The organism is Nitrospira marina, assembly GCF_059568365.1.
Window position 1 is genome coordinate 2,133,847 of record NZ_JCANTH010000001.1, and the last position, 57,671, is coordinate 2,191,517.

The 57,671-nt window shown below is 48.3% G+C and carries 51 protein-coding genes and 1 tRNA gene (1 of these 52 running past the window's edge); 30 read left to right on the plus strand and 22 right to left on the minus strand.

Annotated features, from left to right (window positions below):
* The first annotated feature begins 13 nt into the window (after positions 1-13).
* The 4 genes from LX98_RS08715 (at position 14) to LX98_RS08730 (ending at position 3,806) form a co-directional block, all read left to right on the plus strand.
* Positions 14-463: a hypothetical protein gene (locus LX98_RS08715; protein ID WP_312641438.1), complete on the plus strand. Its 450-nt coding sequence runs from the start codon at positions 14-16 to the stop codon at positions 461-463.
* Positions 464-612: 149 nt separating this feature from the next.
* Positions 613-1,143, plus strand: a complete 531-nt coding sequence (locus LX98_RS08720) for an LpoB-related protein (RefSeq protein ID WP_496428531.1) — start codon at positions 613-615, stop codon at positions 1,141-1,143.
* A 194-nt stretch (positions 1,144-1,337) separates the two neighbouring features.
* The gene (locus LX98_RS08725; protein ID WP_496428532.1) at positions 1,338-2,711 is read left to right on the plus strand and encodes a COG3014 family protein; all 1,374 of its coding nucleotides are present in this window, start codon (positions 1,338-1,340) and stop codon (positions 2,709-2,711) included.
* A 6-nt stretch (positions 2,712-2,717) separates the two neighbouring features.
* Entirely contained in the window at positions 2,718-3,806 is a 1,089-nt protein-coding gene (locus LX98_RS08730) for an LPP20 family lipoprotein (RefSeq protein ID WP_496428533.1), read from the plus strand.
* Positions 3,807-3,895: 89 nt separating this feature from the next.
* Here LX98_RS08730 and LX98_RS08735 read toward each other — a convergent pair whose 3' ends face one another.
* From LX98_RS08735 to LX98_RS08750, 4 genes are all read right to left on the minus strand, one after another.
* The gene (locus LX98_RS08735) at positions 3,896-4,414 is read right to left on the minus strand and encodes a hypothetical protein (protein ID WP_496428534.1); all 519 of its coding nucleotides are present in this window, start codon (positions 4,412-4,414) and stop codon (positions 3,896-3,898) included.
* 66 nt (positions 4,415-4,480) lie between these two features.
* Entirely contained in the window at positions 4,481-5,584 is a 1,104-nt protein-coding gene (locus LX98_RS08740; protein WP_496428535.1) for a HEAT repeat domain-containing protein, read from the minus strand.
* Positions 5,585-5,614: 30 nt separating this feature from the next.
* Positions 5,615-6,709 (minus strand): HEAT repeat domain-containing protein, encoded by a 1,095-nt coding sequence (locus tag LX98_RS08745; protein WP_496428536.1) that lies wholly within the window; start codon positions 6,707-6,709, stop codon positions 5,615-5,617.
* A 106-nt stretch (positions 6,710-6,815) separates the two neighbouring features.
* The gene (locus LX98_RS08750) at positions 6,816-7,925 is read right to left on the minus strand and encodes a HEAT repeat domain-containing protein (protein WP_496428537.1); all 1,110 of its coding nucleotides are present in this window, start codon (positions 7,923-7,925) and stop codon (positions 6,816-6,818) included.
* Positions 7,926-8,287: 362 nt separating this feature from the next.
* Between LX98_RS08750 and proC the strand changes: the two genes are divergently transcribed.
* The 3 genes from proC to LX98_RS08765 all read left to right on the plus strand — a co-directional run bounded on the left by proC (position 8,288) and on the right by LX98_RS08765 (position 10,427).
* Entirely contained in the window at positions 8,288-9,103 is an 816-nt protein-coding gene (gene proC, locus LX98_RS08755) for a pyrroline-5-carboxylate reductase (RefSeq protein WP_496430582.1), read from the plus strand.
* 63 nt (positions 9,104-9,166) lie between these two features.
* Positions 9,167-9,352, plus strand: a complete 186-nt coding sequence (locus tag LX98_RS08760) for a hypothetical protein (protein ID WP_496428538.1) — start codon at positions 9,167-9,169, stop codon at positions 9,350-9,352.
* Positions 9,353-9,692: 340 nt separating this feature from the next.
* Positions 9,693-10,427: a transglycosylase SLT domain-containing protein gene (locus LX98_RS08765; RefSeq protein WP_496428539.1), complete on the plus strand. Its 735-nt coding sequence runs from the start codon at positions 9,693-9,695 to the stop codon at positions 10,425-10,427.
* A gap of 231 nt (positions 10,428-10,658) precedes the next feature.
* Here LX98_RS08765 and LX98_RS08770 read toward each other — a convergent pair whose 3' ends face one another.
* The 3 genes from LX98_RS08770 to LX98_RS08780 form a co-directional block, all read right to left on the minus strand.
* A complete protein-coding gene (locus LX98_RS08770) occupies positions 10,659-11,678 on the minus strand; it encodes a hypothetical protein (RefSeq protein ID WP_496428540.1) in 1,020 nt (339 codons plus the stop codon).
* A gap of 39 nt (positions 11,679-11,717) precedes the next feature.
* A tRNA-Phe gene (locus tag LX98_RS08775) sits at positions 11,718-11,793 on the minus strand.
* A gap of 178 nt (positions 11,794-11,971) precedes the next feature.
* Positions 11,972-12,445, minus strand: a complete 474-nt coding sequence (locus LX98_RS08780) for a hypothetical protein (RefSeq protein WP_496428541.1) — start codon at positions 12,443-12,445, stop codon at positions 11,972-11,974.
* Positions 12,446-13,126: 681 nt separating this feature from the next.
* Between LX98_RS08780 and LX98_RS08785 the strand changes: the two genes are divergently transcribed.
* The 12 genes from LX98_RS08785 (at position 13,127) to LX98_RS08840 (ending at position 27,738) form a co-directional block, all read left to right on the plus strand.
* Entirely contained in the window at positions 13,127-14,437 is a 1,311-nt protein-coding gene (locus LX98_RS08785) for a glutamate-5-semialdehyde dehydrogenase (protein WP_496428542.1), read from the plus strand.
* A gap of 111 nt (positions 14,438-14,548) precedes the next feature.
* Positions 14,549-16,330: a hypothetical protein gene (locus LX98_RS08790; protein ID WP_496428543.1), complete on the plus strand. Its 1,782-nt coding sequence runs from the start codon at positions 14,549-14,551 to the stop codon at positions 16,328-16,330.
* A 240-nt stretch (positions 16,331-16,570) separates the two neighbouring features.
* Entirely contained in the window at positions 16,571-17,122 is a 552-nt protein-coding gene (gene pyrR / locus LX98_RS08795; RefSeq protein WP_496428544.1) for a bifunctional pyr operon transcriptional regulator/uracil phosphoribosyltransferase PyrR, read from the plus strand.
* A 7-nt stretch (positions 17,123-17,129) separates the two neighbouring features.
* Positions 17,130-18,071 (plus strand): aspartate carbamoyltransferase catalytic subunit, encoded by a 942-nt coding sequence (locus tag LX98_RS08800; protein ID WP_496428545.1) that lies wholly within the window; start codon positions 17,130-17,132, stop codon positions 18,069-18,071.
* 9 nt (positions 18,072-18,080) lie between these two features.
* The gene (locus tag LX98_RS08805; RefSeq protein WP_496428546.1) at positions 18,081-19,403 is read left to right on the plus strand and encodes a dihydroorotase; all 1,323 of its coding nucleotides are present in this window, start codon (positions 18,081-18,083) and stop codon (positions 19,401-19,403) included.
* A 9-nt stretch (positions 19,404-19,412) separates the two neighbouring features.
* Positions 19,413-19,943, plus strand: a complete 531-nt coding sequence (locus LX98_RS08810; protein ID WP_496428547.1) for a DUF4149 domain-containing protein — start codon at positions 19,413-19,415, stop codon at positions 19,941-19,943.
* A gap of 49 nt (positions 19,944-19,992) precedes the next feature.
* Positions 19,993-21,177 (plus strand): glutamine-hydrolyzing carbamoyl-phosphate synthase small subunit, encoded by a 1,185-nt coding sequence (gene carA / locus LX98_RS08815; protein ID WP_496428548.1) that lies wholly within the window; start codon positions 19,993-19,995, stop codon positions 21,175-21,177.
* A 5-nt stretch (positions 21,178-21,182) separates the two neighbouring features.
* The gene (sppA, locus tag LX98_RS08820; protein ID WP_496428549.1) at positions 21,183-22,139 is read left to right on the plus strand and encodes a signal peptide peptidase SppA; all 957 of its coding nucleotides are present in this window, start codon (positions 21,183-21,185) and stop codon (positions 22,137-22,139) included.
* 36 nt (positions 22,140-22,175) lie between these two features.
* Positions 22,176-23,072: a M48 family metalloprotease gene (locus LX98_RS08825; protein ID WP_496428550.1), complete on the plus strand. Its 897-nt coding sequence runs from the start codon at positions 22,176-22,178 to the stop codon at positions 23,070-23,072.
* Between the two features lie 9 nt (positions 23,073-23,081).
* The gene (gene carB, locus LX98_RS08830) at positions 23,082-26,384 is read left to right on the plus strand and encodes a carbamoyl-phosphate synthase large subunit (protein WP_496428551.1); all 3,303 of its coding nucleotides are present in this window, start codon (positions 23,082-23,084) and stop codon (positions 26,382-26,384) included.
* Positions 26,385-26,458: 74 nt separating this feature from the next.
* On the plus strand, positions 26,459-26,941 hold the full coding sequence (gene greA, locus LX98_RS08835) for a transcription elongation factor GreA (protein WP_496428552.1): 483 nt from the start codon (positions 26,459-26,461) through the stop codon (positions 26,939-26,941).
* Positions 26,938-27,738: an SAM-dependent chlorinase/fluorinase gene (locus tag LX98_RS08840; protein ID WP_496428553.1), complete on the plus strand. Its 801-nt coding sequence runs from the start codon at positions 26,938-26,940 to the stop codon at positions 27,736-27,738. The genes greA and LX98_RS08840 overlap by 4 nt, the downstream gene beginning before the upstream one ends.
* On the opposite strand, the gene bioA is transcribed toward LX98_RS08840, so the two are convergent.
* The gene (bioA, locus tag LX98_RS08845) at positions 27,735-29,156 is read right to left on the minus strand and encodes an adenosylmethionine--8-amino-7-oxononanoate transaminase (RefSeq protein WP_496428554.1); all 1,422 of its coding nucleotides are present in this window, start codon (positions 29,154-29,156) and stop codon (positions 27,735-27,737) included. The genes LX98_RS08840 and bioA overlap by 4 nt on opposite strands.
* Before the next feature lie 84 nt (positions 29,157-29,240).
* Here bioA and lepA point away from each other — a divergent pair, with 84 nt between their 5' ends.
* The 9 genes from lepA (at position 29,241) to LX98_RS08890 (ending at position 38,897) form a co-directional block, all read left to right on the plus strand.
* Complete coding sequence (lepA, locus tag LX98_RS08850; protein ID WP_496428555.1) at positions 29,241-31,055, plus strand: translation elongation factor 4; 1,815 nt, start codon at positions 29,241-29,243, stop codon at positions 31,053-31,055.
* Between the two features lie 7 nt (positions 31,056-31,062).
* Positions 31,063-31,824: a signal peptidase I gene (gene lepB / locus LX98_RS08855; protein WP_496428556.1), complete on the plus strand. Its 762-nt coding sequence runs from the start codon at positions 31,063-31,065 to the stop codon at positions 31,822-31,824.
* A gap of 53 nt (positions 31,825-31,877) precedes the next feature.
* Positions 31,878-32,891, plus strand: coding sequence for a D-glycero-beta-D-manno-heptose-7-phosphate kinase (gene rfaE1, locus LX98_RS08860; protein ID WP_496428557.1), 1,014 nt, complete (start codon positions 31,878-31,880; stop codon positions 32,889-32,891).
* Entirely contained in the window at positions 32,878-33,669 is a 792-nt protein-coding gene (gene kdsB / locus LX98_RS08865; RefSeq protein ID WP_496428558.1) for a 3-deoxy-manno-octulosonate cytidylyltransferase, read from the plus strand. The genes rfaE1 and kdsB overlap by 14 nt, the downstream gene beginning before the upstream one ends.
* 80 nt (positions 33,670-33,749) lie before the next feature.
* Positions 33,750-35,351: a CTP synthase gene (gene pyrG / locus LX98_RS08870; RefSeq protein ID WP_496428559.1), complete on the plus strand. Its 1,602-nt coding sequence runs from the start codon at positions 33,750-33,752 to the stop codon at positions 35,349-35,351.
* 15 nt (positions 35,352-35,366) lie between these two features.
* Positions 35,367-36,215 (plus strand): 3-deoxy-8-phosphooctulonate synthase, encoded by an 849-nt coding sequence (gene kdsA / locus LX98_RS08875; protein WP_496428560.1) that lies wholly within the window; start codon positions 35,367-35,369, stop codon positions 36,213-36,215.
* Between the two features lie 28 nt (positions 36,216-36,243).
* Entirely contained in the window at positions 36,244-36,861 is a 618-nt protein-coding gene (pgsA, locus tag LX98_RS08880; RefSeq protein ID WP_496428561.1) for a CDP-diacylglycerol--glycerol-3-phosphate 3-phosphatidyltransferase, read from the plus strand.
* Positions 36,862-36,883: 22 nt separating this feature from the next.
* Positions 36,884-37,480 carry a glycerol-3-phosphate 1-O-acyltransferase PlsY gene (plsY, locus tag LX98_RS08885; protein WP_496428562.1) on the plus strand — a complete coding sequence of 199 codons (597 nt, stop codon included), beginning with the start codon at positions 36,884-36,886 and terminating at the stop codon, positions 37,478-37,480.
* Between the two features lie 91 nt (positions 37,481-37,571).
* Complete coding sequence (locus LX98_RS08890; protein WP_496428563.1) at positions 37,572-38,897, plus strand: trypsin-like peptidase domain-containing protein; 1,326 nt, start codon at positions 37,572-37,574, stop codon at positions 38,895-38,897.
* Positions 38,898-38,921: 24 nt separating this feature from the next.
* Here LX98_RS08890 and fusA read toward each other — a convergent pair whose 3' ends face one another.
* Positions 38,922-41,024 (minus strand): elongation factor G, encoded by a 2,103-nt coding sequence (gene fusA, locus LX98_RS08895; RefSeq protein ID WP_496428564.1) that lies wholly within the window; start codon positions 41,022-41,024, stop codon positions 38,922-38,924.
* A gap of 498 nt (positions 41,025-41,522) precedes the next feature.
* Here fusA and LX98_RS08900 point away from each other — a divergent pair, with 498 nt between their 5' ends.
* Positions 41,523-43,814, plus strand: a complete 2,292-nt coding sequence (locus LX98_RS08900) for a methyltransferase domain-containing protein (RefSeq protein ID WP_496428565.1) — start codon at positions 41,523-41,525, stop codon at positions 43,812-43,814.
* A 244-nt stretch (positions 43,815-44,058) separates the two neighbouring features.
* Positions 44,059-46,239, plus strand: coding sequence for an ATP-binding protein (locus LX98_RS08905; RefSeq protein WP_496428566.1), 2,181 nt, complete (start codon positions 44,059-44,061; stop codon positions 46,237-46,239).
* A gap of 99 nt (positions 46,240-46,338) precedes the next feature.
* Here LX98_RS08905 and LX98_RS08910 read toward each other — a convergent pair whose 3' ends face one another.
* The 13 genes from LX98_RS08910 to purB form a co-directional block, all read right to left on the minus strand.
* The gene (locus LX98_RS08910) at positions 46,339-47,364 is read right to left on the minus strand and encodes a methyltransferase (protein WP_496428567.1); all 1,026 of its coding nucleotides are present in this window, start codon (positions 47,362-47,364) and stop codon (positions 46,339-46,341) included.
* A gap of 52 nt (positions 47,365-47,416) precedes the next feature.
* Positions 47,417-47,857, minus strand: coding sequence for a hypothetical protein (locus LX98_RS08915; protein ID WP_496428568.1), 441 nt, complete (start codon positions 47,855-47,857; stop codon positions 47,417-47,419).
* A complete protein-coding gene (locus LX98_RS08920) occupies positions 47,850-48,653 on the minus strand; it encodes a tetratricopeptide repeat protein (RefSeq protein WP_496428569.1) in 804 nt (267 codons plus the stop codon). The genes LX98_RS08915 and LX98_RS08920 overlap by 8 nt, the downstream gene beginning before the upstream one ends.
* Positions 48,654-48,716: 63 nt before the next feature.
* Positions 48,717-49,316 (minus strand): MBL fold metallo-hydrolase, encoded by a 600-nt coding sequence (locus LX98_RS08925; RefSeq protein WP_496428570.1) that lies wholly within the window; start codon positions 49,314-49,316, stop codon positions 48,717-48,719.
* On the minus strand, positions 49,313-49,552 hold the full coding sequence (locus tag LX98_RS08930; protein ID WP_496428571.1) for a hypothetical protein: 240 nt from the start codon (positions 49,550-49,552) through the stop codon (positions 49,313-49,315). The genes LX98_RS08925 and LX98_RS08930 overlap by 4 nt, the downstream gene beginning before the upstream one ends.
* 47 nt (positions 49,553-49,599) lie before the next feature.
* A complete protein-coding gene (locus LX98_RS08935) occupies positions 49,600-50,154 on the minus strand; it encodes a redoxin domain-containing protein (protein WP_496428572.1) in 555 nt (184 codons plus the stop codon).
* 113 nt (positions 50,155-50,267) lie between these two features.
* The gene (purF, locus tag LX98_RS08940) at positions 50,268-51,719 is read right to left on the minus strand and encodes an amidophosphoribosyltransferase (protein ID WP_496428573.1); all 1,452 of its coding nucleotides are present in this window, start codon (positions 51,717-51,719) and stop codon (positions 50,268-50,270) included.
* 79 nt (positions 51,720-51,798) lie between these two features.
* Positions 51,799-54,072, minus strand: a complete 2,274-nt coding sequence (purL, locus tag LX98_RS08945; protein WP_496428574.1) for a phosphoribosylformylglycinamidine synthase subunit PurL — start codon at positions 54,070-54,072, stop codon at positions 51,799-51,801.
* A 208-nt stretch (positions 54,073-54,280) separates the two neighbouring features.
* Complete coding sequence (locus tag LX98_RS08950) at positions 54,281-54,487, minus strand: DUF433 domain-containing protein (RefSeq protein WP_312641366.1); 207 nt, start codon at positions 54,485-54,487, stop codon at positions 54,281-54,283.
* 68 nt (positions 54,488-54,555) lie between these two features.
* Positions 54,556-55,272, minus strand: a complete 717-nt coding sequence (gene purQ, locus LX98_RS08955) for a phosphoribosylformylglycinamidine synthase subunit PurQ (RefSeq protein WP_496428575.1) — start codon at positions 55,270-55,272, stop codon at positions 54,556-54,558.
* 91 nt (positions 55,273-55,363) lie between these two features.
* A complete protein-coding gene (gene purS / locus LX98_RS08960; protein WP_312641362.1) occupies positions 55,364-55,609 on the minus strand; it encodes a phosphoribosylformylglycinamidine synthase subunit PurS in 246 nt (81 codons plus the stop codon).
* A 111-nt stretch (positions 55,610-55,720) separates the two neighbouring features.
* Complete coding sequence (gene purC, locus LX98_RS08965; RefSeq protein ID WP_496428576.1) at positions 55,721-56,425, minus strand: phosphoribosylaminoimidazolesuccinocarboxamide synthase; 705 nt, start codon at positions 56,423-56,425, stop codon at positions 55,721-55,723.
* On the minus strand, positions 56,422-57,671 hold the 3' portion of the coding sequence (gene purB, locus LX98_RS08970) for an adenylosuccinate lyase (protein WP_496428577.1). It continues 121 nt past the right edge of the window; only the last 1,250 of its 1,371 coding nucleotides appear in the window; its start codon lies beyond the right edge, outside the window; its stop codon occupies positions 56,422-56,424. Before purB ends, purC begins: the two co-directional genes overlap by 4 nt.

Consider the following 57,671-nt stretch of genomic DNA (forward strand, 5'->3'; position numbering starts at 1 on the left):
AGGATCGGGTGTGATGAATGCCGATGATTCCAAGTCTATTTATGGTGTCGGGGCTGTCGTCGGGGTGAAAAATGAACCACTCGCTTGGGAAACTGCTGAAAATCGCGCACGCGCCGAGTTGGCAAAAACTTTTCGTACCTATACCGCCTATCTGATGCAAGACTATGCCGCTTCAACCTCTGCGGGGAATTTCACCAAATCAACGGAAGAGCAAAACGTAGAACGGGCGGTCAAGACCTTTTCGGCTGTGACCTTAAATGGAGTTCGTCCCATTGACCGTTACAAAGACGACGAGACCTCTACCTATTATGTGTTGACCAAGCTGTCTTTTGCGGAAATGAAGGAAGCGCTGCAACAAGCGCAGGAACTGGACGAAGAGGTTCGGGATTTTGTCCGCAAAAACGCCGAAAAAGCCTTTAAAAAACTGGAGCAGGAAGAAGCCAAGCGCCCGGGAGGGCTTTGACCCGGGTTAATTGGCGGCTTTTTGCCTTCTTGGTTCATCATCACAAAGGAATCACCTTGCTCCCCATCACTCGATTGATCAAATCCTGCGCGGTTGTTGTCCCCTGCCTTTGCCTTCTTTTATTGGGGGGATGCGGAAAAGAAAGAAAAGTGACCAGAGTAGACCCCGGGGTCGTAACCGATTTTAGTGGTCGGTGGAATGATACGGACTCAAAGTTAGTGGCCGAAGCCATGATGAAGGAAATGGTGAGCAGGCCCTGGTTGGAAAACTTTACAAATCAACACAATCGAGTCCCTACGGTGATTGTCGGAACGGTCCTCAATAAAAGCCATGAACATATTGATGTGGGCACCTTTGTGACGGACTTGGAACGGGAAATGACCAATTCTCAAAGAGTGCTGTTTGTGGCAAGTCAACGGGATCGCGATGAAATTCGTCAGGAACGACAGGAGCAAGCGGTTCATGCCAGGGAAGATACCCAGAAACGCCCTGGGCAGGAACTGGGGGCGGATTTTATGATGAAGGGCACAATTAGTACTATCGTGGATGAATCTGATGGAGTCAAAGGAATTTATTATCAGGTTGATTTAGATCTCATTAATGTTGAGACGAATGTGAAATCCTGGTACGGACAGAAAAAAATCAAAAAAGTCGTCGAGCGTAAACGGCTCCTCTTTTAACGTAGGGTCATCCAATCCCCTTCCGTGACGTGCGGTTGGTTGTTCGGTCCTTCTCTCCCCTTGGCTTTAATTGTCAGGGGCCTTGTTTTTCACTAGCCCACCTTGGCCAACGTGCCCTCTTCTCCATGAGAGTTGAACCGAGAATCCTTTTGCTTGCCCTCGGGGCTATCTTGTTTGTCGGGTGTAGTGGCCCTATGTCTCACTATGCCAAGGTAGAGCGTAGTCTGTTAGCAGGGAATTCAGCCCAGGCTGTTACCACAATTCAATCGGCAGAGGCAGACTATGGAGACAAAAATCGCTTGCTCTATTTACTGGATCAGGGCATGGTGCTCCATTTGGCCGAACAGTATGTTGAAAGCAATAAAGTTCTAGAAGAGGCGTATACTCTTGTTGAAGACCTGTATACGAGGCATCTGCGAGACGAGGCCTCAGCCCTGCTCGTGAATGAGGCTCAACGGCCCTTTGAAGGGGCTCCTTACGAACATGTCATGATTAACGTGGTGAAGGCGCTGAACTATGCGGCCCTCCAACAGTGGGATGAGGCGTTGGTGGAGGGACGGAGAATTGATCACCGTCTCAATGTGCTTCATGACAAACAAGAGGAAACGGAGACCTACCAAGAAGATCCGTTTGCTCGGTATTTGGTCGGGCTGCTCTATGACATTACCGGTGATCTCAATAATGCCTATGTCGGATATCGAAAGGCTGAACAAGTCTATGAGGACAGTCGGGCGTGGTCCCATGTTGTTTTTCCGGATATCCTGAAAGTTGATCTGATTCGAACGGCCGAACGATTGGGGTTGTCTGATGAAGTCCAACAATATCGGGAGAAATATCCGGAAGTCAGTCTTTCTTCAGTCTCTGATAGCCTGTACTCCCAGGCCCAACTCATTGTGATCAGTTACCATGGCCAGGGACCTAAGAAAGAAGATGTCATTATTGATGTTCCGGTGAGTCTAGACGCCTTGTACCTGGTGGCCCTTACCAAGCCCTGGTTTGGCCGGAGTACTCGGGACACGAGAGGCGGGGAGTCTCTGTTGTATGGCATTCACGGACAAATCGCGCGAATTGCCTTGCCCCGGCTTACGGTGAAAAAAACCTCAATAGCCCATGATGTGATCGAAGGCACAAATCAGACTGCCAGTTTTAAAACCCAATCGGAGCGCGTATATGATATTGCCGCTGTAGCCGAAAAAAACCTGTCCGATGATTATAATGGACTCGTGCTCCGGGCAGTTGCCCGATCCGCCATGAAAATGGCGGCGGCTGAAGGCATCACCATTGGGGCCCGAGCGGCCGCTGGCCGGAACAATCAGGATTGGGTCGGCTTGTTAGTGGGTGCGATTGCCAGAATTTTTGCCCTGGCCACAGAAGAAGCCGATATTCGATCGTGGCGAACTCTCCCAGGCGAGCTTCAGTTGACACGACTCTGGGTTGAACCGGGTGACTATTCCGTGGCTATCCAGTCCATGGATTACCAGGGACGGAAGGCTGGAGAGTCTCAACATCATCGGCTTCAACTTATAAAAGGCGAAACCACGCTTGTCATTCACCAGAGTTTCCAATAAGCAATCATGAATATCCTGAGAATAGTGATATGGAGTGGAATAGGCATCCTAGCGGGGGGATGTGCCTGGTTGGGAGGGGAGACTCCGCCTGAATGGATCATGTCGCCTCACCAATCATACCCCGTTGAACGATATCTCAACGGTATCGGAGAGGCCGAATCGCGGGAACAAGCCGAAAAAAGGGCGTATGCCGCAGTTGCCAGAGTGTTTTCCGCCCAGGTGAAGACCCAATCGATGGACCATGAAACATATTCCATTCAAGAGTCTGGCGAGCGGAGTCAAACCCGACGAGAGTTACGACTCGATCAACGAACACAGGTAACCACAAGCAAAGTGCTGGAAAATGTGAAAGTGTTAGACCTCTGGTATCAACCGTCTACCAGGCATTTTTGGGCTTTGGCGGGCCTCGACCGGCAACAAGCTGAGCAGGCCATACTGGAACGATTACAGGAATGGGATACGAAGATCGAGAATATGATCCATCAAGGCCGAACGCATCCTCAGAAAATCCAACGCATACGAGGCTACAAGGAAGCCATGATCCTCTTGGCTGATCGGGATTCCCTCAATACGGATCTACGGGTGATCCGCAACAGTGGGGAAAGTCTGCCACCGTCCTATCGCATCCCAGAACTCCAGCGAGAATTTATGGATTTTGTCGCCCAAAACTTGCTCATCTCGGTTGCTATTGAGGGAGATTACCATGAGGACATTGAACGGGCGATCTTGGAGGGCCTCAAGCAAGAAGGCTTATTAGGCCGTCCCGCCGATTCAAAGTCCTCGGAGATTGCGGACTTGGCTATTGTTGGGCAAGGACAATTTTGGACCGTGAATTTACCGGATCCCTTGTTCAAATATGTACGATGGTGTGGCGATATCGATATCTATGAAAATCCTTCTCATCGACTCATCGGCGTGATTTCGGAGACGGGACGGGAAGGGCATGTGACCGAAAAGGAAGCACGGATTCGTGCCAGCAAAGTCATGCAGGAGGTCATCTCCAAAGAAATCGCCCGTCTGCTCACTCGATCCGTGTTTAGTGTCGAACCGGATCCGTCACTGAGTCAGAGAGTTCCCAACGCCTGTTCCCGCTAACACACGGTCTTCTTGATCTCTTTAAAGACGTCTTTTTTTCTGTGTGACGACGAAGATAAATCTGGCGAGTCAAACAAATTGAGAACAGGCTAACATGACAAGTCTTGCTCCAGGCCCTGGAGAAGTCTTTCCCATTCTTGGGTCTTTTCGAGGTGCCGGTGCCGGCGGTCCTTCAACGATTCGTTGGTGAAATCGGGCAAGGCCCTCAGGTCCTTCTGTGCTTGTTTCACCTTTTCATCAGCATCTGAGATGTATTGGCATACACCCCTGGAGGCCGGAGGCTGTCCTCCCGCTCGTTCAAAGAGTGCGAAGGCACGATAGCCTTGTTCTTGGCCTCTAAATAGGGTTTCTGCTGCTTGATACAGAGAGCGAGTCTGTTGGTGCTCTTCCTTTTGAGCGAGAATTTTTGCCATGAGAGCGGCCTTCCCAATGGAGAGTGCGGCGCCCTCGGGGTCTCCATTCGCAATCGCCTCTTCGGCATGATGCTCCAGGCGGTCCATTTCCCCGAGCTCTCCGAGCATTTGTGTGGAGCCTCTTTCCGCATAGCCAACCATGCTTACCATAAAGAAAAGACCAATGCAGGTAAGCTGGGTGGGGACCAGTTTCATGGCGTCAGCTGATGGCCGTCAAGATGAATCTGGTTGATGGGGGACGTTGGCTGAGATTAGCTCTGTCTACTGAACCTGCCAATCCATATCGATTTGTTTATAGGTCCAGCTCGTGGCCTCCCGCAGTTCGGCCATTTCCTTCGAATTGTCAAAAATCACCCAGATTTTGCTTTGTAGCTCATTAATCGGGCCGATAGACTTTTCATTTCGCAGTTTGCCTAAACTCCACACGACCTCTGTCAGAACCGGGAAATCGATGTCCGAAGATGATTTCAGGTGGGGGAGGTTTTCAACCACATAACCAAGCATTGGCGGGGTGACAGAAGGGTCTCCGGTATGGGCACCAATTTCACCTAATCCTTTAGCTGCGGCCGCTCGAATCTTCGAGTCTTTCTGGGTTTGAAAAATTTTCGTTAAGAGGGGAATGCCTTCGCTCCCCGTGCTTGAAAGCGCGACGATGGCCTCTTCTGCCAGTTCAGGATCTTGAATGAGTTCTTTTAGTAGAGGCAGGGTATCGTGTGATTCCACTTGAGGCAGCAGGGATAAAATTCTTAGCTTGCGTTTATTTGGTGTCTGGGGGTTATTGAGTAGCCTGAACAAGCGGGCCTCATGCCCCCATTCCGCAGCGAGCATAACGGGAAAATCAAATTCTTGAATCCGTTCGGCTAATTGTTGAATCGCATAAAGACCTGATTGTGGAGCGTGAGCGACCTTAGCGGCTTCGCTCGGATCTTCAAAACTGGTTCGTGCTTCTTTGTACCACCCTAAATCCCGTCCATCCAATTGATAGGAAAAGAGGCAGGCCGGGCCTTTCCAGAGACGAGATGGGGCGCCAGAATGGTCCGCATCACCGCCCCCGCGAGTGGTTCCCGACCATTTTTTTACTTCTTCGCATTTGACGTTTACCCTTACATCGAATGGAGCATCGCGATTGGTTACCACGGTATAGCCCAATTCTTCTAAACGTTGCCTCACCACATTTTCAATGGCTGTTCCATCGACTTTGCCCCGCTCTGTCAACGCCAAGACGTGAATCATAATCGTTTGGATGGCCTCGAGTTGGGCCTTTTGTTCTTGGTCGAGATACGTCCGTCGGGCAAAACTTTCTGAACCGAAAAGCCCAACGAGCAATACTATGGAAAAGAATACACATGCCGCCCATGTCCTCATGCCTGATCTCCCACCATACATTGTGAGGTATTAACTGAGATGGCCATCCAAGTCTATTTGTTTATAGGTCCAACTCGTAGCCTCCCGCAGGTCGGCCATTTTTTCCGAATTGTCAAAAATCACCCAAATCTTCTGCTGAAGCTCTCTCATGGGTTTAAGGGAACCCTCCCATCGTTGTTTGCCAATTGCCCAGACCACTTCAGTGAGCACAGGAAAATCTATATCTTCCGAGGTTTTCAATTGCGGTAATAGCGTAGACACGTACCGTACCAAAGGGGGAATCGGACGGGGGTCTCCCGTCTTGGCCGCAATATCCCCCAAGGCTTTTGCCGCTTCGGCTCGTATGCTTGAATGCCGGCTGGTTTGGAATAAATCAATGAGCAAGGGAATGGAATGTTCTCCAGCGCCTGAAAGCGCATTGATGGTTTCTTGCTGCAAGTCAGTGGACTCGAGAAGTTTAGTCAGTTGCGGCAGGGCCTCCTCGGCATGCACATCGCTGAGGACGGAAAGAATTTTCACCTTCCGGAGTTTGGGCGTGTTGGGATTATCCAACATTTTGAGCAGGCGATCGATTTGCCCCCATTCGGCCGAGAGCAAAACCGGGAAGTCATATTCTGCGAGCCGTTGGTTGAGCTGGTCCATTGCATAGGCTCCGGCATCGTCAACCTGGGCCTTTTGAGCAGCCTGTCTGGCATCGGCAAATGTCGTGCGCACTTCCTTTTTCCATTGCAAATCATTGTTTTGGAGGAAATACGTCAAGAGACAGGCCGGCCCTTTCCAGAGTCGGTCAGGGGCATCAGCCAGTTCTACATCTCCTCCGGTGGGGGAGGTGCCGGTCGACGTTTTAGCTTCTTCACATTTAACTTTCACTGCCACATCGTGCGGCTGGGAGCGGTCCGTGGTGACCGTATACCCAATGTCTTCCAAGCGCGCCTTGACCGTGGCAACCAGTGGACTGGGGTCATACGTCCCTTTTTCCGTTAGGGCGAGGACCTCCACCAATACCGTCTGGGCCGTTTCTAATTGAGCTTTTTGCTCTGGTGTGAGGTGAATTCGGCGGGCCTCGGATTCAATGGCCCCGACACACAATAATACGAAAATGAGAAAAACGGGCCAGCGTGTCATGAGTAACCTCCTTACATTATCGCCAAGTCCAAACTCTCATAGGTCTCATGGGGGTATGACTTGGTTACCAGGAAGTTGAACGGAATTTCTTAAATTGTACCGTATATTAACAATACGACGGCAACATGGCAGCATCTTGCAATTCTATTGCCTTATAGGTCCAATTGGTGGCCTCTCGCAACTCAGCCATCTCTTTTGAATTGTCATGAATCAGCCACACTTTATCCTGTAGTTCTGCAATTGGCCTCATAGAGTGGGCCCATCGTAATTTTCCAATCGCCCAGACCACTTCAGTGAGCAGAGGAAAATCTATATCTTCCGAGGTTTTCAATTGGGGTAAGACTTCGGAAACATATTCCACCAATGGGGGTATCGTGCGGGGATCTCCCGTCCTGGCTGCAATATCCCCCAAGGATTTTGCCGCTTCCGTCCGAATGTTGGATTGAGGACTGGTTTGGAATAAATCAATGAGGACCGGTATGGAATCGGCTCCTGCGCCTGAAAGCGCACTGATGGTTTCTTGTTGCAAGTCGGTGGACTCGAGAAGTTTAGTCAGTTGCGGGAGTGCGTCTTCCGCATGCACATTGCTGAGGACGGAAAGAATTTTCACTTTCCGCAGTTTGGGCGTGTTGGGGTTATCCAACAGTTTAAGCAGGCGATCGATTTGCCCCCATTCGGCCGAGAGCAAAACCGGGAAGTCATATTCTGCGAGCCGTTGGTTGAGCTGGTCCATTGCATAGGCTCCGGCATCGTCAACCTGGGCCTGCTGGGCCGCCTGCCTGGCATCCGGAAAGGTCGTGCGCACTTCCTTTTTCCATTGGAAATTGTTCTGTTGGAGAAAATACGTCAACAGACAGGCCGGCCCTTTCCAGAGGCGGTTGGGTGCATCAGCCAGGTCCACATCCCCGCCGGAGGGAGAGGTGCGGGTCGACGTCTTAGCTTCTTCACATTTAACTTTCACTGCCACATCGTGCGGCTGGGAGCGGTCCGTGGTGACCGTATACCCGATGTCTTCCAAGCGCGCCTTGACCGTGGCAACCAGTGGACTGGAGTCATACGTCCCTTTTTCCGTTAAGGCAAGGACCTCTACCAATACCGTCTGGGCCGTTTCTAATTGAGCTTTTTGCTCTGGCGTGAGAGGAATTTGGCGGGCTTCGGCTGCCAGGCCCCCAACACCCAATAACACGAAAATGAAGAAAACAGGCCAGGCTTTCATCCCTTCCTCCTTGCTTCTAAATTTTTATCATTTTGGACTGCAACGTAAGCGAAATGGCAACGGAACAAACGTTTCTAAACGAATTTACAGGGTTTTCTAATATACTCTTCACATAAAGGGAGGGGCAACTCAATGCCGTACGAAAAACTATCCACCGGGTAGCCCGGGCAAGCGACTATTGCTCTTCCTCAAGCAGGGTACCGTTTTTGAAAAGGGTTGTTGTTGAATGAAATATTTTTTTAGAAGCAGTTTCAAAGGGCATAGATAAGGACATTGAATTGTAGGGAATATTGTTGAGAGATTCTGTTCATATTCCCGGGAGTGAAGTTGAACCCCTTTCAGTCTCCGGCTATACTCGGTGGATGGGGCAGTCACCAAAGTTTGTATTTTTAGGGGCCGGCAACATGGCTGATGCGTTGGTGACAGGAATTCTGAAAGCCCATCTTGCGTCTCCCGCCAATATTTCTGTTACCGATATTTCCTCAATCCGGTTAGAGCATTTTCAGAAGACCTTTCAAGTTCATGTGGGATCTAATAATGCTGATGAAGTGAAATCAGCCGATATCATTGTTCTCTGTGTGAAGCCTCAGGTTATGGATACCGTGCTGGCAGAGATCAAAGGCCAGATTTCTCAGGAGCACTTACTGATTTCCGTCGCAGCGGGGTATCCTTTAGCACGCATTCAACAGCATGTCGGGAGAAACATTTCCCTTATTCGTGCGATGCCCAATACCCCTGCAGTCATCCAGGAAGGTGTCACGGCATTGGCCGGAAGTTCAGGGATCTCCCAGGACCACCTTCACCTGGCTCAATCAATCTTTGAATCGGTTGGCAAAGTCGTCATGGTGGAGGAATCCTTAATGGATGCCGTGACGGGCCTGAGCGGAAGTGGTCCTGCGTATATCTATCTGGTAATTGAAGCGCTCACAGACGGAGGGGTCCTGGTCGGTCTTCCACGACCAGTCGCCAGTGTCCTTGCGGCACAAACGGTAGTAGGGGCGGCCAGGATGGTGATTGAAAGTGGCGAACATCCTGCCGTACTTAAAGATCGGGTGACGTCACCGGGTGGGACAACGATTGCGGGTCTTCAACACCTAGAAACAGGTGGGGTACGGGCGACCTTAATGAAAGCCGTCAAAGCTGCTACGGCTCGGTCTTATGAGCTGGGTCAAAAATGATCTGGGCGGCGCGCTGACGTTTTCTACATACATTCCATAAAGCTTTATTGAAAGGAGTATACGGTGCAGTATTGGGTCAAGGTTATCTTTGTTGATAATAAAGAATTAGAATTCAAGGACGCCATTCGTCATACCATCAGCGATGATATGGAAATTCTTGAAGTTGATACTCCTAAGGAAGTCACCATTATTCCCCTGAAGCAAATTAAGTATTTTTCTTGTGACGCTGGTGTCTTTAACAAGTCTTAAGCTAGAGACCGTTCGATGGGGTTAGAAGTCTCTAAATATTCTGATTGGATTATCCGAAAAGATCAGTAAAGTAAAGTTTTGATTCTATTCGTTACATAGTCGAATTTCTTATTTAAATGAAAATGCCGTGAATTTTTAAGATATTGATTCGACAACAGAATATTGGAAGGTTTTGTTTTTTATATAAGGGATATCGGGGAAATTCTCCTTGCCTAATTCCCCTCTTTATGCCACCATAACCTTATCCTGTAACCCGACGTGGATTCTCTTCCATCAATACACCCAGTACAATTGTTTAGTATGACGATTCGTTGTAAATGCGGAAGGAATGATACTGGTCATGGAAACAATTAAAAAGGTCGGTAAACAATTCGGTCTGGTTATGGCCTTATTGGGAGTACTGTTAGTCCTATGGGAGATTCCCCATCATGATCGAAACTTCCTCTCCCATCAGGAGCGGACAGCGCAATTAGGAACAAATCTGCCCGCGTATGAGGTAAAGACCTTTTTGCGACATATTGAGACTAGGCTTCCTTCTTACCGGGAAGAATTTCAGGAAGCTGAAAAAAAGTCAGGTATTTCATGGATGTTGTTGGCGGCCATGGCCTATCAAGAGTCTCAATGGAATCACAAGGCCGTCAGTCCCACAGGGGTTCGTGGAATTATGATGCTCACACGTTCCACGGCTTCTGATCTGGGAATTAAAAACCGGCTTGACCCGTCAAAAAGCATTGCCGGTGGGGCTCGCTACCTGTCCTATTTGCAAAAGCGGGTTCCTGACCACATTCGCATGCCGGATCGCATGTTTATTGCTCTTGCGGCCTACAATGTTGGTATGGGACATATTAACGATGCTCGATTGCTTGCTGAACGTTTAGGTAAAAATTCCAATCAGTGGGAAGACATTAAAAGCATTCTTCCCCTCTTAGCTCACAAGGAATATTATCAGGACCTCCCTCATCGTTATGCCCGTGGATGGGAGCCTGTTAAATATGTCAAGCGGATTCGAGCCTATCGGAACATCCTTCAACAGGTTGTGAAACGTGAGGCAAAAAGCTCGCAAGTGGATATTTAACTTCTTCGTATTCAGCGTTTGATATTTAGCCTTACCCCTGTGGCCTTCTTCATTGGTCTATTCCCCTTGGCCTAGTCTTTTCCAAATCACTTGTCCCCAGTTGTTTCGCTCATCCGGAGATTCATATGGGAAGCCATTTTCCGCAGTCGGTTTTGCAAACACAGAAAACATATATTTCGAGATCTTGAAAAATAAAACGATGAATTCTTCGGGAAAAAGGAAATATGGGCTCTAGGGCGTCTGGGTCCCAAGTGGTTCATCAGACCGGGCACGTTCAATGGATAGTGCGGTATCATTTGGCAAAATTTTGGCCTTAATCCTATCCCCAAATTTAAAGGATTCAGAAAGGGTTGTTTCTGCAGTAACCTCAATACGAATTTCTCCTCGATCCCCCCTGACAACATACAGGTTTCCATCAATCATTAGGATCTCGGCCACAATCGTACGAACTTTTGGAGCCACATTTGGAGCAGTCGTTGCCGTGTCCTTTTTGGAACCTGTGGGTTCTGTTTCGGGGGCAATTACAACCGGAGGAGCGGTCGGAGTCGAGGCCAAAGGGCCTTCCTCCACGCGAATCCCAGGAGAATCATCTGGACTCGCGCGAACAATTGATAATGCCTTATCTTGTGGGGTGACCCTTGCTTTGATCCGATCCCCAAACTTGAAGGATTCAGATACCTGGGTTTGGGGCGTCACTTCAATTTGAATTTCTCCATAGTCGCTTCTGATGATATAAAAATTTCCATCAACCATTAAGATGTCAGCAATGATAATCCGCACATTCGGCGATACTTTTGTCGGGGGAGTTGATGGTTTCGATTTGGCGCCGGGAGATGGAGTGGATGGAGGCACTGGGGTGACGGGAGCTTTGCTTATTGTCCCAATCGGTTCTCCTGGCTGTGCCCTTGTGATGGCAATGGCCTTGTCATCTGGTAAAAGCACTGCTTTGATACGATCGCCAAAGGTGAATGACTCAGCCAGTTGAGTTTCCGGGGTGACTTCGATACGAATTTCTCCACGTTCCCCTCGAACCACATAAAACCCGCCATCGACCATTAAGAGGTCCGCAACAACGGTTCTGGTTTTTGGGGGAGGTGATGGTTGAGAAGAGACTTGCGCCAATTTTACACCATCACCTTCAGTGGCAAAAATGGATTGAGGGCTTAGCAATACAAGAGAGGTGACAAGAATCAACAACAATTCAGTACCAATGGGAAGAGGCCTGATTGTCGGAGAGTTTAAAAGCTTCATGCTGGTGGGTCGGGAGGACATGTGAAGTTTTTGTTTTCGTGGTGCCGAGGCGCAGAATCGAACTGCGGACACCAGCCTTTTCAGGGCTGTGCTCTACCAACTGAGCTACCTCGGCACACTCCTAGAACCATTGACTTCGACCCGATTTTATAACACAAAGGCTTCTTCATTTTCCAATTTATATCAACTTTTTCCTATTTTGGAGGATTTGGAATTGGAAAAATTTTTAAACATCACGCCCAAGGTGGCGCTGACTCAGAGTCTTATGTTTGTGAGGAGTGACGCCATTTTTGTTACCAGGTGAACCGGAGGAATCCTCCATTGTAATCCGGGGCATTGATTGAGGGAGGGAGAAGAAGAGGTTGTTCCCGCTTGAGTTCCAGGGCTTTTGGTAAATTCTCTGTAGGAACGACCGATTGAAAAGCCTGAATGCTATGCATTTCGATTCCGAATTCGATGCCTGGCAGTTTTCCTGGTGATTTCAGATGAAACAGAGAGCTATTTTGCGATTGATTCTTTTGGAAATGGTTCTCAGAAAATGTTTCTCCCAATAACCTTTTCTCCCAACCCTGCTGCTTTCGCAAGTCAATTGACCTTTTTCTAGTCGAATTGTCCACTGGAACCTGGTCACTAGCGGTCAACTCTTCTTCAGAATTCAGGGCTGCCTCAACCGTTGAATCTTTCGCTGGAAAGAGGGTAAACCATGAAGTAAATGAAACGAATGTGATTGCTAAAAACGAAAGATTGGGTATTTTTTCTTTCACCATAATCAAACTCTCAAATTCTTCGATGCCCAAGATTACTCTACCATAATGATGAAGGCCATGATAATCGGAACCGTTTTTTTTGTTGCGGTTTTTAAGCAGGCATTCATATTCTGACCAATCGCACTTTTGCCGCAGACAGGTTTTTTCAGGAAACACTTTATTGTATGCCGCAATGCTCGGATTCAGAAGCTTTCGACTCTTTATGAATGGTTTCCGGACCGATTCGAAAAAATGATCCGGTTTTACCCGCTAGGAGTGAGACAAAATTTGATGGCAACGTTGGCAGCTAGCTTCAAAATTGGTGAGATTCGTTATGAGTTGCACGGATGAGCGAGTCAAAACAACCCGTTATCTTGAAATTTCAGTGGACATGTTTTGATTTCCTGACATCAATCAATTTTTCATAAACCGGTAAGGTCCCTGGCAAATCCATCTTTCTTCTACTTAGTCGACTTTATCTCAAAAAGACGGATAGCTAACTCCACTCCAATGTTTTTTACAGAGGTCAACTCTTTCTTAATGAGATAGATGCTCGATAGGGTCGTGCACAATTTTTCTAAAGCAGGAAGTCAATTGTCCGCTCAGTCCAATCCTCGCTTCCTTGACGGTTTTTGTGACTGCCAGGTATTCTCAACACTATTCCGTCCATAAAATATTGTTACCTCAGGAAAACATAAGGCTATGCAAACCAATAAATCTCAAGATGAACTTGAAGTTTCAGGAGAAGAGGAAGAGCTTTCCCCTGAGGAATACCTGAAACCCTTGCTTCAACAAGCCAAACAGGCTGCTCGGCCATTGAGTGGATTGAATGCCATGAAAAAGAATGCGGCATTAATGGCTATGGCTGATGGGCTGGAGGCTGAAGAAGAAGCGATCCTTAAGGCCAATGAAGAAGATCTTTCAGCATTCGAAGAGAATCCCTTACGGACGGCCATGGCTGATCGACTTCGATTAACTCCAGCCAGAATTGCCGATATGGCGGCGCACATTCGCGAGATTGCACAGTTACGGGATCCGGTTGGCGAATCGATGGGGTTCTGGCAACGACCCAATGGAATGAGAGTCGGTCGAGTGCGTGTGCCGATTGGGGTGATCGGAATCATTTATGAATCCCGCCCCAATGTGACCGCTGATGCGGCGGCCCTCTGTCTCAAATCCGGCAATGTGTGTGTGCTGCGAGGGGGGTCCGAGGCGCACCATTCCAATTTGGCCCTTGCGACGATTCTTGGGGAAGCGGCCCAAAAGGCTGGAATTCCCGAAGGAGCCATTACCTTTATCGACAAGACTGACCGCGAGGTCGTTCTTGCTCTGCTCAAAAGCCACCGGTTAGTTGATCTCATCATTCCTCGTGGGGGCGAGGCGCTGATGGACACGGTCACTCAGCACTCTACCATCCCGGTGATCAAGCACGACAAAGGGGTATGCCATATTTATGTGGATTCAGATGTGGATCTGGCTATGGCCCAACGAATCAGTTTCAACGCGAAAGTGCAGCGTTGCTCGACCTGTAACAGCATGGAAACTCTTCTGGTGCATGAGAAAGTGGCCAAAAAATTCTTGCCGCCCTTGGCCGAAGAATTTATTGAGGCAGGGGTCGAAATGCGGGGATGTTTGAAAACCTGCCAAATCCTTTCTCAGGCCAAACCTGCCCAAGAAGACGATTTCGGCAAAGAATTTTTATCGCTCATTGTGGCGATCAAAGTGGTGAAGGATATGGAGAGCGCCATGGACCATATTCACCAATACGGTTCCCGTCATACGGACTCTATTTTGACCAATGACTATGACCGGGCTCTGCGATTTTTGCGAGAGGTGGATTCCAGTACCGTGATGGTCAATGCCTCGACCCGCTTGAACGACGGCTATGAGTTTGGGTTGGGTGCCGAAATCGGGATTAGCACAACCCGGATCCATGCTCGTGGTCCCATGGGGTTGGAAGATTTAACCTGTTCGAAATATGTGGTATACGGTTCCGGGCAAGTCCGGGAGTAAAGGCCCGGTCGGTTCGATGCAGTCTTCCCAACATTTGTTTCTCACACCAATCCCGTCTCCGATTTTTGTATTCAGAGGTAATCTGCCTTCTAAGCTTTTTCATGCCACATCATGAACCTTCAATGCGTATTGAATCATCCCCAAGGCTTACGTTTTCCTGCCAATCAGATCTATAGACAGGAATGGGAGTCCGCAGGTGGGCGGATCCTAGAACAGCCCACTGGTCATTTTGTGTTGTATGGCAAGCATGGGCAACGGATTCTTTTGGCAGATCCAGAGGGAAATCCGCTCCATGAATGTTTGTGGGAGCAAAAGCCAACGGGGACGCTATCCCTTGTCTCTGCCCGCCTTCGATTGGATTGGGGTCAATGGGTCGGGATTAAACCGGAAGGGTTGGTCAATACCATTTCCTTAGATTTATCTCGGCGGCCAGGCTGGGAACAGATCACCCAAGACGACCTGCGTCAGATGGCAGCCCGGTCCTTGCATTCCGACTTGGCAATGGTCCGATTTTTCTATCGGGATGAGGATGTCGTCCTTCATGGTAACGGACAAGCCACGATTCACCAGGTTAAAGACGCTTTTTATGTGTTACCCGATGGATCCTTTGAAGAAGCCAGGTTCATGTCATGTATGAGTCGGATGGAGTGGAGTCGGATTGACTATCTCCCAGTGGTAGAATTGTTTTTGTCCCTTTTGCCGGGAACCGGTAGTGCTACATTTGAACTCATCCGAGGTCTCTACGATGATCAAAATAGTAATGGCGGCCGCGCCCTGCAATACCGGGGGATTCCGGCATATCCTTCCGAGGCGGCGTTCCGGCTCTTTAGCCTATTTTTTACCCCTTCCGTTTCTTCCAGGCAATCCCCGCTGGAAGTATTTTTGGATATTGAACGATCGCATGAAGTTCACTGGCTTCCCGCTTCCGGTTTTCCCGTTCGCTTTATGGATGAAGAACAGCATATTTGCGTGACGGTCAGAAACCAGATGATTCAAAAAGTTACATGGTGGGATGACCCTTCCGGCCTCCCGTTTAATCGAATACCCGAGTCAGGTTTGCCGGTGTCGGACAATCGGGGAGCGGGAGTCACGGCGGACGGCCTGTTGTTATTTGATGGCCCTGCCCAAAAGGAATTGACCGTTCGACCATCCTGGCAGCTGACCAAACCGAACCATTCGATTTCCTGGAAGCCGCTCGCCTACACTTGGCGGGACGGTTTTCCCATCACCCCCCCTCTGCTGACTCCCCAGGAAGCCTTTTCTTCGGTTTTACTGTATCCTGATAAATCTGAAATGATCGGGGAAAAGGAAAGTCAACCTTTCATTTTTGATTTTTGGGATGATTTTTTTGAGGAACATCAGGATCTCTTTCGCTTACGATCTCACGCAAAACGCGTCTTGCTTTCCCATTGCGAAGCGGGATTGGGTTCATGCCTCCAATTCCAGGAAACTCAAATCCATACCATTTGGTACACCTGGCCACAATTTGCTCAAAAACATGCCCAATCTATTTGGAATAGGCTTTCTAGAATGGATCGGTTGGCGTGGTTTTCAAATTTTCAATTTTTCCCCTTTGAGCAGCTCATGTTGAAAACATTGCCGACAAGGTATGATTGGATTTATCTCTGGATTCCCTTTTCAGATTATTCAAATTCCACTATGATCGACTGTTGGGTAAAATTTTTACGGACCTATCTTGCTGAGGGGAGTGTAGGGTGTGTGGCCGGTCCCCCCGTTTTGAAGGAGAATTTCCAGAGTCTAGGCCTTCAGATTCTCTATTCTGCCGCAGGCGATTCTTTGCCTCCCTTCCGAATTCACCAAACGATACTTCCCAATGGATGGTTAAATCCTGAATTGACGGTCTGGATTATTCAAAATCCTGTTCGGTATTAGAGTTCCAAGGGGCCCTACCGTAAAATCGCAAAGGTTGGTTGGGCCCGTTGAATGAACATTCCTTTTCACGATCTTGACAGCCGAACGTTGTGCGAATAGTATGGGGAAACCTTTAAAACCCATCCGGCGAGGTGGGTAAGGAGAGTCAAACGATGACGGCCACTACCTTGGCCATTTTATGTGCGCCCTTCTCATGTTGTTCTGAGAAGGGTTTTTTTTGTCTTCATGGGGCGCGATGACATGAACACTTCTCCTCGACCACACGAACGACTGTTAATGGATGGTCAGGAAATGGCCAGAACCCTATCCCGCATTAGTCATGAGATTCTTGAACGGAATAAAGGCATTGAAGGGTTGGCGTTAGTCGGGATCCGCACGGGCGGAGTGTTTCTCGCCAAAAGGATTGCCCTCAGAATTCAGCAGATTGAAAAACGGGACGTGCCTCTTGGTGAGTTGGATATCACATTGTACCGGGATGATCTCTCCATCAGAAAAGATCAGCCGGAAATACGAAAAACGACCATTCCATTTCATATATCCGATTTGAAAATCGTGCTGGTCGATGACGTACTTTTTACCGGACGAACCATTCGTGCTGCCTTGGATGGGTTGATGGATTTAGGGCGCCCTGCCGAAATTCAACTGGCTGTTCTCGTCGATCGTGGACATCGGCAGCTTCCTATTCGTGCTAATTATGTCGGGAAAAGCATCCCAACTGCCCGGGAAGAAAACGTCCAAGTCTTTTTTGAGGAATTAGGGCAGGACGATCGGGTCTCCATATTAACACCATAAAATCATTATGGGTCTAGAACGTAAAGATTTATTGACCATTGCGGCCTTATCAGCTGACCAAATTCAATTGATTCTGACGACAGCCGAATCCCTGAAAGAGGTCGGAGGAAGGGACATCAAAAAAGTTCCGGCTCTGCGAGGGAAAACAGTGGTAAATTTATTTTTTGAGCCCAGTACTCGTACTCGAACGTCTTTTGAATTGGCCGCAAAACGCTTGAGTGCCGATGTCATTAATTTTTCGCCTTCGACCAGTAGTATGGTGAAAGGAGAAACCTTAGTCGATACCGCCAGAAATATTGAAGCCATGCAGGCGGATATTATTGTGCTGCGTCATCCATCACCCGGTGCCGCAGAAAACCTTGCGCGTTCGGTCAGATCATCGGTGATCAATGCGGGAGATGGGTGGCATGAACATCCCACTCAGGCCCTCTTGGACGTCTTCACCATAAATGAGAAAAAAGGCCGCGTCTCGGGCCTCGTGGTGGTGATTGTTGGCGATATTGCACATAGCCGCGTGGCTCGCTCGAATATTCTTGCTCTGACCAAACTCGGGGCAGAGGTGAGAGTCGTGGCTCCACCAACCATGATTCCCTTCGGTCTCGCACATTTCGGTGTGGAGGTGTTCCACGATCTTGATAAGGCATTGATTGGAACGGATGTGATCATCATGCTGCGGTTGCAACGTGAGCGTTTAGGACGGGCATTACTTCCCAGTCTTCGAGAATATGCCAAATTGTTTTGTTTAACGCCGGAAAGACTCAAGCTTGCCAAACCGGACGCCATTGTGATGCATCCCGGTCCTCTGAACCGGGGCGTGGAAATTTCGCCATCGGTCGCTGATAGCAAAGTAGCAGTGATTCTGGATCAAGTGACTAATGGCGTCTCTGTGCGAATGGCTCTTATGTATTTATTATCAGGATCTAGTGAACGTTCAACCCTTAACGAATAATCGGACAACATGACCAAAAAGACAGGACAGTCTCCCTCCTCTTCTCATCTGCTCTGTATTCAAGGTGGAATCGTGATTGACCCCGGCCACGTGAATGGACGGGCCGATGTGCTTATTCAAGATGGAAACATTGTTGAAGTCGGTTTTCCACTGACGAACCCCCTTTGTCAGGATTCATCAGTTACAATTCTTGAGGCCAATGGCTGGATTGTGGCACCTGGCCTTGTCGATCTGCATTGCCACTTACGGGAACCCGGATTTGAATACAAAGAAACCATCGCAACTGGCGCGGCCTCGGCCGTGGCAGGAGGATTTACGACCATTTGTTGTATGCCGAATACTCAGCCCGTGAATGATAACGCTGCCATCACAAAATTTATGTTGGCCCAAGGAAAAGAGGCCGGTAAAGCAAGGGTATTCACGATCGGGGCCATCACCAAAAAATCCGAAGGAGAAGACCTTGCGGATATTGGTGAGCTGGTGGACGCCGGATGTGTGGCCATTTCTGATGATGGGCGCCCGGTGATGAATAGTTTGGTTATGCGACGGGCGCTGGAGTATGCCAAGGCCTTTGGAGTTCCTGTTGTGGACCATTGCGAAGACCTGCATTTAACCGATGGCGGCTGCATGAACGAGGGTATGGTATCGACTGAACTCGGGATGCCAGGGATTCCCGATGCCTCAGAGGAGGTGATGGTGGCTCGAAACCTGGCTCTGGCGGATCTTACCGGAGTTCATGTGCATCTGGCCCATTTGAGCACCGCCCGTTCGGTGGAACTGGTCCGTCATGCAAAAGGGCAAGGGTTGCCGGTGAGCGCAGAAGTCTGTCCTCATCACTTTTCCATAACGGAGGAAGCCGTCCGCTGTTATAATTCCAATGCCAAAATGAATCCGCCATTGCGGACGGATGAAGACGTTCAAGCCCTTAAACAGGGCCTGGTTGATGGCACCATTGATGCCATTGCTACCGACCATGCTCCCCATGCTCTCCAAGAAAAACAATTGGAATTTGATACGGCTCCGTTTGGAATTGTAGGGTTTGAGACCGCTCTTCCCTTAACCCTCCGTCTGGTGCATGAGGGGGTCTTGTCCCTTGAACAGGCGCTTGATAAATTGACCAGATCTCCTGCCCAGCTTTTTCATCTTCCTGTTGGAAGCCTCCAGCCAGGGTCACATGCCGATATTGTGGTGTTTGATCCTTCAGAAGAGTGGGTGGTGGATCCCACTAAATTTTTCTCAAAAAGTCAGAATACGCCATTTGGGGGTTGGACAATGAAGGGAAAAGTGAAGATGACCTTGGTTGATGGCAGGATGGTCTATGATGCCCGATAATTCAAAAGTATGAAGCGGATTAATTGGGGGGTCGTGGGTTTTCTTTTCGAACTGTGTGCCTTAATCTTATGGGTGGGCGGGTTAGTCGTCATTATTGCGTTGGTGATTCCTGCCGTTTTTAATTCCTTCGGGATGGAACCAGCTGGCCGTTTTTTACGGAGAGTTTTTGATGGGTTTGGCTTCATGAATGTCTGGATTTTGATTTTATTGGGTGTGGTGGCCGTGATTCGCTTCCGGGCTTTTGGCCATACCCCCTCCGAGATGTTTGCCGTTTCTTCCATGGAATGGTGGCTTCTGGCCGGAATGGCCCTTATGACGTTCAGCATACTGGTGGTTCTCGGTCCCCAAGCAATTACTTTACAGGAAGAGGCCTTTGAGGCGGTCTCAAAAGAAGACAAAGATACCGCCTACGCAAAATTTTTTCGTCTTCATATGATCGTACGAGCCTGCCACTTGGTGAACTTTGGTCTCGCGGCTTCGCTGCTTATTGTAAAAGTACGGAAAGCTCTCTTTCACCACCCCATAGCTTCTCGCTCATAATTACTCTTGATCGGTGCAACGGGAATAAGAAGATGAAAAAGGAAAGACCATGAAGCCTGCAGTTCTGGCGTTAGCCGATGGAACCATCTTTCAGGGACATGCACTCGGTTTCGAAGGCGAAACCGTAGGAGAAGTGGTATTTAATACGGCCATGACGGGCTATCAAGAAATTTTGACCGACCCTTCCTATAAAGGGCAGATCGTGCTGATGACCTCAACCCAAATAGGGAATTATGGAGTGACCCCGGAAGACGATGAGTCGCATCGGGTGTGGGCGGAAGGATTTATTGTTCGTGAAGCGGCCAAGTACCGGAGTAATTGGCGTAGCCGGCAATCTTTTGAAGATTATTTAATTGAGCATCGTATTGTGGCCATTCAAGGGATAGACACGCGAGCACTGACCTGTCATGTCCGTGATCACGGCTCACAAATGGGAATCATTTCTCATGTAGATTTCGATGACAACACCCTGCGGAAAAAGGCGAAGGCCGTGCCTTCCCTGATTGGGCGTGATTTGGTGAGGGAGGTCACCTGTCCGCACGCCTATGAATGGAATGAGAGATCCGTTGTTATGGACCCGGCTAATGGTGACCCGTCCCTTTTCACTCAAAACACCGCTCAGCCCCCTTTGAAACTGGTAGTCATGGATTTTGGTGTGAAACAGAATATTCTACGAAGTCTTGTGGATCTGGGATGTCAGGTTCGGGTTGTGCCTGCTTCGACGACCGCGGAAGAAGTCCGTCGCCTTAATCCAGATGGAATTGTGTTATCCAATGGCCCAGGAGATCCCGAAGGGGTGCCCTATGCGGTAGAAACCGTCAAGCAGCTATTGGGTTGGAAACCACTGTTGGGAATTTGTTTGGGGCATCAGATATTGGGATTATCCCTGGGATTGCACACTCATAAACTAACCTTTGGGCATCATGGAGCCAATCATCCAGTCATGGATCTTCGCACCCGAAAGATTGAAATTACCTCGCAAAACCATAATTTTGCTGTTGGCCTTCCTCACAAGGAAGGCGCGTGTACGACATTGACGTCTCAACAGTTTGACTCCTGTGTTGGACGAATGGAAATTACGCATCGGAGTGTGAATGATGGGTGTTGTGAAGGGATGGCAGGCTTAGAGAGTCCAATTCTTTCTATTCAGTATCACCCGGAAGCCTCCCCGGGCCCGCATGATTCTTCGTATTTATTCCGACAATTTCTGGAAATGATGAAAGGCCGTGGATAATGTTGATGACTCGTTGTTATTTGATCCTTTTTCTTTTTACGGTCAGCGGGTGCATCCATATTGATCTGTTTCCCGGAGGAGGAAAACTCCAGGAAGCCACCATTTCTGGTGAGGGAAAGGATAAGGTGTTGCTAATTGATATCTCGGGCATGCTGACGACAGGCAAAGCATCGGGTATCTTGGAGGAACCCAGTCTTCCGGCACGGATCAAAGAGGAATTGACCAAAGCCGAAGCGGATAAAGATGTCAAAGCTATTCTTCTTCGAATAAATACTCCAGGAGGATCAGTCACGGCCTCAGATTTGGTATATCATGAGCTGAAAGTCTTTAAGAAAAAACGCGCTGTCCCGATCATTGCGGCCATTATGGATTTGGGCACTTCCGGCGGATATTACATTGCGACGGCCGCCGACCATATTTTTGCACATCCTTCTACCATTACCGGAAGTATCGGGGTCATTATGGTGACCATGAATGCAGAAGGGCTGCTGGAAAAAGTCGGGGTCCAGCCGGCGGCGATTGTTTCGGGTCCTAAAAAATCTATGGGTTCTCCATTCCGGCCAATGGATGATGAAGAGCGGGCTATTTTTCAAGGGACCATAGATCATTTGTTTGAGCAATTCCTTTCGGTGGTGAAAGAGGGAAGACCCGAATTAAGCATGGAGCAGATTCGCACGGTAGCTGACGGACGGATTTTTACCGCTGATATTGCCAAATCCAAGGGTCTTGTGGATAGCATTGGATATTTGGATGAGGCGGTTGATTTGGCCAAAAAAGAAGCAAATTTGAAACAGGCCAAAGTCGTCACGTACACCAGAGGAGGGGGAACTCATCAGAATATTTACTCACGGTTTGATCCTCCTCAGATTGGGCCTATCGGGTTTCCACAGGTCGATTCGCATTCTCTCTTCAACGTATTGACCGGAGGGACACCACAAATACTGTATATGTGGATGCCGTAAAATCGATATCGTTCTGATGTAAGAAATGTTGTTCCCATGACCCACGATCCACCGGATTCGGCAAAGGCATTCCAATGGCTCTTGGCCAGTGCGGTCGGTGCCATCCTGTTGCTAAGTTCAGCATGTCAAAAGGCTCCGGGGACGGCGAGAGATCAATTAATCTATATTTCGGAAGAAAAGGAAATTGCCCTGGGACTTGCGGCATTTCGCGAGGTTTTAAAGTCGGCCCCATTAAGTAGGGATCCAGAAATAGCGTTAATGGTGAATCGTGTGGGACAACGCATTGCCAAGGCAGCCCAAAAACCGGAATATGTCTGGGAATTCGCCGTCATTCAGGATGATGATCAAGTGAATGCCTTTGCATTGCCTGGTGGAAAAGTGGCGGTGTTTACCGGCATTTTAAAATACACAAAAACAGAAGGCGGGCTGGCAACAGTCATGGCACATGAAGTTGCCCATGCGTTGCAACGGCATGGAGCCGAGCGATACAGTCGTGGAATTTTGGAACAAATTGGTCAACTCGGTGCATTGGCTGGAGCCGCCGCCGGTGGCGTCGACCCTGGCTTGGCTATTGGGGCCATGAGCGCCTACGGAGTAGGGGTGGCCCTTCCCAATTCCCGTGACCAGGAAACCGAAGCCGATTTTATCGGGCTGCAATTGATGGCCAAGGCCGGCTACGATCCGAGGGAAGCGGTGCCGTTTTGGGAACGTATGAGTGGATGTCCGAGAAAAATGATCGGAAAATTTTGTTTTCGCAGTCAAAATGCGATTCCAGAATTTCTGTCCACTCATCCATCGGATGTGACCCGAATTAATCAGATTGAAGCCTGGATTCCCCAAGCACTGAAATTTTATCATCCTGAGACATCCCCTTCCGAATCACCTGAATCTCCCACTATAAAACCGATATCTGGATCGGTTTCAAAATCCTGAGAACCCATCATGCCACGAAGAAACGACATTCATCGAATTTTATTGATCGGCTCTGGACCGATTGTTATTGGGCAAGGCTGTGAGTTTGACTATTCTGGAACGCAAGCCTGCAGGGCTCTGAAGGAGGAAGGCTTTGAAGTCATCCTCGTGAACAGTAATCCCGCCACGATTATGACCGACCCGGATCTCGCGGACCGGACCTATGTGGAGCCGATCACAGTCGAAGTTGTGGAAGCCATTCTAGAGCGAGAGCGCCCTGATGCCCTGCTTCCCACCATGGGCGGACAGACTGCCTTGAATATCACAGTGGAATTAGTGAAACGGGGTATTCTGGAAAAGTACGGAGTGCAACTTATCGGAGCCTCCTATGAGTCGATTCAAAAAGCGGAAGATCGGGACTTGTTCAAACAGGCGATGACACGTATTGGATTAAATGTGGCGGCAAGCGGATCCTTTCGCTCAAGAGAAGAAGCCTTACGGCTTCTTGAAACAATTGGATTTCCGGCTATTGTCCGTCCATCATTCACTCTGGGAGGAGCAGGAGGCAATATTGCCTATAATCGTGAAGAGTTTGATACATATATTGATTGGGCTCTCGTGACCAGTCCTGTTGGACAGGCCTTGCTCGAACAATCGCTTCTGGGATGGAAAGAATATGAATTAGAAGTGATGCGGGACTCCAAAGACAATGTGGTCATTGTCTGCCCCATCGAAAACTTCGATCCAATGGGTGTGCACACCGGAGACAGTATCACCGTGGCCCCTGCCATGACCTTGTCTGATAAAGAGTATCAGCATATGCGAGACGCGGCCATCCGCATCATTCGAGAAATCGGTGTGGAAACCGGCGGGTCCAATATTCAATTTTCTTTAAATCCGGACAACGGAGCGTTGATGGTTATTGAAATGAATCCTCGCGTATCGAGGAGTTCCGCTTTGGCTTCAAAGGCAACCGGGTTTCCGATAGCCAAGATCGCTGCGAAGTTAGCTGTCGGGTATACTCTTGATGAGATTCCCAACGATATTACGCAAGTGACAAAAGCCTGTTTTGAACCGACCATCGACTATGTGGTCGTGAAAATTCCACGGTTTACATTTGAGAAATTTGATGGTGTTGATCGGGTGCTGACAACCCATATGAAATCCGTGGGAGAAGCCATGGCTCTCGGATCCACCTTCAAAGAAGCTTTGCAGAAGGCTATTCGTTCCCTTGAAACAGACCGGTATGGGTTGATGTCGTTACATGGACTTAATGGGAAAAAAGATTCTGCCGGCTCGGCTCATCCGTTGTATGAGCGTCTTCAATCTCAGGTTCGAATCCCGACCGCTGATCGCCTTTGGTTTCTAGCTGATGCGTTCCGAATCGGAATGTCCGTAGAGGAACTGTATCATCTGTCGCGGGTTGACCCCTGGTTTTTGCATGAAATTGAAGAACTCGTAGAATTTGAGGCGGAATGGGTTCGTAAAAATACGGCGGAAGTTGGGAACGATCGTTCACACGACATCCGCAAAGGATGCCCTGATTCCCTGGTGACTCTCCTTGAACACGCGAAAGGTCTTGGATTTTCAGATCAACGGCTCGGTCAACTCATCGGGAGAGAGGAAGATACCATTCGTCAATGGCGACAGGTTAGGGGATCTGGCTATGGCATGGTGTTTAAAAGAGTGGATACCTGTGGCGCAGAGTTTGAGGCGCATACGCCCTATCTCTATTCAACGTCGGGTTTCTCCTGTGAATCCCGTCCTACTCAAAAAAGAAAAATTATGATTTTAGGCGGAGGGCCGAACCGCATTGGGCAGGGCATTGAATTTGATTATTGTTGTGTGCATGCCGCAATGGCCCTTAAAGAAGAAGGCATTGAAACGATTATGGTCAATTGTAATCCGGAAACCGTCAGTACGGATTATGATATTTCCGATCGCTTGTATTTTGAACCGTTGACCAAAGAAGAGGTTTTGCGGATTATTCTGACTGAACGACCGGACGGAGTCGTCGTGCAATTCGGCGGACAAACGCCTCTCAAGCTTGCCGTCCCCTTAGAGCAGGAAGGGGTCAGAATTTTGGGGACACAACCTGATGCCATTGACCGTGCGGAAGATCGAAAACGATTCAGTGATTTGTTAATTGAATTAAATCTCCTGCAGCCGCAAAACGGTACCGCACGGTCCTCACATGAAGCTCATATTATAGCCGTCAACATTGGGTATCCAGTGATGGTCCGCCCATCGTATGTGTTGGGAGGGCGTGCCATGCAAATCGTGTATGATGCCGACGCATTAGATGAATACCTTCAGAGACACGAGATGGATTTGGGAAGACATCCCTTGTTAATTGATGATTACCTTGAAGACGCCATAGAAGTTGATGTGGATGCCATCGCAGATGGGACAGACGTCGTGGTGGCTGCCATCATGGAACATGTCGAGATGGCAGGCATTCATTCAGGAGATTCAGCGTGTTCTTTACCTGCCCATTCCCTTAATGCCGATATTCTGAAGACGATCAATCACCAAACCATACTTCTTGCCAAGGAATTACACGTGGTGGGCCTGATGAATATTCAATATGCCGTCAAGGGTGGGTCGGTGTATATCTTGGAGGTCAATCCTCGCGCCTCCCGCACGGTCCCTTTTGTCAGTAAAGCCATCGGTGTACCTTTGGCCAAACATGCGATGAAAATCATGGCAGGGCGAACCTTGAAAGACGTAGGCTTTACGCAGTGCCCACTTTTCCCCCACATTGCCATTAAAGAGGCCGTCTTTCCCTTTACCAAACTTGGCGTCGCCGATGTATTGTTAGGACCCGAGATGCGTTCGACGGGCGAAGTCATGGGGATTGATCGAAGTTTCGGTTGGGCGTTTGCCAAATCACAGGCCGCATCGGGAATGCCATTGCCTCTGGCAGGGACTGCCCTTCTCAGCGTAAAAGATGGAGATAAACCCGCGACGCTTGCCATCGCACAGCGACTGTCGCAGCTCGGATTTTCACTGAATGCCACGAAGGGGACGGCGGCCTTTTTGCGGACACATGGGATCACCGTAGTTACGGTGAATAAAATCAATGAGGCTCGGCCCCATATCGAAGATCTACTCAAAAATAAAATGCTGTCATTAGTCGTAAATACGGTGGGAGGTGCCTCTTCACAGGATGATTCCGCGCCGATACGCAGAGCGTCCGTCTTCGGCGGAATTCCTTATTTTACGACCATTCAGGCTGCGCAAGCCGCCATCTCAGGAATAGAGGCGATGAAGAAAACATCCATGGAGGTTCGCTGTCTGCAGGAATATCATTCTGCGATGCCAGGCAGGTAGGCCTAAGTGGACGTGACGCGAGTTGGATGATTGACATCCGATTTCCATGATTTAGAGAGGGGGAGTAAGGTTTCATGAAAATTCCTATGACCAAAAAAGGGTATGAGGCACTGCAAGCAGAACTGGCCAGGCTGCGGCGGGAAGATCGCCCTAAAAACATTCAAGCTATCACCGAAGCTCGTGAACATGGTGATCTTAAGGAAAATGCCGAATATAAAGCCGCCAAGGAGCAACAACAATTTATTGATACACGGATGTCCGAGCTTGAGCATAAACTTAGTATTGCTCAAGTGGTAGAGATTTCGCCCGGGCAGAGTGACACAGTTGTGTTCGGGGCTACAGTCACCATTTTAAGTTTAGAGTCACAAGAAGAAAAACGCTATACCTTGGTGGGACAAGAAGAGGCCGATATTAAAAATGGTTCGATTTCGGTTCAATCGCCTATTGGGCGTGCGCTGATCGGGCATCGAGTCGGGGATACTGTTGAAGTGCATCGACCCGCCGGAGTTATTGAATATCAAATCCAGTCCATTTGTTTTGAGGAGCTGGAATCATGACTTCGGCCATTTCCTTGGTTACGTTGGTTACTGATTTTGGGGATGTCGATTATTTTGTTCCAAGTATGAAGGGCGTAATGCTCGGAATTAATTCTCAAATACGCTTCGTCGATCTGACGCATCGAATTCCGGCGCATGGGGTTGAACAAGCGGCATTTTTTTTGAAATCATGCTACCAATATTTTCCAGATGGAACGGTGCATGTGGTGGTCGTAGATCCCGGGGTGGGGAGCTCTCGAAGGGCGATTTTGGCCTCAACTTCCAGACATTTCTTCCTGGCTCCGGATAATGGGGTCTTGACGTACGTACTTCAAGAGGAAACCGCTGTTCAAGTTCGATCGATTGAAAATAAACAATATCGATTGGACTCCATGGGTGCGACGTTTGATGGAAGGGATTTATTTGCGCCTTCGGCGGCCTGGTTGACGAAGGGGCAGGTTCCCGGTTCGTACGGGCGCCTCATTCATGATTATGTCAGACTTCCCCTTGATCCCCCACGTATGGAAGGACATGCCCTACATGGGCGAATTGTCTATATTGACCATTTTGGCAATGCCATAACGAATGTGACCCTGACCGACATAGAGACGTTTCGATCAGTGACCAAGAAAGAATTCTCCGGGCTCAAAATTGGAGAGGTGGTCATCAAGGGAATAAAAACGCATTATGAAGAAGGTGCCTTGGGATACCCGGAAGGTCTCATAAATAGTAATGGGCATATCGAGATTTTTGTGAAGCAAGGACGGGCCGTGGACAGATGTCAATTGCGCATTGGTCAGACGGTTGAGCTGATCTAGTCTAAGGGACGCTTCAATACTTCCGGAGGTGATGGTATTGGGAAAGATGTGCTGGATGCACGGACCACTGATATGGCCAGTTTTAAAATAGACACCATTTGCTCGAGTTCCTTGGCACTTGCCGAAAGGGGAGGAATGAAAATCATAATGGTCCCGATGGGACGGATCAGCAGTCCTAATGTTCTCGCGGTCATGGCTATTTTCTGGCCAATACGTTCGGAGGCAGGGAACGGCGTTTTTTTGGATTTTTGTTGAACCAATTCAATCCCAACCATAAAGCCACATTGCCGGATATCCCCAACCCAAGGGTCTTCGGTTAGGGAATCAAGAGCTCTGCGAAATTTAGGGATCCGTCGTTGAAGCTTTGCGAGCGTTCGTTCACTCTTAAAGATGGCAAGGTTGGCCAGAGCCGCCGCGCATCCCAAGGGATTCCCCGCATAACTATGTCCATGGAAAAATGTTTTGTTTTCGTGCCCTTCGCCCAAAAACGCTTCATAAATGGCGTTTGTCGTCAGTGTGGCGGCCAATGGGAGATAGCCTCCCGTTAAACCTTTGGCAATCGCCATGATATCCGGAGAAATGCCTTCATGCTCACAGGCAAACATCCGACCTGTTCGTCCAAACCCGGTGGCAACCTCATCGGCAATAAAGAGGACCTTGTACCGCGTGCATAACTCCCTGACATGTTTCAAGTATCCCGGAGGCGAAGGAATGATCCCGGCGACCGCTTGCACCATGGGCTCAAGAATGAGGCCTGCAATTTCTTGATGCTGTGTGGAAAGAAGTTTTTCAAGCGGATCAAGACAGGCGAGGTGACAGTCAGGAAAATGCAATTGAAGGGGACATCGATAGCAATAAGGGGGCTCCACGTCATGGCTTGCAAAGAGGAGTGGAGAAAAAGATCTGCGGAACAGTTCGACTCCGCTGAGGCTCATTCCTCCCACCGTGTCCCCGTGATAGGACATGCCGAGATGGATAAACCGGGTTTTTCGTGGTTGGGGATTCGGACATTGTTGCCAATACTGAATAGCCATTTTTGCCGCAACTTCAACGGCGGTGGAGCCGTTATCGGAATAGAAGACCTTTTGTAACCCTTTGGGTGCCAGACGAATAAGAGCCTTCGCCAATTGAATGGCTGGTGGGTTGGAAAGTCCCAGCAACGTCGTATGAGCCACCTGGGTAAGTTGATGACGAATGGCCTCATCAATGCGAGGATGTCGATGCCCATGAATATTGACCCAGATGGAGGCCGTCGCATCGAGATAAGCGTTGCCATCCATATCATAGACATACGAACCGTTTCCACGTCTGATGATGAGAGGAGGCTGGCGTTCCCATTCCTGCATTTGGGTAAAAGGGTGCCACAGGTACTCCCGGTCGTCTTTTTCTAATGCTGTGCGGGTCGTCTTGAGAGTCATGGTCGTTTTTAAGGAAATAACCTAGCGGAATCCATTGAATTTTGACAACCTTTTAGGGTCTCATTACAATCACAGTCACTTCGAATGAGTAAAGCCTTTCCTCAAACCCACATCCGCAATTTTTCAATTATTGCTCATATCGACCACGGCAAATCTACTCTTGCCGACCGGTTTTTGGAGATCACCGGTGCCGTATCTCCACGTGAGGCCCGTGCACAATATCTGGATGCCATGGACCTGGAGCGTGAGCGCGGCATTACGATCAAAGCGCATGCCGTCACAGCACGATTTCGAAGTTCGGATGGACAGGAATATCAGTTTAACCTCATTGATACTCCTGGACATGTAGACTTTGCCTATGAGGTCTCACGCAGCCTGGCTGCCTGTGAAGGAGCACTTCTGTTGATCGATGCCACCCAGGGCGTGGAGGCCCAGACTATCGCCAATGCCTATCTGGCGATTTCGAATGATTTAGTCATAATTCCTGTCATTAATAAAATTGATTTGCCGAGTGCCGATGTCGAAGGGGTCAAAGTCCAAATTCGAGATGTGTTGGGGTTATCGAGTGAAGAGGCATTTTTAGTCAGTGCCAAAGATGGACGAGGGGTAAAGGAGGTGCTTGAAGGAGTGGTGAAGATTATCCCGCCTCCCGTCGGTTCCATTGATCAACCGTTAAAGGCCCTGATTTTTGATTCCTGGTTCGACAATTACCAGGGCGCCGTAGTGCTTCTTCGAGTCATGGATGGAGAAATTACCCCCAATATGATGATTAAGCTCATGTTTTCCGGACGTGAATTCGAAGTCCTGGAGGTAGGCGTCTTTTCACCGAAACGAACCAAGGTGAACCGGCTGGGACCTGGGGAAGTCGGGTACATTTGTGCCGGGATGAAAGAACTATCGGACACCAAAATTGGCGATACTATTACCGATTCAAAGCGCCCAACAAGCATGGCCTTGCCCGGGTACCGGGATGTCAAACCGGTAGTCTTTTGCGGGTTATATACCACCGACAATGCCAAGTTTGAGGACCTGCGGGATTCTCTGGAGAAGTTGCAGCTGAATGATTCCTCCTTTGTCTATGAACCGGAAACCTCCCTGGCCTTGGGATTTGGGTTTCGATGTGGGTTTTTAGGGCTTCTCCACATGGAAATTATTCGGGAACGCTTGGAACGGGAATACGGACTCGATCTGATCAGTACTGCCCCGACGGTGGTGTATCGTGTGACGACCACCAAAGGCGAAACCCTGGTCATCGATAATCCCTCCAAACTTCCTGATCCTTCACAGATCGAACGAATTGAAGAGCCTTATATTAAAGCCACCATGATTACGCCTGAGCGCTATATCGGAAATGTTCTTCAGTTGTGTCAGGAACGTCGTGGTATTCAAGTCGGGCTGCAATATCTGGATCCAACCCGATCCATGTTAATCTATGAGATCCCGCTCAATGAAATTGTGTTAGACTTCTATGATCGCCTGAAATCCCGCACGCAAGGGTATGCATCCTTGGACTATGAATTGCTCGGCTATCGCGAGTCTGAATTAGTGAAATTGGATTTATTGCTGAATGGGGAGACAGTAGATGCGCTCTCCATTATCGCACATAAAGATAAAGTGCAAAGCCGCGGGCGCCAATTAGCCGAAAAAATGAAAGAACTCATTCCCAAGCAAATGTTTGAAATTGTCATTCAAGCGACCATAGGCAAACGCATTATTGCCAGGGAAACCATTGGCGCACTCAAAAAAAATGTGACGGCCAAGTGCTATGGTGGGGATATTTCCCGAAAGCGCAAATTGTGGGAAAAGCAAAAAGAAGGGAAAAAACGGATGAAACAATTAGGACGTGTGGAAGTCCCTCAGGAAGCTTTTCTGGCTATTTTAAAGACCGATCCGAACTGAACCGCTGATGACCACTCAAGATCCGCACCAACCAAAAATGACCGAATCTTCCGAAAAAAATCTTCAAGAGGAATCTTCGGTTACCTCAAGTTCACAGGATACGGAGATATCCAAAAAATCCATTTTTCGAGAATATGCCGAGGCCTTGATCATTGCGATTATTCTGGCACTAACCATTCGGGTCTTTGTGGTCCAGGCCTTTAAGATCCCATCAGGGTCGATGATTCCGACCTTGATGATTGGCGATCATATCCTCGTTTCCAAACTGGCCTATGGGTTTCAGGTACCGAAAGACTGTGAGTTTCAGGTCTCGTTCCCACCTGTGACGTGTTTTTCTTCTACGATCGTGATGAATTTTGATCCTCCGTCGCGTGGAGATATCATCGTGTTTCGTTACCCCGAGGATGAAAATAAGGATTTTATTAAGCGGGTGATCGGGCTTCCTGGTGATACCATTCATATTCAAAATAAACACGTTATTGTGAATGGACAGCCTTTGTTGGATGAGGGTTTTACGCAGAGGGTCGACCCTGGAATTATTGATGGTCGTATCAATCCTCGGGATAATCTTGGGCCCTTAACCGTTCCTCCGGACTCCTACTTTGTGATGGGTGATAACCGTGACCAAAGTTTGGACAGTCGATTTTGGGGATTTGTGCGAATGGATAAAATTAAAGGCAGGGCATTTCTCGTGTATTGGTCATGGAATGGGCAGGGAGCTTGGACCGATTGGATCAGATGGGAACGAATCGGGAAGATCATTGAATAGTGAGGACCCACTCACTCGACTCAATCAAACTTCAGGCTTGTGCTGATTCAAGGATGAAACCGCTATCCGTTGTCCCATCGATTTCCGCTCGGAAATTCAAGGAGTACATTCAACGCTTCTCCCGTGCTCGCATTCTGGTTGTCGGAGATCTCATTCTCGATCATTATGTCTGGGGCAAGGTGCATCGTGTCTCTCCGGAAGCGCCTGTACCGATTGTTCATGTGGATTCTGAATCGTACAGAATGGGTGGGGCAGCGAATGTGTATCATAATATTCTGACCTTAGGTGGACAAGCTGAATTGTGTGGCATGGTTGGTGCGGATCATGCTGGGAAACAATTCCTTGCTGACATTCGACGGTCGTCCCCGTGTACTGCCGGTGTATTCGTCGACTCTAGTCGCCCAACCATTAAAAAAACCAGAGTGGTAGCCCACAATCAGCAAATTGTTCGATTTGATGTGGAACAACGCCATGACATTTCGTCTCAACAGACAAAAAAAATGATAAAACATGTGGCTTCCCGTCTTCCTGAAGTTTCCTGCCTGGTGATTTCCGATTATGCGAAGGGCATGATCACCGTTGACCTGATGAAGGCCATTCATATTCTGGCTAAGCAATTCGGCGTTCCGGTCGTGGTGGATCCGAAGGTTGAGCATATGGCGTATTATCAGGGAGTGACGGTTATCACACCCAATCATTTCGAAGCCAAACAGGCCGCAGGATTCCTCCCAAGCCAGGATGTTCCGGTTGAACAAATCGGCCCGGCTCTCCAACAACGATTACAGTGCCAGGCAGTCGTGGTCACGAGGGGAGAGGAGGGAATGAGTATTTTTGAAAAGACGGGCCAATCATGGACCATCCCGGCCGTGGCTCGGCAAGTCTATGATGTCACCGGAGCAGGCGATACGGTCATCAGCACTCTTGCATTAGCGCTGAGTGCAAAAGCCACACTTCCTGAAGCTGCGGTATTAGCCAATCATGCCGCGGGTATTGTGGTGGGCATGGTGGGTACCGCCACAGTGACACGGGCGCAACTTCAAGAGGCTTTGCTCCATGGCCACAACTGATTCCCACGTCAGCCTGTGTATTCCTGCTCGTTACGGATCGTCTCGATTTCCTGGAAAACCACTTGCCCTTATAGCCGGAAAGCCCCTAATTCAGCATGTCTATGAAGCGGTTCAACAGGTTGCGCAAGTGGGGCAGATCCTGGTTATTACCGATCAGGAATCCATTGAACAAGGGGTTAAGAGTTTTGGTGGAGAAGTCTGTCTCGTTAAGGAATTCTGTCGAACCGGAACGGACCGGGTGGCGAAAGTGGCTTCCCAATTGAAATATGACGTAATTGTGAACCTGCAAGCTGATGAAATTCCTCAACACCCTGGATTGCTGGATGATCTCATTCTCCCTTTTTTAGCTTCTCCAGCAGGGGTGGGGACGTTGAAAAGACAGCTACACCGCACACAGGATCTAACCAATCCGTCAATCGTAAAGGTGGTAACCGATATCAATGGGCAGGCCCTGTATTTTTCACGGAGCCCGATACCCTGCTGGCGCGATGGAGTACCTTCTGGGAATAGTCAAATTGCCTATATGCATTTGGGAGTATATATTTTCAGGAAATCAGATCTATTACGCTTTGCCGGGTTGCCATCGGGATATCTTGAAGAGGCGGAAAAATTAGAACAATTGCGGGCCTTAGAACATGGCCTTCCGATAACGGTTTGGGAAACGGAACACGAATCGATTCGTATAGATACTCCTGAAGATGTTATGACTGCGGAGGGTCTTTTATCCAAGAACTCCTGTAAGCCGAAAGAGAGAATTTTGGACCGGAGAGAGGGTTGAAAATAGATAGAACAATATGGTGGAGTCGACAGATCAAAGGAAGGCCCAGGGGGTCATTATTCAACTAACCAGAAAACCTTATGAGTAAATTTCTTTTTGTGACAGGTGGAGTAGTCTCCTCCCTAGGGAAGGGATTGTCTTCTGCGGCTATCGGGCATTTATTGGAAAGCCGTGGCATGACTATCACCTTTCTGAAGCTGGACCCCTACATTAATGTCGACCCGGGTACGATGAATCCCTATCAGCACGGGGAAGTCTATGTCACCGATGATGGAGCGGAAACTGACTTGGACCTGGGACATTATGAGCGATTTACCACCGTTCAGTTGCATCGGGAAAATAACTGCACGACAGGACGGATTTATGAATCGGTGATTCAAAGGGAGCGAAGAGGAGAATATCTTGGAGCGACGGTCCAGGTCGTCCCCCATATTACGGACGCCATAAAGCAGACGATTCTCAATGTGGCCCATGACGTGGATGTGGTGATCGTTGAAATTGGCGGGACTGTCGGTGATATTGAAAGTTTGCCTTTCTTAGAAGCCATTCGACAAATGCCCTATGAGGTTGGTCGGGAAAACGTCCTATATATCCACCTCACTTTAGTGCCCTATATCGGAACGGCTGGGGAACTCAAAACCAAACCCACGCAGCATTCCGTCAATAAACTTCGTGAAATCGGCATTCAACCCAATATCCTGTTGTGTCGGACCGATCGATTTCTCCCTCCCGGCGTGAAAGATAAAATTGCCATGTTTTGTAACGTGGATAAAGGTTCTGTCATCACGGCCAAGGATGTGGATTCCATCTATGAAGTACCGATTATCCTCAGAAAAGAAGGCCTGGATGAACTTATTGTTCGGTTACTCCATCTTGAGACGCGCCCACCGAACCTTCGGGATTGGGATATTTTAGTCCAGAAGATTAAGCGGCCACGACATGAAGTCACGATAGCACTGGTTGGCAAATATGTAGAATCTCGAGAATCCTATAAAAGTGTGTCGGAAGCCTTGACTCATGGGGGATTACACGATGAAACAGGTGTTCATATTCAATGGGTGGAGTCGGGTGACATTGAAAAGGACGGCCCTGAACGTTTGTTAGCTGATGTGGATGGAATCTTAATACCGGGAGGGTTTGGCCTTCGAGGGATTGAAGGAAAAATTGATACGATACGGTATGCCAGGGAGAGGCATCTTCCCTTTTTGGGCATTTGCTTGGGTATGCAATGCGCGGTGATTGAAATTGCCAGAAGTCTGGGCGGACTTCAGCATGCCAATAGTTCGGAATTCAATCCGGAGACGCCGTATCCCGTCATCGACCTCCTTCCCGAACAACGATCTATCCAAGAAAAGGGCGGGACAATGAGGCTGGGAGGCTTTCCCTGTCGATTGATTCCCAATACGCTTAGCTTTGCGGCCTATGGGCAATCGGATATTCGTGAACGACACCGCCACCGCTATGAATTTAACAATGAATATCTGGAAGCTTTAACCTCAAAGGGTCTGACGGTTAGTGGGACATCTCCTGACGGAAGGCTGGTAGAAATCATCGAATTGCACGGGCATCCCTGGTTTGTGGGTACACAATTCCATCCAGAGTTTCAGTCTCGACTGTGTTCTCCTCATCCTCTTTTTTCTGCATTCATTGGCGCCGCACTTCAAAGAAAATTCGGCACATAACGAACTGGATTTATCATGGCTCAGCCAACTCAAGTCGACATCGGCCCGTTCTCCGTTGGCGGGAGTTGCCCGCATTTTTTAATTGCGGGGCCTTGCGTGATCGAAAGCGAGAAATTGGTTATGGAGACCGCTGTTGCAATTGCGGAAATTGCCAAAGATCTTCGCATCCCATACATCTTTAAAGCGTCCTATGATAAGGCCAATCGCACTTCGATTTCTTCATTCCGGGGGTTGGGCATAAAGGAAGGATTAAAAATCCTCAAGAGAATTAGCCGTGAGCTAGGTATCCCCATTCTAACGGATATTCACGAAGTCCAGGACGTTTCTCAGGTTGCTGAGATTGTAGATGTATTACAAATTCCGGCTTTTTTATGTCGACAGACCGATTTGCTAATTGCTGCCGCAAAATCCGGTCGGGTGGTCAACGTGAAAAAGGGACAGTTTCTATCCCCTTGGGATATGGCGAATGTTGTCCATAAACTGCAAGAGGCCGGAAGTAGCAAAATTTTCTTAACTGAGCGGGGGGCCAGCTTCGGCTATCAAAATCTTGTCGTCGATATGCGCTCATTACCCGTTATGAGAAATCTGGGATACCCGGTGGTATTTGATGCAACCCATAGCGTGCAATTGCCTGGCGGGGGGGGGACGGTCTCTTCAGGACAACGGGAATTTGTGGCGCCATTAGCCCGTGCGGCGGCCGCGGCTGGATGTGACGGATTCTTTATGGAAGTCCATCCCCGTCCGGAAGAAGCACTATCCGATGGGCCAAACATGATAAGATTGAGTGAGTTGCGAGGTTTATTAGCACAACTTCAAGCCATTTGGCAGGTAACCGGAAAAGGGGAAATCTCTCCTCTTACTTGAGCTTTTACAAAGAAATATTTAAATCTTCATGAATCAATCTGAAGTAGTAAAAGAAAAGTCTGAACAAAATGATGTAATTATGGGAGAAGTCTATCTCAATCTTCCAAATTCTCTCACTCTCTTGCGCATCCTGTTAATTCCTGTCTTTGTTTGGTTATTCTCTGAATCGAGTCCTGACCGGGCACTGGCGGCCGCCCTGGTGTTTGCTTGTGCAGCTTTCACGGATTTTCTTGACGGATATCTGGCCAGAAAAAGTGGTCAGATAACCAATTTAGGGAAATTGTTGGATCCGGTTGCCGATAAACTCCTGGTAGCCTCTGGACTTATTCTTCTTGTGCAATTTCAGCGTGTTGCGGTGTGGTTGGCTATTGTGATGATTGCACGCGAAATGATTGTGACCGGAGCCAGGGTGGTCGCAGCGAAAGAGGGATTTGTGGTTCCAGCGGACTCTCTTGGGAAATTCAAAGTCATCGGGCAAATCGGAGGGATTCTGTGCCTTATTCTCCAAGGCGTTTGGGCTCAAAGTGAGGGCCCATTGAGTACTATTGGCACCGGACTGTTGTATATTGCCTTGTTTTTCTCTTTATTTTCCGGCTGGCGATATCTCATGCAAATCTTTAAGAAAATTAGTCCGCAATATTGGTAGGAGTGCTCATAAGTCGCCCGGAATGGAAGTATATTTATTAGGAGTAGTCGGCGCCTATCTCTTAGGATCTATCCCATTTGGCCTAGTCATTTCTCGCATTTTCGGAGCAGATGACCCCCGCACACATGGAAGTCATAACATCGGTTTTACCAATGTTCTGAGAGTATCAGGTAAAAAAGTAGGTATATTAACTCTAATTGGGGATTTAGGGAAAGGAACGGTTGCGACCGTTGTCGCTGGATTGGTCGGATTTCCTTGGCTCTGGATTCTTGTCATAGGCTTTTCGGTCATTCTTGGTCATATCTTTTCTATTTTTTTAAGATTTAAGGGGGGAAAAGGAGTCGCCACGGCCTTAGGAGCCATTCTTGGTATCCATCCGCTGATTGGATGGCTTCTTGTTGGTATATGGTTGGGAGCGGTATTGGTTTTTGGATATTCCTCAGGTGGCGCTCTGCTGGCTTTTAGTGTATTTCCATTCTTGGCCTATTTCATGACTTTCGACTTCTATTTTTGCTTTTTTGCTTTCGGAGTGACTGGTGTCATTTTTTTCTGTCACAAAGAAAACATTCTCCGTCTTAGCCAGGGGACCGAGAGCAAAATGAGGCTATTTTCTATTTAACATAATATTTATTATCCGACTCTGTTAAAAGTTAAGGTTTAGGATGAATTTAGGTAATTTTTCTTTAATATTGTCATTATGTTGTCTTATTTTGTGTATTTCTCCGTCACCCGCAGTCAGTCAAACAGCCAAAGAACTTAGAGGACTAGAGCTTCTGGGAGATATCGAACAGGCCATCACCAGCCTGGCTGAACGGGTGACCCCTACGGTAGTCAATATTACACCGATTCGTGAAATCGCTCAGGGACAAGGGTTTCAGCGACGGGCGCCATTTTCTCAAGGGAGTGGCTCAGGTGTTATCGTGCGGGAGGATGGCATTATCGTAACCAACAATCATGTGGTTGGGGAAGACGCCAGGGAGGCAGATATCCGGCTATCCGATAAGTCCAACATGATTGCTCGGGTAATCGGACGTGATAAAGAAACCGATATAGCCGTCCTCAAAATTGAATCTGACCGGAAATTTCCAGTTGCTTATTTCGGGGACTCCAATGCCTTAAAAGTCGGTCAATGGGTATTGGCTGTCGGAAATCCGATGGGGTTAGACCGCACAGTGACCTTAGGCGTGATCAGTGGGATTGGAAGGGAACGACTCAACTTATCCCGGTATGAAAATTTCATTCAAACAGATGCCGCAATCAATCCAGGGAATTCAGGAGGTCCGCTCTTTAACCTTCGAGGGGAGGTGATCGGGATCAATACCGCCATTATCCATATGGCACAAGGTATAGGATTTTCCATTCCAGCCGATATGGTTTCGCGGGTGGTCGATCAACTGGTGTCCCAGGGGCGAGTGGTTCGTGGGTGGCTGGGTGTCGGGATTCAAGCTCTCACGAAAGAACTTGCGGAACAATTTGGGATTAAGGAAGGCCATGGGGTTCTCGTCAACGAAGTGTATGAACACGATCCCGCCCATGTGGCCGGGATTAAACCAGGGGATATCATTGTGTCGGTAGACGACAGCTCGGTTGATTCGCCCAACCAACTGTCGAGACTTGTTGCGCGTGTTGGGCCTGGTGAGAATGCCAAAATCCTTGTGTTACGGGACGGAAAAGAGTTGACCTATTTGGTGCCGATAGTGGAAAGGCAGGAAAAATCCACGTTGGCCTCACTCCCCTTGCAAAAATCAGAGGTCACCCTAGGGCTTGATGTCCAAGGGCTTACAGCTGCCCTCGCTGAGCAATTTGAATTAGAAGAAACCGTGGGCGTGCTTGTGACCAAGGTTGAACCAGGCGGTCTCGCGAACTCCGAGGGGATTCAGGAAGGAGATTTGATTAACGAGGTTAATCGGAAAACGGTCCGGACCGTTACGCAATTTTCCGAGGAAGTCGCCAAAGTGAAGCCCGGTCAAACTATATTACTTCGGATTATTCGCAAGACAAGGGCATTTTTCATTGTGATCAAAACGCAGCCCTAAAGCCTCTCACTGTGTGAGAGGGGTTCAGTGGGACGAAACGGTTTCCTTTTCCTTTTTATGTTCTTCCACAATACGATTAAGGCAATCCTTCGGTACCTCCTCGTAGCCCGAAAATTCCATCACATAACTACCCTTTCCAGCCGTCATGGACGTCAAGGAAGGAGCATACTTCAGCATTTCCGCTAACGGCACAAAGGCCTTCACAATTTGGTTGTGTCCCTTAGTCGCCATTCCCTGTATGCGTCCACGACGCGAGTTAAGATCTCCAATCACGGTCCCCACCAAATCATCCGGGACTAGCACATCTACGGACATGATGGGTTCAAGAATCGTGCATTGAGCGGCCTCCAGGGCATGCTTGAGGGCCATTGATCCGGCCACTTTAAAGGCCAACTCCGAAGAATCAACGGGATGATGAGATCCATCATAGACAGCCACACGTATATCCACGATAGGAAATCCGGCAACAATTCCATGTTGCAGAGCCTCGATCACGCCCTTTTCCACCGCAGGGATGAAATTTCGTGGTATGACCCCACCAACAATTTTGTTGTGAAATTCAAATCCGGCCCCTCGGGGAAGGGGCTCAATTTGTAGCCAGCAATCTCCATATTGTCCATGCCCACCGGTTTGTTTTTTATATTTTCCCTGGGCCTGAGCCATACGATGGATCGTCTCTTTATAGGGGACTTTCGGCATGTGCAAGTCCACCTCAACACCATACTTGCGTCTCAGTTTGTCTAAAGTGGCATCGATGTGGCTCTGCCCTACTCCACTTAACAGCATTTCTTTTGTCTCTTCATTCCTAAGAAACTCGAGAGAGGGATCTTCTTCAACTAACTTATGAAGACCTAAACTGACCTTGTCAATTTCATTCTTGCTTTTTACCTCTAAAGCATACGACATAACCGGCCGCGCTATTTTCAGGCCTGGGAATATAATGGAATGTCGTTCATCGCAAAGGGTGTCGCCGGTTTGAGTATCCTTTAATTTACCGATGGCCACAATATCTCCGGCGGAGACCTGATTAACCTGGTGATGCTTCTTGCCCACCGAGAAAAAAAGATGTCCACCCTTCTCCTTGGTCTGCCGGGAGGCATTATAAAATCCTGAATCTGCCTGTAAGGTCCCGGACAGCACTCGCACAAATGATAGACGCCCCATAAATGGATCGATGGTGGTTTTAAAGACGAAGGCTGAAAATGGATCTTGTGGATCAGATTTTCGTTGACCTTCATCATGCGTCTGAGGTTGCAGGCCGATGTTGGGATGAAGACTGGAACGATCGGAAGGAGACGGGAGATAACGTTGTATCGCATCGAACAGGGTTGTGGTTCCAATATTGCCAATAGCAGCTCCGCACAACACCGGAACAAGCTTCCCCTCTAATGTGCCGAGCGTCAATCCATCCTGTAAATCTTCATTTGAGATCTCACCTTGGGAGAGATATTTTTCCACCAATTGATCATTCGTTTCTGCCACCTGTTCCATAGCTCGGCGCCGGAATTCATTCGCCATGGATTGGTGTTCTGGAGAAATCTCCGTTTGGTGGGTTTTGGGCGTGCCGGAAGCCGGAGTTATGACGCTCCTCGAAATGAGATCAATGACACCAGTCAGCGTGGCTTCTTCTATAACGGGAATGGTGATTGGAACTCCGGTAAATTCCAATGTTTTTTCACACTCTGCCAAAATCGAGCGATAGTCCGTTCGTTCTTTATCCAGTTCATTAATAAACAGGAGACAAGGAAGTTCGTGTTCCTGAATAAGGTCCCAGACTCGTTCGATTTCTGACCGTAGCCCTGTACTGGCCCCTACAACAAGCACCACGCCATCCACCGCCCTGAGAGCGGATTGAACCTCAAAGGCATAATCGCTCATTCCCGGTGTATCTATAATATTGACTTTTGTGCCCTGCCATTCGAACTGGCAGATGGTCGAACTAATGGAATGGTGCCTGTGGACCTCTTCAGGTTCAAAATCACCAATGGTATTTCCCTGAGGAATGGATCCCATGGTAGGGATGACTCCCGTGGAAAAGGCCAGTGCTTCACAAAGGGTGGTCTTTCCTGCCCCCGGGTAGGAACAAATGACCACGTTACGGATGGATGGGGCCGATTCGTGTGGCATGCGAACCTCCTCTCAATTTCCTTGAATTTTAGGTAGGAGAGGAAGGAGTGTCAATGAAAAAGAATAATGGCCTGTCAGGAGACCAACGCTCTTTTTGATTTTATCGTCAGTGGACCGACAGATAAGACTTCCAAAAATCTGCACGGTGATGCGCGGTAAAAAATATTCAGGAAAAATTTTCCTAGTAAATTCTGAGATTTTCTCTTGAAAATGGATTCGAGCATTTTGTTCGAAAATTCTGGCACTCAGGTTGCTCTAGTGTCGTATCCAAGAGAGTAAAATTGATACCAATTCCATGGTAGCCGTACATCGGAATCAATGAACGAAACGATGTAAGTCGTTTCAGCTCTCGCCCCTCTTTTAGTACAGGCTTATGCAGACATCAGGATCCATTGAGATCCAGGAAAAGTCTTGCGTAAAAAATTAGGTATTAACACTTATTTTTCGGTGGGGGACCGCATGAGCACATTGACACCAGGGTTGGTAGGTATAACTTCAATGAATCAATTTGCTGGATTGAACCAGATAACTCAGGAGCTAGTTCCTGGTGATCCTTCTGGAATCCGTGACCTCCCGCCACTTCCCTTCTCTTTACATTGCCTGGGAGGGGTTTGGGAAGGGTATCTTGTTGGATGGCACGAGGACAAAATGCATTTGCGTTTGACCGGATTCCCTCCCATAGAACTCTCACAGATCATTGAGTTGAAATATGGCATTTCAGGTCAGGATCATCCCCTCAAAATGTTTCATGGAATGATTAAAAATATACAAGTGGAACCAGGTCAGACCGCTTGGGAAGGGACAACTGACATTCTTTTAGACTGCCCAACAGAGAATGATGCCATTGGTTCCTTTTCGTCAGGTACGAGATTTCTGCTCCCTCAAGAAGAGAGCCTCAAGGTGCATGGACATGTTTTAAATGGTTTGTTCAATTCGGCCTGGAAAATTCATAACCACGAACTCTCCGAATCAATATCAGGTGTTTCTTTTCGTGAGAAGGAAGACGACATGAAGAATGGGTCCCTCATTCTTCAAAACACGGGCGTATCCAGCAATCGTCTCACTATTAAAAAAGGCAATGGGCAGCGGATTAGTGCCTACCATGACCAACCGATTGAGGAAAATTCAACAGAAGGACCTGTCGTCGTTATTGCCCCGGGATATGGGGAAACCAAACGGGATTATTTGACCTTGGCGTATTACTTTGCCAGCAATGGATTTCATGTCGTGCGCTATGACCACACCAATCATGTCGGCGAGAGTGATGGCCTGCACTATCAGGTAACCCTTTCATCCATGAAAAATGATTGGCAAACTGTAACCCGTTATGTGAGGGCCACTTGGCCGCACTCAGCCATAATTGGTGTAGCTGCCAGCTTAGCTTCGCGGGTCGCTCTCAAAGCCGAGGCTGAATGTCCCTCATTATCCCTCTTGATCATGCTCATGAGCATTGTCAATGTCCAACGTTCTGCAGCCATGGTTCATCAGGAAGATCTCTTTGCAACCTATGGGAATGAGCAGTGCCCTGCCTCGGCAAATTTTTTGGGCTTTAATGTGGGTAATCAATTTTTGGGTGATGCCATTGCCAACAAATTTGTCACGCTTGAGCACACACTGATTGATGCGAAATCCCTAACCTCCCCTGTCCTACTGGTTTCCGCTGAAAAGGATGCCTGGGTTGCTCCCGATGATCTTCAAGCGTTTCGGAATGCATTGGATCAACGTCTTGAGCATTGGATGGTGGTACCAGATGCTTTGCATCGTCTACAAGAAAACCCCAAAAGAGCCCGTGAAACCTATCGACGACTCATTGCGCAATGCCATGAGCAAGTGAATCAGAAAGCAGATCCTGATGTGATCCACACTCCCAATCGATTAGACTTGGGACGTCAAAATCGACGAGAAAAATTTGCGCAACAACAACAGGCCGAGACCGACGTCGGGGCCGGCTTTTGGCAGGATTACTTGGGCCACTTCCAGTCGGTAGCCCAATGCCGGGAATATGTGAAACTTCTTGATCATGTGTTTCATGCCTTAGGGCCCATCACTCCTAGCCAACGGTTTCTGGATGCCGGCTGTGGAAATGGTAATGCCGGGTTATATTTTTTGGATAAGCTTTCCTCTCCCATTTCGAATGTGATCCCGTTCCTAGAGAAGTCCATTCAATACGTGGGGATAGATGTCGTTCCTGACGCGTTGAAACGTGCTAACAACGCGATGCGTGCCGCCACCACAAAATGGCAACATAGGATGACCTCTCCGACACCCTTCGTTACAAAGGCATGGGCGCAGGTAGATTTAGCTCAGCCCCTCCCCTTTCCCGACAACCGATTCGACCGGATTGTCTCCAATCTGGTGATTGGATATGTCCAGGATCCAGGCGCTACCTTACGGGAACTGTATCGTGTTCTCGCTCCAGGGGGACGAATCGTTATTTCCAATTTAAAACCGAATGGTGACTTTTCCGGCATTTACCAGAGTCTGGTCAGTAGTGCTGCTCTCCCACAACAACGAGAGGAAGCACGGGATCTATTGAATAATTACGGGAAAATCCGACAGGCCGAAAAAGAAGGGCAATTTTGTTTTTATGATCAAACCCAATGGGAATCGATCGTCGCCACCTTGGGCTGTACGAATGCTGGTATTTTTTCAACTTTTGCAGGACAAGCGTATCTCATTGTTTTAGACAAACCAAATGTCTGCACACCAGCGCAAAAGCTAATCGTCCAAAATCCAGAACCATGCTCTACCCGAACGCAGCTGCCAGGGATTCTGAAGCAAGTGGCATAGGATGGCCCCTTTTTATCTATAAATATTTTTCAGGAGAACCGCATGGCCTAGATGGGACCTCCGTATGACAATGACTGCTTTTGATTGTACAGAAGAGTGTTGTACATGGAAGCATCAGAAGATGTCCCCCCGACATTCCTGGATTCAACTTTTTTGACTTCTGCCTGCATTTATTGTCCAATAGGCCCTCAAAGATGTCAGAGTCAATGATCTGTGTGATCTCTCATCTGTCCTTGTTTTAGACGTGAATTTTTACGCCTTCAGCGGACTCCTGAATGGTCTGGCCGCGACAGCCTCCGGCCTTATCGTCTATGCCAAAAATCCTCACAGCTCCAAGCATCAAGCCTATGCCCTGTATTGTTTAGCTGCCGCCATTTGGGGATACGGGTATTGCGCATGGCACCTTTCCTCCACTCACGATCTTGCCCTTCTCTTTGTTCGATTGTTAATGGCCGGAGCCATTTTTCTTCCGCCGGCCTATTTGTGGCATGTCCTGACCTTATTGGATGATGTAGAAGCCAACAGATGGGTTGTTCGTCTTGGATGGGGAACTAGTCTTATTTATTTCGGCGCGAATTTCACCACCTATTTCGTGGCTGATGTTCATCAGGTCGGTGGTTTTCCATTTTGGCCGCAACCCGGTCCCTTTTTCCATGTCTATCTCCTGGGGTTTGGCCTATCGACCATTTATGGAACGTGGTTGCTTTATCGGGGTGCTCGGACCAGAACCGGTCCTGAACGTTCACGATTTTTCCTCCTCACTATCGGATCAGTCGTTGCATACTTAGGGGGGATGACGACTTTTCCGCTCTGGTATGGAATTGAAATTCCACCAAACGGCACGATCCTACTGACGGTCTATACATCGGTCGTCGCCTATACGCTCCTACGATACAGACTCATGGATCTCGGGACGGCTGTTGAAAGAAGTATCACGGGAGGCCTCTTGTTAGCACTCGTGGCTTTCCCTGCCTATCCGATCCTCCTCCTTGGCCAGAGTCTGTATTTTGGGCAAATTAATATCGCCTATTCTTTTGTTGAACTCACCGTGTTGCTCATCTTGGTGCTTGGAGCGTCCTCCTTAAAGCGGGAAGCAAAAACATTAATCACGAAATCACTGTTCAAGGAACGATATAATCGACATGAAACGGTGGTACATTTTTCTAAGTCCCTCCTCTCCATATTGGAATTAAAAGATTTGACGGCGACTATTGTGGAATCCATTTGTCCCACATTAGGATTGCAATGGGGAGTTTTATATTTACGAAGTTCCAGCAGTCAGGATTATCGACCGGTCTCCAGCTTTGGAAAATCCACCACAGATCTTCCAGTTCTCTATTTGCATAAAACGCCTACGTTGCTAGAAATGTGGAGACAAGGCACGTCCTGTTTTGTCCTCCATGAATTGGAACTCTCTACCATCAACTCCGACTCTGAAGCCGTCATCGCGCAGCTCGCCCATATTGGAACAGAAGTTTGTTTGCCCTTGGTTAACAAAACCCGGCTTTTAGGTTTTTGTGTGTTTGGACCTAATACGAAAAGTGGAGGAGGGTATACGACCCAGGATTTGGATTTATTAACAACCTTATCCCAAGAAGCGTCAGTGGCGTTAGACAATGCTTTGCTCTATGAGGAGCTCAAGCGCTCCCAATCGTTAGTTCGTCGAACGGATCGCCTTCGTTCTCTGGAGACCATGGCCGGCGGATTGGCTCACGAAATTAGAAATCCCTTGACCTCGATTAAAGCCTTTGTGGATCTGGCACCTGAACGAAAGGATGATGAACAGTTTCTGGTTCGATTCAGTAAGGTTGTCAAAGAAGATGTGTTTCGAATTGAGCGGCTCACTCGAGAGATCCTGGATTATGCCAAACCGATGGAACCGTTCCTCAAGGAAGAAGATCTCAATGATATTGTGGAATCCTGTCTGTATACCCTCAGAATTCGACCCTCTCATGAATTAATTGTCGTCGAAACCGATTTGGCTCATGGGTTACCAAAGGTATTTGCCGATCGGCAGCAATTGAAGCAGGTGTTCCTCAATCTGTTGTTTAATGCCGTTGAAGCCATGCTCCCTGAGGGTGGGGTGTTAACGGTGCGGACTCGAAAGATTGGTTCAGGTGTGGCTCAGGGTTGGGTCCAGATGGACATACACGATACTGGAAAAGGGATAAATCCGGAAGACATCGAGCATATATTTGATCCTTTTTTCACCACAAAGCACTTGAGTCAGGAACATGAGGGAACGGGTTTGGGATTGGCCATTGCCCATCAAATCATTCAAGAACATCGGGGAAGTATTGAGGTCCAAAGTGTCAAGGGAGGGGGAACCACGTTTCTTGTAAATCTCCCAAGTTCTCCAGCACCCACATCAGTTTCTCCAGCCCAGAGTGTGTCCCCAAAGTCCGAACTCCCCAATCTTGATTGAAACACCCCTGTAAAGCCACGGAAGGGAAGAATTCTAAATCAGGGCATATTCACGATTTATGAGGATAAGGAATTGGGGTTGACTAGCCATACAGAACGGTTATCCAGAACGCGGAAGGCGTCCTTCAACCAATTGACCCTCCCAATCTCCGGTTCCCTTTTTCAGATGAAGAAGCCGTGAACGAGTGAGTCCAGCTCTTTGAAGCCACTCTCGAACCTCTCGCACGGAATAGGTGTTGCCCCGCTGGGTATAGAGCAACATGGAGACGGCAAAGAGATTGGCTTCAAGGGGCTGAAGTTCGTTGGGGTCCTGCAGAAAGGTATCTTGGATGAGCAGCCGTCCACCAGGATGGAGAATTCGTTTAATCTTTTTGAAAATTTTCAGGTTGTCTGCGGGGGAATAGATATGGAGGACATTGGAGTACCAGACAACATCATAGGTTCCTGAAATGCGTGCTGTTAAAAAATTACCAGCTTGGTAGGTCAGGCGACTACCCAAAGAAGACTGTTCCGCCAGCGTACGCGCGACATCCAGAGCAGCAGGCCTATCCATCACTGTAGCGTGAAGTGTTGGATTTTGTGCTAAAAAGGCCAGAGCATAGGTGCCAGGTCCCCCGCCTAAATCCAGTAGGGTGCGATCTGCCTTCAGAGAAATCTGTTGGGCAACCTCCCTGGCCGGTTGGATCGACCGGTGATGCATGGCCCAGGAAAACGATCGTCGATATTCCGTGGTTTCCGGTTCCTGGCTGTCCAGTGGCTGACCAACACGAATCACTTCCGTTAAATGAGACCACTCGCTCCATTGCCGCTGCATGAGCATCAGATAGTCCCCTTGAAAGTCCGGGCTTGACTCTTGTAGGTAGCGTTTGGAAAACGGAGTCAGTCGGTATCCGGTTTGTGATTTGACTAATAACCCTACACTGGCAAGATTCCGGCACAAGATTGCGAGTCCACGTTGGCTCACCCGTACTCGTTTGGCTAACTCCGGAATCGTCCAAACCCGATCATTCATCTTCGTAAATAAATTCAAATCTAATGCTGAGAAAATAATTCTTGGCAATCGAAAGGCATACACGGCCTCTCGAAATTGCTTGAAGGATTTAATGGAAACTGGAATCGGTTTCACAGAGATTTGGCCAATCTGAGTGAATGGCTCGCTGTGAGAATCGGATATGTAGTTAGTGCGTTGAGAACCATGTCAGGCAGGTCTTGATTTGTTGATGGAGGTCAGCAAGGTCTCCGAAGTCGACCGGGCGTTCATAGTAAGCGGCAACATGCGACTCATTCATCTCAATTCGTTCGGTGAAACCGAGGCGCATGAGTTTTGGCCGGTATTTAGAAACAGTTTGTTGTAGGTAAAATTTGGCTTGTTTGGCAAGTTCGTCGGTTCCTAAATCTTCTGGCGTCCCATCCGACAGCATGCTTTTCATATCCTCCAGATCGTATCCCGCCATGCACACCAGCTTGCCGTCGGCAGTGATTTCAAGCAACCAGTCCTCGTCCGGTAAGGGAAGGGTTAAGGCTTCCATAGAATCGATATCCATCCACCCGTGAATTTCATCCACAAGATAAATTTTGGCATCAGGCCATAGAGTTGAAGGGATGCAAGACTCACTCATGCGTTGTTCCCGTTCTGGCGCTCAGCTGGGATTCTAAAGCCCGTAGTCGCTGGGTATTCTCGTTGAGTTTTGGCAGTTGATATTTTTGGTCTATGCGTACAACTTTTTGTAAGTAGTGCACGGCTTGGCTCCATTGACCCTGGGCTTCATGGCAACTGGCAAGAACATACCAGGCACCGCCCATTCGCAGTTCATCTTTTAACCTTCGGGCCACATCCAGGCTGGTCAAGGTACAGGATTGCGCTTCCTCAAATCGTCGTTGACTTAAATACAACCGTGCCATCATACGAAAGACATCGGACTGTCCAGCTTCATTCCCGACCCGGCGCATTAAGATTAGGGATTCATGATAATAGGCGAGCGCATCCTCTTCCTTGCCCGTTTCCCTCGCGACCAATCCCAAATCAGAGAGTAAAACCGCCTTTCCGGCATAGTCGCACAAATGATTCATCAAATCCAAAGCTTCTAGATAATAGGCCTGGGCACGTTCCCATTCACCAGCATCGGCCGAAAGGTTACCCAAATTGGCTAAAGTCGTACTAATCCCCCGTTCATCCCCCAGAATTTTTTGAAGCTCTAATACCTCACTATAATAGGATCTGGCTTGTTCCCGACGACCACTCACGGCGCAAATGTTACCCAAATTGCCCAGTGTGGTGGCCAACGATCGTTGGTCTCCATTTTGACGATCAACTTCCAGAGCCTGCGCATAACATTGAAAAGCCTCTGTATAAAAGCCTTTAGAAAAATGGCGATTGCCTAAAGAGTTGAGATTGGCGGATTGAGACCAGGCCATAGGTGTTCACGTGTGGTCACAGCGCGGATGAAAAACCTTCCAGGCCATTATGAGGTTTTCGATTCAATCATTTGCCACTAATTGTTCAAGTGCAGACTTGGCTCCGGTTAGCAGGGATGTTCCATCTCCCACCAGGAGGCTATCAAAGGTATACTTTAATAATCGACGAAGACTGTCGCGGGCTTGAACAATATCAACATATTTTTCGGAAGGCAGAAGCCGGAGCGAACCTGGAGGATCTCCAATAATCCCATCTCCCACAATAAGTACCCCTTGACCCTGCTGCAAAAATAACGCGCTTTCTCCTGGAGATTTTTGATGCGAAAGCTGAACAACCCAAATTCCCCCTGGAAGCAATTCCCCATCTTTAAAGGTTTTATCAACGGGAATGGTCATCTCCTTGGCATCTAATTCCGGCGCCATTACCTGACAGTTAAACATTTTCCGGAAATTGGCTGCTTCCCGTTCATGGTCTCGGTTGGTCAAGATAATATAATCTAGAGCCCCTCCCCGCTGCGTTATGGCCCTATCACTGGCATTCATGGGAGGTGGGTCCACTAATATCCGATGTTCTCCCACGGCCAATAAATGCCCGTTAAAATTAAGCTGTTTTTCCTCAGAGAACCAGGACCATTCAGAAATATTGGGCAGAATGGTTTTCATAAAGTTTCCAGGGTTTCTTGGAGAAGGGCTGTGGTTTTGGCCTGAACGCCTGGTTCTTCTGGAAGATCCAACATGTCATCCTCATGGACCGTAATAAATTTACGATTGGAGCCTTTAGTAAGGGAAATGAGTAACAGACTGCGCGAAGGAGTGGTCGGAATGACGACCTCAACGGCCTCATCAAGGGATTTCACGATCTCAAGAAATTTTTGTTTCCCGTCTTCTAGTTCGTCCATAGTGCCCTAACGTTCGGGTCAAGATTGTGTAAACCGGAGAGATCGCCCTACATGGTCGAGGAAGCAGGCGGTGCCTCCAACAATTTCTCCACTTCCTGAAGGATCGCTTCATGTCCGGCTAATGTGCCGTCAGTAAAGAAATTCCCAACACGCTGCCAACGAATAAGGCCATTTTGATCAATGACATACACATTGGGAATAAATTTCCCCCCGCCATAGAGTTTATCTGTTTTCTTTTCGGGATCTAAAAGATAGGGATACGTAATCTTCAACGGAAATCCTTGTATAAATTCCCTGACGTCTGCCAGAGAATCGCCAGATGAATTAACTCCGATCACCGCTACGGGCTTGTCTTTGGTGGCATCATGTACTCTCTGGAGATTGGTGCTCTGGATTAAACACGGCTCGCAAATATGAAAGAGTCCCAGAACCACCACCTTACCCTTAAACTGGTCAAGGGAGAGAGATTTTCCATCCAGACCCGTCAGTGAGAAATTAGGAGCGGACTCCCCGACCTTAAAGAAGCTTCCCGCCTGTACGATAAAACCGGTGCTCAGTATTAAGATGACTACGCTCAATACCTGAAGAATATTCCTTTTCATAGGCTCCTCCTGTTCATGGTGCCTCCTAAGGCTGATCACCAAAGATTCAACCTTTACATCCCTTAAAAGCCTAACACACGAATTTTTGGGGCGGCAACAAAGCGGAAATACATTTAAGAGCGAGAGAGTTGATCCGGTTCGAATAATCCAAGTTGCAGTTGCTCGGCTTTGGTCAACATGATGGGATAATTATCCGTAAAACAGGCATTGCAATAATGATGGGAAAACCCCGGAGCCATTGCCAACATACCTTCTAAACTAAGGTACCCCAAACTATCAGCCGTCACATAACGACGAATTTCTTCAATGGTGAGATTTGACCCAATGAGTTCTTTTTGTGTCGGCGTATCAATGCCATAATAACATGGGGCAATGACCGGTGGAGAACTGATGCGCAGATGAATTTCCCGAGCACCGGCCTGTCGAAGCATTTTGACAATTTTCCGACTGGTCGTGCCTCGAACCAGGGAGTCATCGACAACCACAATCCGTTTCCCTTCCAGGACATCCGGAACCGGATTCAGTTTCAACTTTACGCCAAAATGGCGAATGGCTTGTTGCGGCTCAATGAAGGTCCGTCCCACATAGTGATTTCGGGTTAGTCCGATCTCAAACGGTAACCCCATCCCTTCGGCATAGCCCAAGGCCGCAGGAACGCCGGAATCAGGAACAGGAATAACCATGTCTGCGTCCGCTGGACACTCCTTAGCCAGTTGACGCCCAAAGGCTTTACGAACCGGATACACCGCATTCGGGCCAAAAATTTTCGAATCCGGTCTCGCAAAATAGACGTATTCAAATACACACTCGGCGCGCGAACGTTCCAGGAACGGATGATAAGAGGTCAATTCGGTACCCTGAATAACAATAATTTCTCCCGGTTCAACTTCACGGACGAACTTGGCATCAATCAGATCAAAGGCGCACGTCTCGGATGCCACGACCCAGCTGCCTTTACACCGCCCTAAACACAGTGGGCGAAATCCAAACGGATCCCGGGCAGCGATTAATTGATCATCCGTTAACAGCACCAAGGAAAAAGCCCCTCGAACCAGACTTAATGCGTCAATCACCCGATTCACAATCGTATCTCCCTTGGAGTGAGCAATCAGGTGAATGATGACCTCGCTATCGGAGTCCGATTGAAAAATAGCCCCATAGGCCTCGAGTTCACCTCGAAGCACCCCGGCATTCACTAAATTTCCATTGTGGGCCAACGCCAAATTGCCAAATGCGAAGTTGACGGACAAGGGTTGAACGTTTTGCAGCTGTCCACTGCCTGCCGTGGAATATCGGTTATGCCCAATCGCCTTTGTTCCCGGAAGTTCGCGTAACGTTTTTTTTGAATAAATATCAGCGACGAGACCTAGGCCTTTTTTTTGGAAGAATTGCTCTCCGTCGGAGGAGACAATACCGGAGCCTTCCTGCCCCCGATGCTGTAGGGCATAGAGTCCTAAGTACGTAAGATTGGCAGCTTCTTTCGATCCCGCAATTCCAAAAACAGCACATTCTTCATGAAACCCGTCCGGGGAAGGCATAGACTGTACCATCGGTAACTTTCTCATGGTGTCCTCAAAAAGGGCAGATCGTCTGGAGCGGCCATAAGAACTGACCAATTCAAGTTTAAGGAATAACCAACCTTGCTCACGATGCTTCGGCTCCAAGTTGTCGTGCAAGAGCATGATGCCATTGGTCTGCCATTTCAGAAATGGGCAGGCTTATCTGACACACTGGCTGGTCATGAGTTCCGCGAACAGTAATGTCCATATTTCCTTGAGTGACTTGGCCTAATTCTGTGCATGGCACGTCTGACCTTTGAACCAGGTCCAGCAACTGCGTGACATGCTCCGATTTAACCGAGACGACAACCCGTGAAGGACTTTCTCCAAAAAGTAAAGCATCTAGACGCAAACGATCCTGCATTAGTATAACAGTTGCTCCGAATAGGGCGGAAGGATTGGTCAGACAGCATTCGGCTAATGTCACGAGTAACCCGCCTTCTGAGCAATCATGCGCTGATTGCACAAGCCCCTTCTGGATTAAGGTGAGTAGGAAGGAATAGAGAGCTTTTTCGCGATCCACATCCAACCAAGGGGGATTGCCTTGTTCGCGAGAATGAATGACCTTGAGATATTCCGTCCCGCCTAAGTCCTCTTTCGTCTCCCCCAGCAAGAAAATATGATCGCCTGGTTGTTTGAACCATTGAGTGGTAATGTCTTCCGGGCGCTCAATAAGTCCCACCATTCCCAAAATCGGTGTTGGGTAAATGGACAGGCCATTGGTCTCGTTATAAAAGCTTACGTTTCCACTCACTACAGGAATTTGGAATGTTCGACAGGCATCGGCGATACCTTCGACGGCCATGATGAATTGCCACATAATGTCGGGACGCTCCGGGTTGCCGAAATTTAGGCAGTCGGTCACTCCGATCGGTTGAGCACCCGCACAGACCAAATTTCTCGCCGCTTCAGCTACGGCCAATCCTCCTCCCAAATAGGGATTCAGCAGGCAGTAACGACTATTGCCATCCGTCGTCATGGCCAAGGCTTTTGTGGTCCCTTTAATACGGACCACGGCGGAGTCGGAGCCCGGACAGACAACGGTATTGGTTCCTACCATATGATCGTATTGCCGAAAGACCCAACGTTTGCTCGCAATAGTGGGTGAAGCTAATAATTTCAATAGCACCTCGGCAGGATTTTTGACATCCGGAAGAGTATCAATATTCAAGGATTGCAAAAACTCTTGATACGGAGGTGGCGCAACAGGCCGTTCATAGCGTGGACCTTCTTCAGCGAGAGCATGCGCGGGTATTTCCGCCACAATCTGGTTGCCCTCTCTAATTCGTAGGAATCCATCATCTGTCACCTGCCCGACCACGGCGGCATCAATTCCCCATTTTCGGCAGATTGCGAGCACTGATTCTTCCTTTCCAGGTTGAGCCACCAGGAGCATCCTTTCCTGGGATTCCGATAGTAAAATTTCATAAGGAGTCATGTGCGGTTCTCGGCGAGGCACCTTAGCTAAATCCATGTCAATACCGGTTCCAGCGCGTGAGGCCATTTCGCAGGAGGAGCTGGTCAGCCCGGCCGCCCCCATGTCCTGAATCCCAACTAAGAGGTCCTGTTCTAAAAATTCAAGGCACGCTTCAAGTAATAGCTTCTCTAAAAAGGGATCACCGACTTGTACATTCGGACGCTTCTGGTCAGATGCATCGTCAAAACTATCCGAGGCCATGGTGGCGCCATGAATCCCATCTCGTCCTGTTTTTGCACCAATATACAACACTTGATTTCCGGTACCTTTCGCTAAGCCACGCAGGAGACGGTCTTTTTTCACGATACCCAGACAAAAGACATTGACTAATGGATTTTTTGAATAAATATCGTTAAACGTAATTTCCCCACCAACCGTTGGCACCCCCATACAGTTCCCATAGGAAGAAATTCCAGAAACGACTCCTTTAAGAATATGCTGATTCTTGGCAAGGTCCAATTCACCGAATCGCAGGGAATTCAATAACGCGATCGGGCGTGCTCCCATGGTAAAAATATCGCGTAGAATTCCACCGACACCTGTTGCCGCCCCTTGAAACGGCTCAATATATGACGGGTGATTGTGCGATTCCATTTTAAACACTGCCGCAAGGCCCTCTCCAATATCCACAGCACCCGCATTTTCGCCCGGCCCTTGAACCACTCGCTCACCCTCGGTCGGAAATCGTTTTAAATGAATGCGCGAACTCTTATAACTGCAGTGTTCACTCCACATCACAGAAAAGATACCCAACTCAGTGAGATTCGGCTCACGACCAAGATGCTTGAGGATTTGCTGATACTCATCCTCGGACAGACCATGCTGTTCAATAATTTTTGAGTTAAGAGGTACCTGCGGCAAGACTTTTGATTCCTGGGTCATGGCAAACAACTCATTTTGTATGAAAATTATTCCCAATGAGCAAAAAGGGGATGAAAGAGGTGAAAATCGAATGGGTCGCTATAAAATTCGGAACAAATCCACGAGGTTGGCTTCCTTAATGGTTCAGAAATGCACATTGGAAAGTCAGGAGAGTCCTTATTTCCATAAAAAAGAATTTAGCATAAACACCGTCATACTGTCCTGTGGGTTAACGACCTGAAGGGAGGCGAAGGGGCAAATGGTCCGTGACATACGAAGCATAGCGCAACGCCGTGAGCACTTGTTCATATGTCAGATTCAATGCTTCCTGAACATCATGAAAAGATTTTCCAATCCCAAGGGTTCCTACCACGGTAGCCACATCAACGGCTGTGCCTGCCACACAGGGTTTCCCGTGGCAGATGTCTGGAGTCATCGTAATTCCTGGAAAAACTTCCATGATGGCTTTGACCCACAAGGGAGGGCGGATAATGGCAATCAAACCTATACCGGTTGGGGTGTTTTTTTGTGTGTTTCCAACGCTGAAATCATGGATCGAAAAATATATCGTCCATCCTCATTATTGAGCAGGTGTTCTGCGCCTCGTTCTGGATGAGGCATCAAACCAAGGACGTTGCCGGCCGCATTGCGAATTCCCGCAATATTATCCAGCGATCCATTGGGATTGGCTTGAGAAGTCACTTTGCCTTCACGATCACAATATCGAAAGACGATTTGCGCATTGGCCTGCAAGGCGGACAACGTCACAGGGTTGGTATAATAGTTTCCTTCAGCATGTGCAATCGGGAGCTTTAGAATCTGTCCGGGTTTACAGTCATGAGTAAATGGAGTATTCGCATTTTCTACGCGTATATAGTGATCTTCACAAATAAAGGAAAGATCCCTGTTGCGCAACATGGCACCGGGTAATATTCCAAGCTCTAAAAGCATCTGAAATCCATTACAGATGCCGAGGACCATTCCTCCCCGCCCGGCAAAATCAACGACGGCCTCCATGATGGGAGAAAATCTGGCTATGGCACCCGTGCGTAGATAGTCACCATAAGAAAACCCCCCTGGCAGAATGATGGCATCCATGCCTTTGACGGATCTTTCTTGATGCCAGATAAACTCAGCCGTTTGTCCCATAATTTCCGAAAAAACATGCGCACAATCCCGATCACAATTGGATCCGGGAAAGACAATGATGCCGATGTTCATATCGCTCTCTGCTCGTGGACATTCATACTGAGATAAGGGCTATCAGGAAAGAAAAGATCGCATGTAATCAGAAGGAACAATGCAGCGACCATTATGCCTCAAGGATCTCGTATTGATATTCTTCAATGACCGTATTGGCAAGAAGTTTTTCGCACATCGCTTTGATGGTCGTTTCACCGGACGTCGCGTCTGTTTCACAAAGATCCACCTCGATAAATTTTCCAATTCGGACCTCTCCAACCGATCCAAAACCAAGGGTTTGAAGAGATTGCTGAATAGCTCGACCTTGGGGATCAAGAATACCGTTTTTGAGTGTGATGTAAATTTTGGCTTTCATAATTTTCCGGAAGAAGTGACATGCACCCGGTGAATAAACGCTTTACGATATAGATCTGTCACCAAGATAGTCGGTGGCAAAGCATGAACACAAGGCTCCCTACTTCGTGAATTATCCGCAAACACGCTTGAGAACTTCTTGATAGGTTTCCTCGATCCGGCCCAAATCCCTTCGGAAACGATCCTTATCCATGCGTTCTCCGGTTTGGATATCCCAAAAACGGCATGTGTCCGGAGAAATTTCATCTGCTAAAATAATCTGACCATTCCATAATCCAAATTCTAACTTAAAATCCACCAGAAACATGCCCTTTTTCTGAAAAAAAGGTTTGAGCACTTCGTTAATTTTGAGAGCCTGGTGTCGGAGTTCCTCGATTTGCCCGGGTGTGGCCAATTTCAACAATCGAATATGGTCTTCAGAGATAAGAGGATCGCCCAGTGAATCATCCTTATAGAAAAACTCGATCAAGGGAGGATCAATAATCATGCCTTCTTCTAAATCTAAACGTTTAACAATGCTGCCCGTGGCTCGATTACGCACTACCACTTCAACCGGAATAATTTTTACCCGCCGCGTTAACATCTCCCGGTCATTGATTTGCTGAATGAAATGACTTGGAATTCCGGCGTCGGCAAGATGTTGGAACAATTTTGCGGAAATCGCATTATTGACAACGCCTTTTTCCAGAATCGTTCCACGTTTTTCGGCGTTAAAGGCAGTGGCATCGTCCTTGAAGTACTGAATGAGCTCGTCGTCCTTTTCGGTCAGAAAAATCTTTTTGGCTTTTCCTTCGTAAAGCATATTTCCTTTAGTCAATGTATTTTCCTCTTTTTTGAAGTTTTCTTTGAAGGAGTAAGCCGGGTTGGTGTTGAGCTCTTTCGTCGAACTTGCCTCCCAAACACGCGCGTAAAAATCTGCTGTTGATGGCGCAAGTAGGTTTTGGGATTAAAGCATGTCGCAATCTCTTTGGTACTGAGATGTTTGGCAATAAAGGGATCCTGCTCAATAAGGACTTGAAAAACTCCCTCCCCCCTCCAGGCAGCCATGGCATGTTGCTGCACATGCTCATAGGCATCTTTTCTGATTGCACCTTTATCCACCAGCGCCAGTAGTAGTCGTTGCGAATAGATGAGGCCACCGGTTTGATTGAGAGTGGCCATCATTCGTTCGGGATAGACCACCAGTCTGGATAACATGTTCGTTAAACGGACCAACATGTAATCGATCAGAATCGTGCTATCGGGAAGGATGATCCGCTCCGCAGATGAATGGCTGATGTCGCGTTCATGCCACAAAGCAACATTTTCCATGGCAGCCAGACTGTTACTGCGAACCACTCGAGCAAGACCGCATAAATTTTCCGAGCTGATCGGGTTTCGTTTATGAGGCATGGCAGACGAGCCTTTTTGTCCAGGCTCAAAGTACTCTTCCGCTTCCAAGACTTCCGTTCGTTGCAAATGACGAATTTCCGTAGCCACCTTTTCAATACTGGCCGCCATCAGGGCCAACGCCGAAAGGAAGGCCGCGTGCCGGTCTCGCTGAAGCACCTGATTTGAAATAGGCGCTGGCTTCAATCCTAGCCGTTGACATACCGTTTTTTCTATCGAGGGAGAAAGATGGGCAAATGTGCCCATGGCCCCTGAAAGCTTGCCAACTGCAATGTCGGCGATTGCCGCTTTTAGGCGGAGTTCCTGCCTTTGAAACTCCTGATACCAAATGGCCACCTTCCATGCGAAGGAAATAGGCTCTCCATGGATCCCATGCGAACGCCCCACCATGAGAGTATTCTGATGCGCAAAGGCTAAATCCCGCAAGACACTGAGCAATCCCCCGACATCCTCACGAATCACATGGGCTGCTTCCGCTAATTGCAACGAAAGGGATGTGTCGACAATGTCCGAGGAGGTGAGCCCAACATGGAGAAATCGACTGTCCTTCCCTGCCTGCTCGGACACCGATTCCAGAAAGGCAATAACATCATGCTTAGTAACTTGTTCGATCGTCGCGATTCGTAAAGGATTAATCGTGACTTTTTTTCGAATGCGGGTTGCCACGCCGTAAG

Coding starts and splice junctions, on each gene's coding strand:
- LX98_RS08805 (WP_496428546.1), top strand. CDS start 18,081: ATGACCAAAAAGACAGGACAGTCTCCCTCCTCTTCTCATCTGCTCTGT.
- bioA (WP_496428554.1), bottom strand. CDS start 29,156: ATGACTCTCAAGACGACCCGCACAGCATTAGAAAAAGACGACCGGGAG.
- LX98_RS08925 (WP_496428570.1), bottom strand. CDS start 49,316: ATGAAAACCATTCTGCCCAATATTTCTGAATGGTCCTGGTTCTCTGAG.
- proC (WP_496430582.1), top strand. CDS start 8,288: ATGGGGCAGTCACCAAAGTTTGTATTTTTAGGGGCCGGCAACATGGCT.
- greA (WP_496428552.1), top strand. CDS start 26,459: ATGAAAATTCCTATGACCAAAAAAGGGTATGAGGCACTGCAAGCAGAA.
- rfaE1 (WP_496428557.1), top strand. CDS start 31,878: ATGAAACCGCTATCCGTTGTCCCATCGATTTCCGCTCGGAAATTCAAG.
- kdsA (WP_496428560.1), top strand. CDS start 35,367: ATGGCTCAGCCAACTCAAGTCGACATCGGCCCGTTCTCCGTTGGCGGG.
- LX98_RS08725 (WP_496428532.1), top strand. CDS start 1,338: ATGTCTCACTATGCCAAGGTAGAGCGTAGTCTGTTAGCAGGGAATTCA.
- LX98_RS08780 (WP_496428541.1), bottom strand. CDS start 12,445: ATGGTGAAAGAAAAAATACCCAATCTTTCGTTTTTAGCAATCACATTC.
- LX98_RS08750 (WP_496428537.1), bottom strand. CDS start 7,925: ATGAAAGCCTGGCCTGTTTTCTTCATTTTCGTGTTATTGGGTGTTGGG.
- pgsA (WP_496428561.1), top strand. CDS start 36,244: ATGAATCAATCTGAAGTAGTAAAAGAAAAGTCTGAACAAAATGATGTA.
- LX98_RS08745 (WP_496428536.1), bottom strand. CDS start 6,709: ATGACACGCTGGCCCGTTTTTCTCATTTTCGTATTATTGTGTGTCGGG.
- LX98_RS08730 (WP_496428533.1), top strand. CDS start 2,718: ATGAATATCCTGAGAATAGTGATATGGAGTGGAATAGGCATCCTAGCG.
- purQ (WP_496428575.1), bottom strand. CDS start 55,272: ATGAACATCGGCATCATTGTCTTTCCCGGATCCAATTGTGATCGGGAT.
- LX98_RS08810 (WP_496428547.1), top strand. CDS start 19,413: ATGAAGCGGATTAATTGGGGGGTCGTGGGTTTTCTTTTCGAACTGTGT.
- LX98_RS08950 (WP_312641366.1), bottom strand. CDS start 54,487: ATGACTCCAGACATCTGCCACGGGAAACCCTGTGTGGCAGGCACAGCC.
- pyrG (WP_496428559.1), top strand. CDS start 33,750: ATGAGTAAATTTCTTTTTGTGACAGGTGGAGTAGTCTCCTCCCTAGGG.
- LX98_RS08715 (WP_312641438.1), top strand. CDS start 14: ATGAATGCCGATGATTCCAAGTCTATTTATGGTGTCGGGGCTGTCGTC.
- LX98_RS08740 (WP_496428535.1), bottom strand. CDS start 5,584: ATGAGGACATGGGCGGCATGTGTATTCTTTTCCATAGTATTGCTCGTT.
- purF (WP_496428573.1), bottom strand. CDS start 51,719: ATGAGAAAGTTACCGATGGTACAGTCTATGCCTTCCCCGGACGGGTTT.
- LX98_RS08930 (WP_496428571.1), bottom strand. CDS start 49,552: ATGGACGAACTAGAAGACGGGAAACAAAAATTTCTTGAGATCGTGAAA.
- plsY (WP_496428562.1), top strand. CDS start 36,884: ATGGAAGTATATTTATTAGGAGTAGTCGGCGCCTATCTCTTAGGATCT.
- LX98_RS08920 (WP_496428569.1), bottom strand. CDS start 48,653: ATGGCCTGGTCTCAATCCGCCAATCTCAACTCTTTAGGCAATCGCCAT.
- purS (WP_312641362.1), bottom strand. CDS start 55,609: ATGAAAGCCAAAATTTACATCACACTCAAAAACGGTATTCTTGATCCC.
- kdsB (WP_496428558.1), top strand. CDS start 32,878: ATGGCCACAACTGATTCCCACGTCAGCCTGTGTATTCCTGCTCGTTAC.
- LX98_RS08790 (WP_496428543.1), top strand. CDS start 14,549: ATGAACCTTCAATGCGTATTGAATCATCCCCAAGGCTTACGTTTTCCT.
- lepA (WP_496428555.1), top strand. CDS start 29,241: ATGAGTAAAGCCTTTCCTCAAACCCACATCCGCAATTTTTCAATTATT.
- LX98_RS08770 (WP_496428540.1), bottom strand. CDS start 11,678: ATGAAGCTTTTAAACTCTCCGACAATCAGGCCTCTTCCCATTGGTACT.
- LX98_RS08840 (WP_496428553.1), top strand. CDS start 26,938: ATGACTTCGGCCATTTCCTTGGTTACGTTGGTTACTGATTTTGGGGAT.
- fusA (WP_496428564.1), bottom strand. CDS start 41,024: ATGCCACACGAATCGGCCCCATCCATCCGTAACGTGGTCATTTGTTCC.
- sppA (WP_496428549.1), top strand. CDS start 21,183: ATGACTCGTTGTTATTTGATCCTTTTTCTTTTTACGGTCAGCGGGTGC.
- LX98_RS08915 (WP_496428568.1), bottom strand. CDS start 47,857: ATGAGTGAGTCTTGCATCCCTTCAACTCTATGGCCTGATGCCAAAATT.
- LX98_RS08935 (WP_496428572.1), bottom strand. CDS start 50,154: ATGAAAAGGAATATTCTTCAGGTATTGAGCGTAGTCATCTTAATACTG.
- pyrR (WP_496428544.1), top strand. CDS start 16,571: ATGAACACTTCTCCTCGACCACACGAACGACTGTTAATGGATGGTCAG.
- LX98_RS08785 (WP_496428542.1), top strand. CDS start 13,127: ATGCAAACCAATAAATCTCAAGATGAACTTGAAGTTTCAGGAGAAGAG.
- lepB (WP_496428556.1), top strand. CDS start 31,063: ATGACCACTCAAGATCCGCACCAACCAAAAATGACCGAATCTTCCGAA.
- carA (WP_496428548.1), top strand. CDS start 19,993: ATGAAGCCTGCAGTTCTGGCGTTAGCCGATGGAACCATCTTTCAGGGA.
- LX98_RS08765 (WP_496428539.1), top strand. CDS start 9,693: ATGGAAACAATTAAAAAGGTCGGTAAACAATTCGGTCTGGTTATGGCC.
- LX98_RS08900 (WP_496428565.1), top strand. CDS start 41,523: ATGAATCAATTTGCTGGATTGAACCAGATAACTCAGGAGCTAGTTCCT.
- carB (WP_496428551.1), top strand. CDS start 23,082: ATGCCACGAAGAAACGACATTCATCGAATTTTATTGATCGGCTCTGGA.
- LX98_RS08800 (WP_496428545.1), top strand. CDS start 17,130: ATGGGTCTAGAACGTAAAGATTTATTGACCATTGCGGCCTTATCAGCT.
- LX98_RS08825 (WP_496428550.1), top strand. CDS start 22,176: ATGACCCACGATCCACCGGATTCGGCAAAGGCATTCCAATGGCTCTTG.
- LX98_RS08735 (WP_496428534.1), bottom strand. CDS start 4,414: ATGAAACTGGTCCCCACCCAGCTTACCTGCATTGGTCTTTTCTTTATG.
- purL (WP_496428574.1), bottom strand. CDS start 54,072: ATGACCCAGGAATCAAAAGTCTTGCCGCAGGTACCTCTTAACTCAAAA.